Source organism: Pseudomonas sp. MF6767 (assembly GCF_016405475.1).
In the GTDB taxonomy this organism is placed as follows: domain Bacteria; phylum Pseudomonadota; class Gammaproteobacteria; order Pseudomonadales; family Pseudomonadaceae; genus Aquipseudomonas; species Aquipseudomonas paracarnis.
Genome location: NZ_JAEKCY010000022.1, coordinates 1 through 56,270, shown reverse-complemented (window position 1 = coordinate 56,270; position 56,270 = coordinate 1). Strand labels below are relative to the sequence as shown.

52 protein-coding genes and 1 pseudogene (1 of these 53 running past the window's edge) are annotated in these 56,270 nt (G+C 61.6%); 26 read left to right on the top strand and 27 right to left on the bottom strand.

Annotation, left to right across the window (positions count from 1 at the left end; translation table 11 throughout):
* Positions 1-2,116, bottom strand: the 5' portion of a protein-coding gene (acnB, locus tag JFT58_RS25445; protein WP_003190828.1) for a bifunctional aconitate hydratase 2/2-methylisocitrate dehydratase. It extends 494 nt beyond the left edge of the window; 2,116 of the gene's 2,610 nt are visible here — the first part of the coding sequence; its start codon is at positions 2,114-2,116; its stop codon lies off the left edge, out of view.
* Positions 2,117-2,511: 395 nt separating this feature from the next.
* Here acnB and JFT58_RS25440 point away from each other — a divergent pair, with 395 nt between their 5' ends.
* Positions 2,512-2,979 carry a DUF1289 domain-containing protein gene (locus tag JFT58_RS25440; protein ID WP_003190830.1) on the top strand — a complete coding sequence of 156 codons (468 nt, stop codon included), beginning with the start codon at positions 2,512-2,514 and terminating at the stop codon, positions 2,977-2,979.
* Between the two features lie 134 nt (positions 2,980-3,113).
* Here the strand turns inward: JFT58_RS25440 and JFT58_RS25435 are convergent, their stop codons facing one another.
* Positions 3,114-3,977 (bottom strand): universal stress protein, encoded by an 864-nt coding sequence (locus JFT58_RS25435; protein WP_034126007.1) that lies wholly within the window; start codon positions 3,975-3,977, stop codon positions 3,114-3,116.
* A 149-nt stretch (positions 3,978-4,126) separates the two neighbouring features.
* Between JFT58_RS25435 and JFT58_RS25430 the strand changes: the two genes are divergently transcribed.
* Positions 4,127-4,729, top strand: a complete 603-nt coding sequence (locus tag JFT58_RS25430; protein ID WP_054897955.1) for a tRNA-(ms[2]io[6]A)-hydroxylase — start codon at positions 4,127-4,129, stop codon at positions 4,727-4,729.
* Here the strand turns inward: JFT58_RS25430 and JFT58_RS25425 are convergent.
* Entirely contained in the window at positions 4,685-5,884 is a 1,200-nt protein-coding gene (locus JFT58_RS25425) for an MFS transporter (protein ID WP_054897954.1), read from the bottom strand. The two genes, JFT58_RS25430 and JFT58_RS25425, sit on opposite strands and share 45 nt — an antisense overlap.
* Positions 5,885-6,041: 157 nt before the next feature.
* Here JFT58_RS25425 and JFT58_RS25420 point away from each other — a divergent pair, with 157 nt between their 5' ends.
* Entirely contained in the window at positions 6,042-6,749 is a 708-nt protein-coding gene (locus JFT58_RS25420) for a response regulator (protein ID WP_014718339.1), read from the top strand.
* Positions 6,750-8,027 carry an ATP-binding protein gene (locus tag JFT58_RS25415; RefSeq protein WP_054897953.1) on the top strand — a complete coding sequence of 426 codons (1,278 nt, stop codon included), beginning with the start codon at positions 6,750-6,752 and terminating at the stop codon, positions 8,025-8,027.
* A gap of 137 nt (positions 8,028-8,164) precedes the next feature.
* Here JFT58_RS25415 and JFT58_RS25410 read toward each other — a convergent pair whose 3' ends face one another.
* The 3 genes from JFT58_RS25410 to JFT58_RS25400 all read right to left on the bottom strand — a co-directional run bounded on the left by JFT58_RS25410 (position 8,165) and on the right by JFT58_RS25400 (position 11,811).
* On the bottom strand, positions 8,165-8,956 hold the full coding sequence (locus JFT58_RS25410; RefSeq protein ID WP_054897952.1) for a MipA/OmpV family protein: 792 nt from the start codon (positions 8,954-8,956) through the stop codon (positions 8,165-8,167).
* A gap of 15 nt (positions 8,957-8,971) precedes the next feature.
* The gene (locus JFT58_RS25405; RefSeq protein ID WP_054897951.1) at positions 8,972-10,795 is read right to left on the bottom strand and encodes a serine hydrolase domain-containing protein; all 1,824 of its coding nucleotides are present in this window, start codon (positions 10,793-10,795) and stop codon (positions 8,972-8,974) included.
* 116 nt (positions 10,796-10,911) lie between these two features.
* Entirely contained in the window at positions 10,912-11,811 is a 900-nt protein-coding gene (locus tag JFT58_RS25400; protein WP_034126002.1) for a LysR family transcriptional regulator, read from the bottom strand.
* A gap of 245 nt (positions 11,812-12,056) precedes the next feature.
* On the opposite strand from JFT58_RS25400, the gene JFT58_RS25395 reads away from it, so the two are divergent.
* The 8 genes from JFT58_RS25395 to dctM all read left to right on the top strand — a co-directional run bounded on the left by JFT58_RS25395 (position 12,057) and on the right by dctM (position 20,694).
* Entirely contained in the window at positions 12,057-12,875 is an 819-nt protein-coding gene (locus tag JFT58_RS25395; RefSeq protein WP_054897974.1) for an FAS1-like dehydratase domain-containing protein, read from the top strand.
* Positions 12,876-12,903: 28 nt separating this feature from the next.
* Entirely contained in the window at positions 12,904-14,067 is a 1,164-nt protein-coding gene (locus JFT58_RS25390; protein WP_054897950.1) for an acyl-CoA dehydrogenase family protein, read from the top strand.
* An 11-nt stretch (positions 14,068-14,078) separates the two neighbouring features.
* The gene (locus JFT58_RS25385; protein ID WP_054897949.1) at positions 14,079-15,428 is read left to right on the top strand and encodes an MmgE/PrpD family protein; all 1,350 of its coding nucleotides are present in this window, start codon (positions 14,079-14,081) and stop codon (positions 15,426-15,428) included.
* 10 nt (positions 15,429-15,438) lie between these two features.
* Positions 15,439-16,632, top strand: a complete 1,194-nt coding sequence (locus tag JFT58_RS25380) for a CaiB/BaiF CoA transferase family protein (protein ID WP_198834700.1) — start codon at positions 15,439-15,441, stop codon at positions 16,630-16,632.
* Between the two features lie 14 nt (positions 16,633-16,646).
* The gene (locus JFT58_RS25375; RefSeq protein ID WP_054897947.1) at positions 16,647-17,465 is read left to right on the top strand and encodes an HpcH/HpaI aldolase/citrate lyase family protein; all 819 of its coding nucleotides are present in this window, start codon (positions 16,647-16,649) and stop codon (positions 17,463-17,465) included.
* 131 nt (positions 17,466-17,596) lie between these two features.
* Positions 17,597-18,580 carry a TRAP transporter substrate-binding protein gene (locus JFT58_RS25370; RefSeq protein WP_054897946.1) on the top strand — a complete coding sequence of 328 codons (984 nt, stop codon included), beginning with the start codon at positions 17,597-17,599 and terminating at the stop codon, positions 18,578-18,580.
* A 201-nt stretch (positions 18,581-18,781) separates the two neighbouring features.
* Positions 18,782-19,414 (top strand): TRAP transporter small permease, encoded by a 633-nt coding sequence (locus JFT58_RS25365; protein WP_034125996.1) that lies wholly within the window; start codon positions 18,782-18,784, stop codon positions 19,412-19,414.
* A complete protein-coding gene (gene dctM / locus JFT58_RS25360) occupies positions 19,414-20,694 on the top strand; it encodes a C4-dicarboxylate TRAP transporter large permease protein DctM (protein ID WP_014718351.1) in 1,281 nt (426 codons plus the stop codon). Before JFT58_RS25365 ends, dctM begins: the two co-directional genes overlap by 1 nt.
* Before the next feature lie 193 nt (positions 20,695-20,887).
* Here the strand turns inward: dctM and ampC are convergent, their stop codons facing one another.
* Positions 20,888-22,030, bottom strand: coding sequence for a class C beta-lactamase (gene ampC / locus JFT58_RS25355; RefSeq protein WP_103299344.1), 1,143 nt, complete (start codon positions 22,028-22,030; stop codon positions 20,888-20,890).
* A 129-nt stretch (positions 22,031-22,159) separates the two neighbouring features.
* Here ampC and JFT58_RS25350 point away from each other — a divergent pair, with 129 nt between their 5' ends.
* On the top strand, positions 22,160-23,032 hold the full coding sequence (locus JFT58_RS25350) for a LysR family transcriptional regulator (protein ID WP_054897338.1): 873 nt from the start codon (positions 22,160-22,162) through the stop codon (positions 23,030-23,032).
* A gap of 121 nt (positions 23,033-23,153) precedes the next feature.
* On the opposite strand, the gene yghX is transcribed toward JFT58_RS25350, so the two are convergent.
* From yghX to JFT58_RS25335, 3 genes are read right to left on the bottom strand one after another with little or no spacing between them, the layout of a single operon-like run.
* A complete protein-coding gene (yghX, locus tag JFT58_RS25345) occupies positions 23,154-24,041 on the bottom strand; it encodes a YghX family hydrolase (RefSeq protein WP_054897339.1) in 888 nt (295 codons plus the stop codon).
* A gap of 44 nt (positions 24,042-24,085) precedes the next feature.
* A complete protein-coding gene (locus JFT58_RS25340; protein WP_054897340.1) occupies positions 24,086-24,580 on the bottom strand; it encodes a PaaI family thioesterase in 495 nt (164 codons plus the stop codon).
* Positions 24,581-24,631: 51 nt separating this feature from the next.
* A complete protein-coding gene (locus JFT58_RS25335) occupies positions 24,632-25,522 on the bottom strand; it encodes a DMT family transporter (RefSeq protein WP_054897341.1) in 891 nt (296 codons plus the stop codon).
* 89 nt (positions 25,523-25,611) lie between these two features.
* Here JFT58_RS25335 and JFT58_RS25330 point away from each other — a divergent pair, with 89 nt between their 5' ends.
* The gene (locus tag JFT58_RS25330) at positions 25,612-26,937 is read left to right on the top strand and encodes an aminotransferase-like domain-containing protein (protein WP_054897342.1); all 1,326 of its coding nucleotides are present in this window, start codon (positions 25,612-25,614) and stop codon (positions 26,935-26,937) included.
* A gap of 7 nt (positions 26,938-26,944) precedes the next feature.
* Here JFT58_RS25330 and JFT58_RS25325 read toward each other — a convergent pair whose 3' ends face one another.
* Positions 26,945-27,376 (bottom strand): nuclear transport factor 2 family protein, encoded by a 432-nt coding sequence (locus JFT58_RS25325; protein ID WP_003190851.1) that lies wholly within the window; start codon positions 27,374-27,376, stop codon positions 26,945-26,947.
* Positions 27,377-27,529: 153 nt separating this feature from the next.
* Here JFT58_RS25325 and JFT58_RS25320 point away from each other — a divergent pair, with 153 nt between their 5' ends.
* Positions 27,530-27,763, top strand: coding sequence for a DUF6434 domain-containing protein (locus JFT58_RS25320; protein WP_003190852.1), 234 nt, complete (start codon positions 27,530-27,532; stop codon positions 27,761-27,763).
* 162 nt (positions 27,764-27,925) lie between these two features.
* Here JFT58_RS25320 and JFT58_RS25315 read toward each other — a convergent pair whose 3' ends face one another.
* A complete protein-coding gene (locus JFT58_RS25315; RefSeq protein WP_054897343.1) occupies positions 27,926-29,635 on the bottom strand; it encodes an amidase in 1,710 nt (569 codons plus the stop codon).
* 191 nt (positions 29,636-29,826) lie between these two features.
* Here JFT58_RS25315 and JFT58_RS25310 point away from each other — a divergent pair, with 191 nt between their 5' ends.
* Positions 29,827-30,141 (top strand): DUF2834 domain-containing protein, encoded by a 315-nt coding sequence (locus JFT58_RS25310; RefSeq protein ID WP_054897344.1) that lies wholly within the window; start codon positions 29,827-29,829, stop codon positions 30,139-30,141.
* A gap of 497 nt (positions 30,142-30,638) precedes the next feature.
* Here JFT58_RS25310 and JFT58_RS25305 read toward each other — a convergent pair whose 3' ends face one another.
* Positions 30,639-31,850: an MFS transporter gene (locus tag JFT58_RS25305; RefSeq protein ID WP_198834699.1), complete on the bottom strand. Its 1,212-nt coding sequence runs from the start codon at positions 31,848-31,850 to the stop codon at positions 30,639-30,641.
* Between the two features lie 102 nt (positions 31,851-31,952).
* Here JFT58_RS25305 and JFT58_RS25300 point away from each other — a divergent pair, with 102 nt between their 5' ends.
* Complete coding sequence (locus JFT58_RS25300; protein ID WP_014718649.1) at positions 31,953-32,774, top strand: AraC family transcriptional regulator; 822 nt, start codon at positions 31,953-31,955, stop codon at positions 32,772-32,774.
* On the opposite strand, the gene JFT58_RS25295 is transcribed toward JFT58_RS25300, so the two are convergent.
* Both JFT58_RS25295 and JFT58_RS25290 read right to left on the bottom strand, forming a co-directional pair.
* Positions 32,767-33,957 (bottom strand): MFS transporter, encoded by a 1,191-nt coding sequence (locus tag JFT58_RS25295; RefSeq protein WP_054897345.1) that lies wholly within the window; start codon positions 33,955-33,957, stop codon positions 32,767-32,769. The two genes, JFT58_RS25300 and JFT58_RS25295, sit on opposite strands and share 8 nt — an antisense overlap.
* Positions 33,954-34,976 (bottom strand): alpha/beta hydrolase, encoded by a 1,023-nt coding sequence (locus JFT58_RS25290; protein WP_054897346.1) that lies wholly within the window; start codon positions 34,974-34,976, stop codon positions 33,954-33,956. Before JFT58_RS25290 ends, JFT58_RS25295 begins: the two co-directional genes overlap by 4 nt.
* A gap of 163 nt (positions 34,977-35,139) precedes the next feature.
* Between JFT58_RS25290 and JFT58_RS25285 the strand changes: the two genes are divergently transcribed.
* Positions 35,140-36,063: an AraC family transcriptional regulator gene (locus JFT58_RS25285; RefSeq protein WP_054897347.1), complete on the top strand. Its 924-nt coding sequence runs from the start codon at positions 35,140-35,142 to the stop codon at positions 36,061-36,063.
* On the opposite strand, the gene JFT58_RS25280 is transcribed toward JFT58_RS25285, so the two are convergent.
* Together JFT58_RS25280 and proP are read right to left on the bottom strand one after the other, a co-directional pair.
* Positions 36,038-36,544 carry a GAF domain-containing protein gene (locus tag JFT58_RS25280; protein WP_020302594.1) on the bottom strand — a complete coding sequence of 169 codons (507 nt, stop codon included), beginning with the start codon at positions 36,542-36,544 and terminating at the stop codon, positions 36,038-36,040. The genes JFT58_RS25285 and JFT58_RS25280 overlap by 26 nt on opposite strands.
* A gap of 53 nt (positions 36,545-36,597) precedes the next feature.
* On the bottom strand, positions 36,598-38,100 hold the full coding sequence (gene proP / locus JFT58_RS25275) for a glycine betaine/L-proline transporter ProP (RefSeq protein WP_014718644.1): 1,503 nt from the start codon (positions 38,098-38,100) through the stop codon (positions 36,598-36,600).
* 305 nt (positions 38,101-38,405) lie between these two features.
* Between proP and JFT58_RS25270 the strand changes: the two genes are divergently transcribed.
* A complete protein-coding gene (locus tag JFT58_RS25270) occupies positions 38,406-38,936 on the top strand; it encodes a GNAT family N-acetyltransferase (protein WP_054897348.1) in 531 nt (176 codons plus the stop codon).
* Between the two features lie 143 nt (positions 38,937-39,079).
* Positions 39,080-40,483, top strand: a complete 1,404-nt coding sequence (locus tag JFT58_RS25265) for an MFS transporter (RefSeq protein WP_054897349.1) — start codon at positions 39,080-39,082, stop codon at positions 40,481-40,483.
* Here JFT58_RS25265 and JFT58_RS25260 read toward each other — a convergent pair.
* On the bottom strand, positions 40,470-41,315 hold the full coding sequence (locus tag JFT58_RS25260) for an alpha/beta fold hydrolase (RefSeq protein WP_054897350.1): 846 nt from the start codon (positions 41,313-41,315) through the stop codon (positions 40,470-40,472). The two genes, JFT58_RS25265 and JFT58_RS25260, sit on opposite strands and share 14 nt — an antisense overlap.
* Complete coding sequence (locus tag JFT58_RS25255; RefSeq protein WP_054897351.1) at positions 41,312-42,295, bottom strand: DMT family transporter; 984 nt, start codon at positions 42,293-42,295, stop codon at positions 41,312-41,314. The genes JFT58_RS25260 and JFT58_RS25255 overlap by 4 nt, the downstream gene beginning before the upstream one ends.
* A 92-nt stretch (positions 42,296-42,387) precedes the next feature.
* On the opposite strand from JFT58_RS25255, the gene JFT58_RS25250 reads away from it, so the two are divergent.
* A complete protein-coding gene (locus JFT58_RS25250; protein WP_054897352.1) occupies positions 42,388-43,296 on the top strand; it encodes a LysR substrate-binding domain-containing protein in 909 nt (302 codons plus the stop codon).
* A gap of 30 nt (positions 43,297-43,326) precedes the next feature.
* Here the strand turns inward: JFT58_RS25250 and JFT58_RS25245 are convergent, their stop codons facing one another.
* The 3 genes from JFT58_RS25245 to JFT58_RS25235 form a co-directional block, all read right to left on the bottom strand.
* Complete coding sequence (locus tag JFT58_RS25245) at positions 43,327-44,619, bottom strand: PQQ-dependent sugar dehydrogenase (protein ID WP_014718638.1); 1,293 nt, start codon at positions 44,617-44,619, stop codon at positions 43,327-43,329.
* Positions 44,616-45,041, bottom strand: coding sequence for a DUF2231 domain-containing protein (locus JFT58_RS25240; RefSeq protein ID WP_054897353.1), 426 nt, complete (start codon positions 45,039-45,041; stop codon positions 44,616-44,618). Before JFT58_RS25240 ends, JFT58_RS25245 begins: the two co-directional genes overlap by 4 nt.
* Positions 45,042-45,129: 88 nt before the next feature.
* Positions 45,130-45,453 carry a hypothetical protein gene (locus JFT58_RS25235; protein ID WP_054897354.1) on the bottom strand — a complete coding sequence of 108 codons (324 nt, stop codon included), beginning with the start codon at positions 45,451-45,453 and terminating at the stop codon, positions 45,130-45,132.
* 223 nt (positions 45,454-45,676) lie between these two features.
* Between JFT58_RS25235 and JFT58_RS25230 the strand changes: the two genes are divergently transcribed.
* From JFT58_RS25230 to JFT58_RS25220, 3 genes are read left to right on the top strand one after another with little or no spacing between them, the layout of a single operon-like run.
* A complete protein-coding gene (locus JFT58_RS25230; RefSeq protein WP_054897355.1) occupies positions 45,677-46,156 on the top strand; it encodes an AAA family ATPase in 480 nt (159 codons plus the stop codon).
* A complete protein-coding gene (locus JFT58_RS25225; protein ID WP_054897356.1) occupies positions 46,153-46,950 on the top strand; it encodes a nucleotidyltransferase domain-containing protein in 798 nt (265 codons plus the stop codon). The genes JFT58_RS25230 and JFT58_RS25225 overlap by 4 nt, the downstream gene beginning before the upstream one ends.
* Positions 46,943-47,392 (top strand): NUDIX hydrolase, encoded by a 450-nt coding sequence (locus tag JFT58_RS25220; RefSeq protein WP_054897357.1) that lies wholly within the window; start codon positions 46,943-46,945, stop codon positions 47,390-47,392. The genes JFT58_RS25225 and JFT58_RS25220 overlap by 8 nt, the downstream gene beginning before the upstream one ends.
* A gap of 109 nt (positions 47,393-47,501) precedes the next feature.
* Here JFT58_RS25220 and JFT58_RS25215 read toward each other — a convergent pair whose 3' ends face one another.
* Positions 47,502-48,080: a cysteine hydrolase family protein gene (locus tag JFT58_RS25215; protein ID WP_034127585.1), complete on the bottom strand. Its 579-nt coding sequence runs from the start codon at positions 48,078-48,080 to the stop codon at positions 47,502-47,504.
* A gap of 164 nt (positions 48,081-48,244) precedes the next feature.
* Here JFT58_RS25215 and JFT58_RS25210 point away from each other — a divergent pair, with 164 nt between their 5' ends.
* A complete protein-coding gene (locus JFT58_RS25210; protein ID WP_054897358.1) occupies positions 48,245-50,443 on the top strand; it encodes an OsmC domain/YcaO domain-containing protein in 2,199 nt (732 codons plus the stop codon).
* Positions 50,444-50,566: 123 nt separating this feature from the next.
* Here the strand turns inward: JFT58_RS25210 and JFT58_RS25205 are convergent, their stop codons facing one another.
* The 4 genes from JFT58_RS25205 to JFT58_RS25190 all read right to left on the bottom strand — a co-directional run bounded on the left by JFT58_RS25205 (position 50,567) and on the right by JFT58_RS25190 (position 55,460).
* Positions 50,567-51,733 carry a cystathionine gamma-synthase gene (locus tag JFT58_RS25205; RefSeq protein ID WP_054897359.1) on the bottom strand — a complete coding sequence of 389 codons (1,167 nt, stop codon included), beginning with the start codon at positions 51,731-51,733 and terminating at the stop codon, positions 50,567-50,569.
* The gene (locus tag JFT58_RS25200; RefSeq protein WP_019817158.1) at positions 51,730-53,106 is read right to left on the bottom strand and encodes a pyridoxal-phosphate dependent enzyme; all 1,377 of its coding nucleotides are present in this window, start codon (positions 53,104-53,106) and stop codon (positions 51,730-51,732) included. Before JFT58_RS25200 ends, JFT58_RS25205 begins: the two co-directional genes overlap by 4 nt.
* A gap of 627 nt (positions 53,107-53,733) precedes the next feature.
* Complete coding sequence (locus tag JFT58_RS25195; protein ID WP_054897360.1) at positions 53,734-54,216, bottom strand: VOC family protein; 483 nt, start codon at positions 54,214-54,216, stop codon at positions 53,734-53,736.
* Between the two features lie 59 nt (positions 54,217-54,275).
* On the bottom strand, positions 54,276-55,460 hold the full coding sequence (locus JFT58_RS25190; protein ID WP_054897361.1) for an MFS transporter: 1,185 nt from the start codon (positions 55,458-55,460) through the stop codon (positions 54,276-54,278).
* 94 nt (positions 55,461-55,554) lie between these two features.
* On the opposite strand from JFT58_RS25190, the pseudogene JFT58_RS25185 reads away from it, so the two are divergent.
* Positions 55,555-56,139 (top strand): annotated as a pseudogene (locus JFT58_RS25185) (LysR family transcriptional regulator); the annotation flags it as partial.
* Positions 56,140-56,270: the final 131 nt, after the last annotated feature.

Here is a 56,270-nt window from a genome sequence, read left to right as displayed (position 1 = left end):
CGATCTTCTCGCCAGCGACGCTGGACAGCAGACGGGCGTCGTCCGGGTCGTTTGGCGCGCAGAGGATCGGCTCGTTGATTTCCGACAGGTCGATCTCGATGATTTCGGCGTATTCGGCGTCGGCATCGGCTTCCATCAGCTCCGGGTTGGCAACCCAGGCTTCCATCGCTTGGGCGCGACGTTCCAGGGTGCGTGCATCGCCGTAGCCTTCGCCGATCATCCAGCGCAGCAGGGTGATGTTGGAGTTCAGGTACTCGGTGACGGACTCTTTGGACAGCTTGATGGTGCAACCGGCAGCCGAACGTTCAGCCGAGGCGTCGGACAGCTCGAAAGCCTGTTCCAGCGTCAGATCGTTCAGGCCTTCGATTTCCAGGATGCGGCCAGAGAAGGCGTTCTTCTTGCCTTTCTTTTCTACGGTCAGCAGGCCAGCCTGGATCGCGTAGTAAGGAATGGCATGAACCAGGTCACGCAGGGTGATGCCAGGCTTCATCTTGCCTTTGAAGCGCACCAGAATCGATTCCGGCATGTCCAGTGGCATTACGCCAGTGGCTGCGGCGAACGCGACCAGGCCAGAACCGGCCGGGAACGAGATGCCCATCGGGAAACGGGTGTGGGAGTCGCCACCGGTACCGACGGTGTCCGGCAGCAGCATGCGGTTCAGCCAGCTGTGGATGATGCCGTCGCCTGGACGCAGCGATACACCGCCACGGGTCATGATGAAGTCAGGCAGGGTGTGGTGGGTGGTCACGTCGATCGGCTTCGGGTAAGCCGCGGTGTGGCAGAAGGACTGCATCACCAGGTCGGTCGAGAAGCCCAGGCACGCCAAGTCTTTGAGTTCATCACGGGTCATTGGGCCGGTGGTGTCCTGGGACCCCACGGTGGTCATCTTCGGCTCGCAGTAGGTGCCTGGGCGAACGCCTTTGCCTTCTGGCAGGCCACAGGCCTTGCCGACCATTTTCTGCGCCAGGGTGAAGCCTTTGCCGGTGTCGACAGGCGCTTCAGGCAGCTTGAACAGGTCAGTCGGGCCCAGGCCCAGCTCAGCGCGTGCCTTGTCGGTCAGGCCACGGCCGATGATCAGCGGGATACGGCCGCCGGCACGAACTTCGTCCAACAGCACCGGGGTCTTCATTTCGAAGGTGGTCAGGACTTCGTCGGTGCCGTGCTTGCAGACTTTGCCAGCATGCGGGTACAGGTCGATCACGTCGCCCATGTTCATGTTGGTGACGTCGAATTCGATTGGCAGTGCGCCAGCATCTTCCATGGTGTTGTAGAAGATCGGAGCGATCTTGCTGCCGAAGCAGAAACCCCCGGCACGCTTGTTCGGCACGTAAGGTACGTCGTCACCGAAGAACCACAGTACCGAGTTGGTCGCTGACTTACGCGACGAGCCGGTACCGACCACGTCACCCACGTAGGCGATCGGGAAGCCTTGGCCGCGCATTTCTTCGATCTGCTTCATCGGGCCGGTCTTGCCTTGCTCGTCCGGCACGATGCCTTCGCGAGCCATTTTCAGCATGGCCAGGGCGTGCAGCGGGATGTCAGGGCGGGACCAGGCGTCAGGCGCCGGCGACAGGTCGTCGGTGTTGGTTTCGCCGGTGACCTTGAAGACGCGCAGGCTGATCTTGTCGGCCAGGGTAGGGCGGTTGCGGAACCACTCGCCGTCAGCCCAGGACTGGATCACGCCTTTGGCGTGCTCGTTGCCGTTGCGGGCTTTTTCGGCGACGTCGTGGAACGCATCGAACATCAGCAGGGTGTGCTTGAGTTGGGCGGCCGCGACGGGCGCCAGTTCGGCGTCGTCCAGCAGCTCGACCAACGTCACGATGTTGTAGCCGCCCTGCATGGTGCCGAGCAGTTCAACAGCGCGTTTCTTGTCGATCAGGGGGGAAGTGGCTTCGCCCTTGGCCAGGGCAGACAGGAAACCGGCCTTGACGTAAGCGGCTTCGTCAACGCCTGGTGGAATACGGTTGGTGATCAGGTCAACGAGGAATTCTTCTTCGCCAGCCGGAGGATTTTTCAGCAGCTCGACCAGGCCTGCGGTTTGTTCGGCGTTAAGCGGCTGGGGAACGATACCCAGTGCTGCACGCTCTTCGATATGTTTGCGGTAGGCTTCAAGCACAGTTATTACCCTCATCAGTGGTCCCACGGGACGCTCATCCAGAAATGAACGGCACGCATGCGCTCGGGGGCTTTTTGGGCCGCAAAGCCAGCGCTGCCGGCATTCCTTACAGAAGCTGCTTTCAAAGTTTTACGCCTGCAGAACGGAGCTGATGAGGGTTGGCGCGGGCTCTGACCTACCGGGTCGAACCTGCGCCAACACCGTTCTGAAGGAACGACTGTGCTCGTGACGCTTTGAAAACAGCTTCCAGCGGATTATTGGCGCCTTACAAGGCCGGGTGATTCTACGGCAAAAAAAATCTAAAGGTAAGTTGCCTGCTCAAGTTTGCTGGGTGATCAACCTTAGACAAAGGGCTAACATGGCGCACTGTTTCGCTGATTTGCGTGTTGCTGCTTATGCCCAACCAAACCATCAAGACCCCCTGCGTCGGCCTGTGCTCCACGGTCTACGGCGATCTCGTGTGCCGTGGATGCAAGCGCTTCCACCATGAAGTGATCCAGTGGAACGGCTATAACGAAGAAGAAAAACGCGCGGTCTGGCTCAGGCTTGAGCAGCTGTTGGTGCAGGTCATGGCCGGTAAAGTGGAGGTTTTCGACCCCAAGACCCTGCGCGGGCAGTTGGAGCAACGCAAGATTCGCTTTGTGCCACACCAGTCCGAGTATTGCTGGGCCTACCAGTTGATCGCCCGTGGGGCCCGGGTGATCAATAACCTGGAAGCCTATGGCATGGTGCTGTTGCCGGAGTTTCGCGACTGGGCGCTGCCTGAACTGCGCGATGCCATTGATCGCGAGTTCTTTATCTTGTCCGAGGCGCATTACCAGCGCTATATCGCGCCGGGCTTCTTGAAAGATGCGCTGGGTTAACTGACTGGCGAGGTCAATGTGGGAGCTGGCTTGCCTGCGATAGCGGTGTATCAGGAGCAAATGCGCCCGCGTACCCACCGCTATCGCAGGCAAGCCAGCTCCCACATTTGGTCCACATTGCCTGAAGGTCGGTGTCAGGGCTTGGTCGCCAGCTCTTCCAGATGGTCCATGAGCGTCTGCGGTTTGAGCACCAGCACATCGCTTTGCACCGCATCCAGCACCACTTCTGCGGTATTGCCGATCAACGCGCCGGAAATCCCCGTGCGCGCCACCGTGCCGATAATGGTCACCGCCGCCTGCAACCGATGGGCGATATGTGGGATCAGCACATCGGCCGGGCCTTCCTCGATATGCAGGTGCCTGTCGTCCACGTCGAACTCGGCCTGGAAGGCCTTGCATTGCTCGCGGTAGCGCGCCTCGATGGTTTCCTTGAGCTGAAAGGTCGGGTCTGCCGCCGACAGCATGGGCGAGGGGTGAGCGCTGATCACATGCAACTGCGCTTTGGCGAGGCTGGCGATATCAAAGCCATGGTCGATGATCGAATTGTGCAGCGAGCGGTGTTCGCCGTCGGCGTTGCCCACGTCGATGGCCGCCAGGATCACGCCGCCCGCCCAGGGGGTGGCGGTCTTGACCAGCAACACCGGCGTTGGGCAGTAGCGCAGCAACTTCCAGTCCGCCGGGGTCAGCAGGGCTTTTTTCAGAGGGTTGTCGGGGAAGTGCTGTTTGATCACCAGGCCACAGCCTTCGGCTTGCTGCACATCGATGATGGTTTCATGCAGGCTGTCGTTCCAGGCCTGCTCGGTGGTGACGCTGTAGCCGTCTTCTTTCAAGCCTTCCTTGAGCAGGCTCAGCAGCGCCGAATGCTCGTGCTTCTTGTCACAGACCAGCAAGTGCAGGTGCGCGTCGGTCACTTTGGCAATCAGCTTGGCACGCTTGAGGGCCAGGCTTTCCGAATGCTCGGGCTCGATGACCACCAGGATGCTGCGGATGGCTTGCATGGTCGGGATCTCCAAAAGGGCGGGCGTTGGATAACTATAGTTGCTGCTACGCAGCCGTCATGTTGATACACATCAAGGCCGGTGGCTGGTGGTCTGCGACGGGGTCGGTATAATCGGCGCCCTTTTGTGATCCTTTGCCCGTGAGCCCGATGAACCTGCCCGAAATCCATGAACTCCTCGGCTGCCGCACCCCCGATGCCTGGGTCCAGGCCGCGTTGGCCGATCAGGAAACCCTGCTGATCGACCACAAGAACTGCGAATTCAAAGCCGCCAGCACCGCCTTGAGCCTGATGGCCAAGTACTACGGCCACGTTGACCTGATCAACATGATGTCGCGCCTGGCCCGCGAAGAGTTGGTGCACCACGAGCAGGTCATGCGCCTGATGAAAAAGCGCAAGGTCGAACTGCGTCAACTGCACGCCGGCCGTTACGCCTCGGGTTTGCGCAAGGTGGTGCGCAGCCATGAGCCGGTCAAGCTGGTGGATACCCTGGTGGTGGGCGCCTTTATCGAAGCGCGCAGTTGCGAGCGCTTCGAAGCGCTGGTGCCGCATTTGGACGAAGAACTCGGCAAGTTCTATTTCGGCTTGCTCAAAAGCGAGGCGCGGCACTTCCAGGGCTACTTGAAGCTGGCATACCAGTACGGCGACGCCAAGGACATCGCCCAGGTGATCGAGCGGGTGCGGGCCACCGAGCAGGACCTGATCGAATCACCCGACGTCGAGTTCCGCTTTCACAGTGGCGTGCCAGCCTGAGGCCACGGCCACACCGATCAAGGCGGTGATCCCGGTCAGCAGCAGGATCACCGTTGGCGTGCCCAAAGGCGCTGCCAACACGGCAATCATCAAGCCCGCCAAGGGCTGGGCCAGGTTGTTGAGCAAGGTCATCACGCCAACGGTCTTGCCGAAGTCCTGCACCGGAATCACCCGTTGGCGGGTGCTGCGCAGGTACACGTTGAACATCTTGTCGAAGCCGGTCAGCAGCAGGAAACCCACCGCGTAGGCCCACACGCCGGGGCTGAGCGCGGTGATCAGCGCGCCCACGGTGATCATCGAGTACGACAACCCGCCCAGTACCTTCAGCTTCAGTGATGAATGCGCCAGGTAGAACAGAATCGCGATGGTCACCAGCGCCCCGGCGGCTTGCAGCAGGGCATAGGCGTCTTTGCCCGCTGCGTAGTGGCCGGTGACCATGGCAGCCGAGGTAGCCAGCGTCACGCCGACCATCAGGTTCACACCGACCGCCAGGACGATGATGCGTTTCAACTCCACCCGGTTGAGGATGTGGCCAAAAGCGGTGCGCAGGGGTTGCAGCCAGTTACCCGGCTGTTGTTCATGGATGTGCAGGTCCACCGTGGTGTTGCGCTGCCAGATCAGCATCGCCAGGTCTGCCAGCACAAACAGCGCGGCGACGCCCAGCACTACCCATGGCCACGCCCAGACTTCCAGCATCAGCGCCGCCACCAATGGCCCGAGCACCAGTCCGCCCTGGTCGGCGATCTGCGAATAGGACAAGGTCTTGGCGTAGGTGTACTGCCCGAAGATATGCGGCATCACCACTTCCCGCGCCATGATGCCCTGGGTGGTCAGCACGCCGCACAACGCGGACAGCATCACCAGCCAATGGATACCGTCGAACAGCCCATACAGCGCCATCGCCACCACGCAGGCCAGGGCCCGATACACCTGGCTGATATGCAGGATACGCACCGGTGAAAACCTGTCGCACAACGCGCCGCACACCGGAAACGCCAGGTAGCGCGGCAGTGACTCGATAAAAAACGCCAACCCCGCCCACGACACGCTTTGCGTAGTCTGGAACACGATCAGTGGCACGATAAACAGCAGAACCTGGTCGGCCAGCCGTGAAAGGAACAGCGAAATGAAGAACGCCAGGTAATCCTTGCGCATGGAACTCCCTGTCAATGGCGTTAAAAACTGCAGGCTATTTGTTAAAAACTCTTAAAAGCATGAAGCTTCTTCGCTGGGGACTGGTCAGCCACCTCTGTCGGCCAGCTTGCCACCTATAATGGCCCCATTTCAATCCGCGCATCCACACTGAGAACTTATGGAAAACCTGGGTCTGGGCAAGGTCCTGCTCGTTGAGGACGATGAAAAGCTGGCAGGGCTGGTCTCGCATTTTCTGTCGCAGCATGGTTTCGAGGTACGGGTGGTGTACCGGGGCGATGAAGCGCTGGCGGCGTTCCTGGATTTCAAGCCGAAGATCGTCGTGCTCGATCTGATGCTGCCGGGTCAGAGCGGGCTGCATGTCTGCCGCGAGATTCGCAACGTGTCGGACACGCCCATCGTGATCCTCACCGCCAAGGAAGATGACCTGGACCATATCCTTGGCCTTGAGTCCGGTGCTGACGACTACGTGATCAAGCCGATCAAACCGCCGGTGTTGTTGGCGCGCCTGCGTGCGCTGCAGCGCCGTCAAGTGCCCGAGCCCACCGTGCGCGGTGCCCTGGAATTTGGCCGCTTGTCGATTGATCGCAGTTGCCGGGTGGTCCGCCTGGGCGGCGAGACCATTGACCTCACCACCATGGAATTCGAGTTGCTGTGGTTGCTGGCCAGCAGCGCGGGCAAGATTCTCTCTCGCGACGACATCCTTAACCGCATGCGCGGCATTGCCTTTGACGGGCTGAACCGCAGCGTAGACGTGTACATCAGCAAACTGCGCGGCAAGCTCAATGACAACCCCCGCGAGCCGGTGTGCATCAAGACCATCTGGGGCAAGGGCTACCTGTTCAACCCGTTCGCGTGGGAGGTGTAGATGCTGCGCTTGTACCTGCGCCTCTATTTGATTCTCGCGCTCGGCCTGGCCGGATCGATCTGGCTGGTCAACTTCGGCCTGGACGCTTACATGCCCGAGTCCAACGAGACCTATAACCGTGAAGCCCTGCGCGGCCCGGCGTGGGCCCTGGTGGAACAGTTGCGCCCCGTGCAGGCAGAGGCGCGCCAGGCACGCCTGGATGAACTGCAACCGCATTACGGCTTGCGGCTCGAACTGGTGCAGCGCGACACCCAGGATTTGAGCGAACGGGAGCAGAAACTCCTGGCGGCTGGCCAGGTAGTGGTGCGCGAGGACTTCATGAAATTTCTTGCGCCTATCGACGACGGCCCGCAACTGCTCGAAATCAGATTGCCGGAGGAACCCAAGTGGTTGTACCTCTGGGCCTACGCTTTCCTGGGCGTGAGCCTGGCCATCGTCCTGTATTTCTGGGTGCGTCCACACTGGCGCGACCTGGAGCACATCCGCCTGGCCGCGCAACGTTTCGGTGACAATGACCTGGGCTCGCGCATCTTGCTGCCGACTCGCTCCACCGTGCGTTCACTGGCCGGGCACTTCAACCAGATGGCCGAGCGCATCGAAGGTTTGATCGCCAACCAGCGCGAACTCACCAACGCGGTCTCCCACGAATTGCGTACGCCGATTGCGCGGCTGTCATTCGAGCTGGACCAGCTCAGGCAGCAGAGCGACCCACGGCAAAGCCGAGCGTTGATCAACGACATGTACGCCGACCTCGGTGAACTGGAAGAAATGGTCTCCGAGCTGTTGACTTATGCCAGCCTTGAGCCAGGCGCGACCCAGGTCACCCGCGAGCATATCGAGGCCCACAGTTGGCTCGACAGTGTGATCGGCAGCGTGGCCCTGGAGGCCGAAGCGGAAGGGGTGCAGTTGTCGTTGCGCACCTGCGAGGTGGACGTTATCCAGATCGAGCCACGCTTTATGGCGCGGGCCGTGATCAACCTGCTGCGCAACGCGATTCGTTATGCCGATCGCCGCGTGGAAGTGTCGCTGGTCAAGTTTGGCAGCGGTTACGAAGTGCGGGTCAACGACGATGGGCCGGGGGTACCGCTGGAGGGTCGCACCAAGATATTCGAACCCTTCCTGCGCCTTGACGCCAGCCGCGACCGCCGCACAGGCGGATTTGGTCTGGGCCTGGCGCTGGTCAAGCGTGTCAGCCAGTGGCACGGCGGGCAGGTGGAAGTGCAGGATTCGGAGTGGGGCGGGGCGTCGTTTCGAATGACGTGGGCATACGCCGAGTAAGGGGGCTGGCCCTAATGCCATCCTGTAGGAGCGAGCTTGCTCGCGAAAAACCTCAACGATAACGCGTGTTTTCTGGATAAACGCGGCGCCTGCGAGTTTTGCGCGAGCAAGCTCGCTCCTACAGAGGGCAAGTCAGATCAGAAGGTGTACTGCAGCTCCCCCAACACCGACGCTTGCAGCCGCTGCTCCACAATCGGGCTCTTGCCTGCTTCATCCGCCAGGTATTGCACATCCAGCAGGGTCGAGAACTGCGTGTGTTCGTTGATCGGCACGCTCCATGAGAGGTTCATGCCATTGCTGATATTGCCGGCACTTGCCTTGTATTCCTTGAAGCGGCTGCGGGTGGCCTGGTCGGCAGTCACGCCGTACCAGGTTTGCAGGTAGTTGCGGTCACCGAAGTGGCTGTTGATGGCGGCATCGACGGAGCCGTAGCGGCCCTCATAGAGATGGGTACCCAGGCTCAACTCCAGGTGGGTAAAAGCCTTGCCGGTTTCCTTGTGTTTATCTTCTTCAAGCGCATGTTCCAGGGTGGCGCCGATGATCACACCGCCGAGGTTGTAGGCGGTACTCACCCCCAATTGCGGACGTGACTTGATCTCGCCCATGCCTTTGAGGCGTTTGGAGCCGGCATGCATGCTTTCATTTTTATCCTTGCGCGAATCGCTTGCGCCAACGTATGCGCTGAAGCTCAAGGCATTGCCTTCGTAACCCCAGCCCAAGCCCGTATCAGTGTCGAGGAAGACGCCCCAGGGGCTGATGATTTTGCCACCGAGCACAGGCGCCGTCATACGTTCGTCGCTGCCACTGTAGCGGGGTGCGTTGGCCATGCCGGCCTTGAGGCTGTATTGCCAGTCTTCGGCAAGCGCCGTATCGGCGGCGGCGATCAGGCACAGTGAGGTCAATGACAGGCACAGGTTTTTTGAGTGCATCAGGGTGTTTCCTGGTTAGAGGTTCAAGGGTGTGTGGGGTGAATGGGTGCGTTTGAACGAGTAGCCCGAAGCACTCAGGCCGTTGACCTGGCGGCTGACGGTATCGCCCAGGCCGTAGCCGTTGCCGGCCAGCACCGCATGGGCGTTGTCGATGGGCAGCAGGATGTAGTCGGTCAGCGGCTCGCCGTTTAATTGGCCGCGAATCACCAGGAAACCGTCCTCCTGGCGCACGCTGATGCCACTCAATGGCGCGTCGGGTTCATGGCTGCTGAGCACCTGGTAGGTGCCGACCGTGTTGGCCCACGCGGCGGACAAGGGCGGCGGCTCGATGCGCTCGCCGATGGCAATGCGTTGGCCGTGGCTGCGGGCGGTGAGCATTTGGCGGCCTTGTACCGTGAGCACATCCAGCTGCACGCGGCCCAACTCGCCGAGGTCCTTGCGCCAGAACCCCAGTATCTTTTTCTGCGCCCGCAGCCAGCCTTGCTCATCACGCAATAGCTGGAAATCGTAGCCGGCCAGTTCACCGCTCAAACGGGCATGCTCATCCCTGATGCGGAACACGCCCCAGGCGGTGGCGTAGAAGCCGGCCAGGCGCTTGCGATCCACCGCCGCCGGTACATGGCGCAGCTTGAGGCCGTGGCTGGGGGCCTGGCAGTCATCGGCGCATACGGGCTTGCCGGTCTGAGCCTGGAGCATCAGGCGCAGGCTGTCGGTGGTCAGCGACACCACCATGTCTTCGGCGTTGCTGTCGTTGGCCATGATGACCACGGCCAGTTGCTGATCCGGCAGCAGGGTCAACTGGGCCACGAAGTCGTCGCCGCCACCGCTGTGCTGGTAGGTGCGCACTCCGGGGCCGATGGGCTCGTCACCACAGGGCGCCAAGAACCAGCCCAAGCCCATCTGGCAGTCGAAATCCAAGGCGTTGCCGGTGTTTTGCTGGGTAAACATGGCATCGATAGAAGCGCTGCCGAGGATCTGACTGCCCTTGTAGGTGCCCTTGGCGAACAGCATGCGCACGTAGCGGCTGAGGTCTTTGGGGCTGGTCCACAGGCCACCGGCGGCGAGGTCACGCACCTGGGGGTCGGTGCTGGCCTTGCCATCCTCGTAGCCGTGGGCGCGATAGCTCATTTGCGCACCGGTACCCAGGAAACTGGACTGGTTCATTCGCAAGGGTGTGAGCAGGCTGCTTTGTAACTGGGCTTCGAAGCTTTTGCCGCTGCTGCGCTCAATGGCGGCGCCCACCAAGGCATAGCCAAGGTTGGAATACGCCACCTGGGAACCCGGCAGGCTGCTCAGCCACACACCCGACACACGCATCGGCATCTGCCCCATGGCATAGGTGCTGCGCAGGTCGCGCAGGTGCTCGCTGGGCAAGCCGGATTGATGGCTGAGCAAGCGCCGCAAGGTGATCGCTCGATCCGCCTCGGCCTGGTCGCTGTGAAAGCGGGAGCGTACGTAGAACTCACGCAGGGTCTGCTGGATCGGCGCATCCAGCGCCAGGTGTTGCTGCTCCACCAGTTGCAGCGCCGCCGTGGCGGTCAGCAGCTTGGAGATGCCACCTGCGCGAAACGCGGTATTGGGCGTGACCGGCACCCCCAGGTCTTTGTCAGCCAGGCCAAAGCCGCGGGCCCAGATCAGCTCCTGGCCATTGACCAGGGCAATCGACAATCCCGCCACATTGTCCCGAGCCATCTCCCGGGGAATGCGGGTTTGCAGGTAGCGGATGATTGCGCCGTAATCGCCTTTTTGAATCGGCGGCGGGACAGGCGGTTGCGAGTGGCAACCGATACTGCCCAACAGGCAACCCAAGAGCGGAATACCGCGCAATCTGCGAAACATCAAGAGCACCCGAATGATGATTTGGATGCTGGAATGCTAGGGCGGCGGGGGCCGAGAATCTTTGAGTGCTTTGTCGGGAAACTGTCAAAGACTGTTAACGGCCGCTTATAAAAACATCAGGATTTGCCCAGGGGTGCGGGCATCAACGTGGCGATCAGGGCGCGAATGGTCCCCGGCAGCGCTTCCAGCTCGCGTACCAGGATGCTGCGCTCGCGAATCGCCCAGGGCTCGTCCAGTTTTACCGTCACCAGCTGCATGGTGCGGCTGTGACGCAGGGCGGCGGACTCGGGAATGATACCGATGCCCACGCCGGCCTCGACCATCCGGCAGATCGCCTCGAAGCTCGAGACCTGGATACGCAGCGACAATTGCTTGCCCAGACGCTCGACGTGTTCGCGCAGGAAACTCAACAGCGTGCTGCCTTCATGCAGGCCGATATGCTGATACGCCAGGGTCTGCTCAAGGGTCACCGAAGGCTGGTCGGCCAACGGATGCCCGACGGGTACCATCAGCACCAGTTCGTCGGTGCTGAAATGCAACACTTGCAGGCCGGAGGCTTCCACGGGGCCGGCGATGATACCCATGTCACTGGTGCCATCGAGCACCCCACGCACGATGTCCCGCGACAGGCGCTCCTGCAGGTCGACGGTGACGCCCGGGCGCTGTGACAGAAAGCCTGCCAAGACCTCCGGCAAAAACTCGGTGACCGCCGTGGTGTTGGCGAAGATACGGATATGCCCGGCCGAATCCACGCCGTATTGGGTGAACTCGCTTTTGAGGTAATCCACCTGGCGCATGATCAACCGCGCATGGTGCAACAGCCGCTCGCCTGCCGGGGTGATCTCCACGCCCCGGCTATCGCGGTACAACAGGCGCGTGTCGAGCTGACCTTCCAGGGCCTTGATCCGCGCACTGGCGGCAGCCGGCGACAGGAAGGCGCGCTTGGCACCCTGGGTGAGGCTGGGGGATTCGGCGATATGGATAAACAGGCGCAGGTCGGCGAGATCGAAGTGCATGCAAAACTCCAGGCTTGTGATCACCCGTGGCGAGGGAGCTTGCTCCCGCTGGACTGCGAAGCAGGCCTGTTTTTTGGGGCCGCTTCGCGCCCCAACGGGAGCAAGCTCCCTCGCCACAAGAGGTACGCATAGGAATGGTGCGTTCAGCTTAACCGAACGCTGGTTTATTGAAATGCAAATTCTCAGAACGGGCAGGCCCTTGCATGATCCACGGCAGACACCCACTGCCTGAGGACCTGCACCCGATGAGCGCCACTGATTGGATCGGCCGAAGTGAGACCGCCCACGACCACCTGAGTCATAACCTGCTCAAGCGCATCGCCGCGACGTTAGGTGAAGAGGTGCCTGCCGACGGCGACGCTGTGCCTGCGTTGTGGCAATGGTGCTTTTTCCAGGACCCGCTGCCGGAGGTGGCGTTGGGCGGCGACGGCCACCCGGCACGCGGCGGGTTCCTGCCGCCGGCCGATAACCGCAATCGCATGTGGGCCGGTGGGCGTCTTGAATTTCTGCAGCCACTGCGGGCTGGCGAGGCGGCTACGCGCGTGTCGACCATCACCCAGGTCGAAGAAAAGACCGGGCGCACCGGCTCACTACTATTTGTCACCGTGCGCCATGACTACTCCCAGGAAGGGCGGCTGGCCATCCGCGAGGAACAGGACATCGTCTACCGCGAACCCACGCCACCCAAGCCTGGCAGCGGCGACGCGCTGGCCCGGGGCGAATGGACAGAGGCCGTCGAGCCGACGTCGACCCTGTTGTTCCGCTACAGCGCCGTCACGTTCAACGGCCACCGCATCCACTACGACTACCCCTATGTCACTGGCACCGAAGGCTATGCCGGCCTGGTGGTGCATGGCCCGCTGATCGCCACCTTGAACCTGCGTGCGTTCTGCCGAGCGCACCCTGAGGCGACCCTGCGCCGCTTTGCCTATCGCGGCGTGCGCCCACTGATTGCGCCACAGCCTTTTGAGGTGGGCGGGCGTATCACCGCAACCGGCGTCGCAGAACTCTGGGCGGGCAACACTGAAGGCCTGGCACAGACCGCCCAAGTGCATTTCGAATAACCCGATAACAACAGGCGGAGAGCCGTTAATGAATGCCCATGACAACGAAGAACTCAAGGCCATCCGCGAAGGCGTGCGCGCCTTGTGCGCCGAGTTCGATGCCGCTTACTGGCGCAAGATCGATGAAGAAAAAGGCTTCCCCGAAGCCTTCGTCAAGGCCCTGACCGACGCCGGTTGGCTGTCGGCCATGATCCCCGAGGAATACGGCGGTTCCGGCCTGGGCCTGGCCGAAGCCTCGGTGATCCTTGAGGAAGTCAACCGCTGCGGCGGCAACTCGGGCACCGTGCACGGCCAGATGTACAACATGTTCACCCTGCTGCGTCACGGCAGCGAGGCGCAAAAACGCTACTACCTGCCCAAGCTGGCCAGCGGTGAATTGCGCCTGCAGTCGATGGCCGTCACCGAGCCCACTACCGGCACCGACACCACCAAGATCAAGACCACGGCGATCAAGCGCGGCGACAAGTACGTGATCAACGGCCAGAAAGTCTGGATCTCTCGGGTACAGCATTCCGACCTGATGATCCTGCTGGCGCGCACCACGCCCTTGGCCGACGTAAAGAAAAAGTCCGAAGGCATGTCGATCTTCCTGGTAGATCTGCGCCAGGCCATCGGCAACGGCCTCACCGTGCAGCCCATCGCCAATATGGTCAACCACGAGACCAACGAGCTGTTCTTCGACAACCTGGAGCTGCCCCTGGACAGCCTGATTGGCGAGGAGGGCAAGGGCTTCAAATACATCCTCGATGGCCTGAATGCCGAGCGTACGCTGATTGCCGCCGAGTGCATCGGTGACGGCCGCTGGTTCATCGAAAAGGCCAGCGCCTATGCCCGCGACCGTGTGGTGTTTGGCCGGCCAATCGGGCAGAACCAGGGCGTGCAGTTCCCGATTGCCGAGGCGCATATCGAGATCGAAGCGGCCGACCTGATGCGCTGGCGTGCCTGTGAGGAATACGACAGCGGCAAGAACGCCGGGGCCAGTGCCAACATGGCCAAGTATTTGGCGGCCAAGGCGTCCTGGGAAGCGGCCAACGCCTGCCTGCAAACCCACGGCGGCTTCGGCTTTGCCTGCGAGTACGACGTGGAGCGCAAATTCCGCGAGACCCGCCTGTACCAGGTAGCGCCGATCTCCACCAACCTGATCCTGTCCTACGTGGCCGAGCATTTGCTCGAATTGCCACGCAGCTTCTGAGGGCCTTGAGCATGCATCATACCCAAGCCCTGTGCCGGTTCCTGGCCGAGCTGACGTACTCACAATTGCCCGAGCCCGTGCTGGCGCGCACCGAAGAGCTGTACCTGGATTGGCTCGCGTGCGCCTTGGCCAGCCAAGGCGCGCACCCGATCCCCTTGTTTGAACGCTACGCGCAGAAGATGGGCCCGAGCAGCGGTCCGGCCCAGGTGATCGTCAACGGCACCGGCACCAGCGCGTATTTCGCCGCACTGGTCAACGCCGCCTCCTCACACCTGGTGGAGCAGGATGACCTGCACAACAGTTCCGTGCTGCACCCGGCCACCGTGGTGTTTCCCGCTGCGTTGGCGGCTGCCCAGGACCTCGGCAAGTCTGGCCGTGAACTGTTGCTGGCCTCGGTGGCCGGCTACGAGGCGGGGATTCGCATCGGTGAGTTCATGGGCCGCTCCCACTACCGCATCTTCCACACCACGGCCACGGTCGGCACCCTGGCGGCGGCGGTCGCGGTGGGCAAGTTGCTCGATTTCAACGAAGAACAATTCATCAACCTGCTCGGCAGCGCCGGCACCCAGGCTGCCGGGCTGTGGGAGTTTCTGCGCGATGCCGCCGACTCCAAACAACTGCACACGGCCAAGGCGGCGGCGGACGGCTTGCTGGCGGCTTACCTTACGGCCGATGGGCTGACCGGCGCGCGCAATATCCTTGAGGGTGAGCAAGGTTTGGCGGCAGGTATGTCCAGTGATGCCCAACCGGGCAAATTGTCTGCCGAGCTGGGCAGCCGTTGGGCGCTGGTGGAAACCTCGTTCAAATTCCACGCCTCCTGTCGCCACACCCATCCTGCTGCCGACGCGCTGCTGGCCGTGATGCAGCGTGAAGGCTTGAGCGCTGCGCAGATCTCCCAGGTGCAAACCCACGTGCACCAAGGCGCCATTGACGTACTCGGCCGAGTGACGGTGCCGGCCACCGTGCACCAGGCCAAATTTTCCATGGGCACCGTGCTTGGGCTGATCGCTGTGCATGGCAAAGCCGGGTTGCCTGAATTCCATGAGCTGGCGTTGACCGATCCTGCGGTCGCGGCGTTTCGCGACAAGGTCAGCATGACCCTGGACCCGGAAGTCGACAGCGCCTACCCGCAACGCTGGCTGGGCCGTGTCACGGTCACCACCACCGATGGCCGCACGCTGCGCGGTGCCATTGATGAACCCAAGGGCGACCCGGGCAACACCCTGAGTCGGGCCGAACTGGCGGATAAGTTCCAGCGCCTGGCCCACTTCAGCGGCGCCCGCACCCCGACCCAGGCCAGAGGCCTGATCGAGCAGGTGTGGAACCTGCGTACTACCGCGTCCATGGCCCATTGGCTTTGAGGGATTTGTCATGACTGAACAACGACCGCTGGACGGCATCACCGTCGTCAGCCTGGAACACGCGATTGCCGCGCCATTTTGCACGCGCCAGCTGGCCGACCTCGGTGCCCGGGTCATCAAGGTAGAGCGACCCGGCACCGGCGACTTCGCCCGTGGCTATGACGAGCGGGTGCGTGGCCTGGCGTCGCATTTCGTCTGGACCAACCGCTCCAAGGAAAGCCTGACCCTGGACCTCAAGCAGGACGAGGCGGGCGCTATTCTGGATGCGCTTTTGGCCGATGCCGATGTGCTGGTGCAGAACCTTGCCCCCGGCGCGGCGGCGCGCATGGGCTTATCGTTCGAGACGCTGCACGCGCGCTTTCCACGCCTGATCGTCTGCGATATTTCCGGCTATGGCGAAGGTGGGCCCTACGAGAAAAAGAAAGCCTACGACCTGCTGATCCAGAGCGAGGGCGGCTTCCTCTCGGTGACCGGAGGCCCAGAAGAAGAACAGATGGCCAAGGCCGGTTGCTCCATCGCGGATATCTCCGCCGGCATGTACGCCTACAGCGGCATTCTGTCGGCGCTGCTGCTACGCGGCAAAACCGGCCAGGGCAGCCGCATCGATGTAAGCATGCTCGAAAGCCTGGTGGAGTGGATGGGCTACCCGATGTATTACGCCTTCGACGGCGCGGCGCCGCCACCGCGTGCGGGTGCCGCGCATTCGACGATTTACCCCTACGGGCCGTTTCCCACCGGGGGCGGCGGCACCGTGATGCTCGGCTTGCAGAACGAGCGCGAATGGTCGGCGTTCTGCGACAAAGTGCTGCTCACCCCGGCGCTGGCCATGGACGAACGCTTCAGCGCCAATTTCAAGCGTTCGGCCAACCGCGAGGTGCTGCGCCAGATTATCGTGGAGCGCTTTGCCCCACTGGACGTCGAGGCGGTGATCCAGCGCCTGGAAGACGCGCAAATTGCCAGCGCCCGGGTCAACGATATGCAAGGCGTGTGGGACCACCCGCAACTCAAGGCCCGCGACAGCTGGCGTGACGTCGACAGCCCGGCGGGGCCGTTGCCGTCGCTGCTGCCACCGGCCCGTAACGCCGCGTTTACCCCGCGCATGGACGGCGTTCCAGCGCTGGGGCAACACAGCCAAGGCATCCTCGACCAGTTGGGTTACTCCGTTGAGGCCATTAACAGTCTGCGTGAGCGCGGCGTTATCTAATCAGGAATCACGTGATGCCAAAGCCTTTAGTACGTTCTGCGCTGTTTGTGCCGGGCAGCCGCCCGGAGCGGTTTGCCAAGGCCCTGGCCAGCGGCGCCGACGCAGTGATTGTGGATTTTGAAGACGCGGTGGAAGAGCCGCTCAAACGTCAGGCCCGGGATAATCTGGGCGCGTTCCTGCATGCCCATCCTGAGGCCCAGGTGTGGGTGCGCATCAACGCGCCGCAACATGCCGAGCATTTTGAGGACGTGGCGTTCTGCAAGGCCCATGCAAATGTCGCCGGGGTATTGCTGCCCAAGGTCGAAAGCGCGGCCCAGGTGGCTGTGGTGGCCGCGACCGGCAAGGCTATCTGGCCGATTATCGAAAGCGCACGCGGTTTGCTGGCACTGGCGCAGATTGCCCAGGCGCCCCAGGTGGAGCGCCTGTCGTTCGGTGGCTTGGACCTGGCGCTGGACCTGAACCTGAGCAGTCAATCCCGCGCCGCCGAATTGGCCCTCGACCAGGCGCGCCTGGCGTTGATCGTGCATTCGCGCGCCGCGGGCCTGGCGGCGCCGCTGGACGGCGTGCACCCGGCCATCGACGACCCCGAAAGCCTGCACCGTTCGATCCGGCACGCCTATGAGATGGGGTTTGCCGGGGCGTTGTGCATTCATCCCAAGCAAGTGGCGGTGATCCATGCCGCGCTAGCGCCGAGCGCCCAAGAGCTGGCCTGGGCCAGGCGGGTGGTGGAGGCGGGCGCCCATGGGGCAGGGGCTTATCAGATTGATGGGCAGATGGTGGATGCGCCGGTGTTGCTGCGCGCGCAACGGCTGCTCACTGCCAGCTCTGACTGACGGAACCTGGAGCCAGCTCCCACACTGGACGCGTTCGGCCAGGCCGAACGCAGGTATCTAAAATTCGAAATTCACGACACGCGTAACATCAGGCACCTTGCCTTAAACACAACAATAAGAAGGTGATTCCCATGCTCAAGCTCTTCCGGGCGCTGCTGTGCGCCGCCACCTTGTTTACCGCTGGCCTGGCCCAGGCGGCAGACCCGATTGTGATCAAGTTCGCCCACGTGGTGGCCGAAAACACCCCCAAAGGCCAGGGCGCGCTGCTGTTCAAAAAACTTGCTGAAGAGCGCCTGCCCGGCAAGGTCAAGGTCGAGGTGTACCCGAACTCGTCGCTGTTTGGCGATGGCAAGGAAATGGAAGCATTGCTGCTGGGTGATGTGCAGATGCTGGCCCCGTCCCTGGCCAAATTCGAGCACTACACCAAGCAAGTGCAGATCTACGACTTGCCGTTCCTGTTCAACGACCTGGCCGCCGTCGACCGTTTCCAGGCGGCCCAGGGCAAGCAACTGCTGACCTCGATGCAGGATAAAAACATCCTCGGCCTGGCCTATTGGCACAACGGCCTCAAACAACTCTCTGCCAACAAGGCCCTGCATGAACCCAAGGACGCCCGTGGCCTGAAGTTCCGCGTGCAAGCTTCCAGTGTGCTCGAAGAACAGTTCAAGGCGATCCGCGCCAACCCGCGCAAGATGAGCTTTGCCGAGGTTTACCAGGGCCTGCAGACCGGTACCGTGAATGGCACCGAGAACACTTGGTCGAACTATGAAAGCCAGAAGGTCAACGAAGTGCAGAAGTACTTCACCGAGTCCAACCATGGCCTGATCGACTACATGGTGATCACTAACGCGACATTCTGGAACGGCCTGGCGCCGGATGTGCGCAGCACCCTGGAGCAGATCATGGCCGAGGTCACCGTGGAGGTGAACAAGCAGGCCGAAGCGCTGAACCAGTCGGCCAAGCAGAAGATCATCGACGCCAAGACCAGCGAAATCATCGAACTGACCCCCGAGCAACGTGCGCTGTGGCGCGAAGCCATGCGCCCGGTGTGGCAGAAGTTCGAAGGCGAGATTGGGGCTGACCTGATCAAGGCGGCGGACCAGTCCAACCAGTAATCCCCTGCGGGAGCGGGCTTGCCCGCGACTGATCGTTCCCACGCTCCGCGTGGTAATGCATCCCGTGACGCTCCGCGTCGCCTTACGCACGGCGTGATACAGAACGTGGAACGTCCGGGGCGGCATTACCACGCGGAGCGTGGGAACGATCTAGCAGGTTGACCTGGCTTTTTACCTATCTCTGCCTCGCGAGGTTTTGCCATGCAAACGCTAAGGCGCGTCTGGGAGCACCTGGAGGAAGGCTTTATTGCTTTCCTGCTGGCCGCCATGACCCTGGTGACGTTCGTCTACGTCATGCTCAACAACGTCTACACCCTGTTCTTTACCCTGGCCGACAAATGGGCCTGGAGCAGCCCCTTCTTCAATGCCCTGGGCGACGGCAGCATGACGTGGGCCCAAGAGATGACCTGGAGTGTGGCGCTGACCAAGGCCATGTTCGGCTGGTTGATTTTCTTCGGCATTTCCTACGGCGTGCGCACTGCTGGCCACCTGGGTGTGGACGCGCTGGTGCGGCTGACCCGGCGCCCGGTGCAGCGTCTGCTCGGCATGCTCGCCTGCCTGTGCTGCCTGGCCTATGCCGGGCTGTTCATGGTGGCCAGCTACAAGTGGGTAAGTGCGGTGATGACCGCGCATATCGGCGCCGAAGACCTCGACCAGTTCGGCATCGATGTCGGCGACATCGTGGTGATCGTGCCCATTGGCTTTGCGTTGGTATTGATCCGCTACCTGGAAATTTTCTACCGCATCTTTACCCACCGCCAGGTCGGGTTGGGGTTGGCCGACGAGGCCGGTGAGGCCAGCAAGTTGGCCGGCAGCCATGAGGAGCGTCACTGATGGCCGTGCTCTGTCTGTTTTTGCTGTTGTTCGTGTTCATGTTCCTGGGCGTGCCGATTGCGATTGCCCTGGGGCTGTCCGGTGCGGTGTCGATTTTGATGTTCAGCCAGGACTCGGTGAGTTCCCTGGCGATCAAGCTGTTTGAAACCAGCGATGCCTACACCTTCCTGGCGATTCCGTTTTTCCTGTTGTCCGGTGCCTTCATGACCACCGGCGGCGTGGCCCAGCGGCTGATCGACTTTGCCAACGCCTGTGTCGGGCATATCCGCGGTGGCCTGGCGATTGCGGCGGTGCTGGCGTGCATGCTGTTTGCAGCGCTGTCCGGGTCGTCACCGGCCACGGTGGCAGCAGTGGGTTCGATTGCCGTGGCGGGCATGGTGCGCTCCGGTTATCCGAAGGAATTTGGTGCTGGCATCATCTGCAATGCCGGGACCTTGGGCATTCTGATCCCGCCGTCGATTGTGATGGTGGTGTATTCGGCGGCGACCGAAACCTCGGTGGGCAAGTTGTTCATGGCCGGGGTGATTCCGGGCTTGCTGCTGGGCCTGATGTTGATGGTCGCGATCTACATCGTCGCCCGCATCAAGAAGCTGCCGGCGCAACCCCGGGCGACATTCCGTGAATGGCTGAGCTGTGCACGCCGAGCGTTCTGGGGCCTGTTGCTACTGGTGATCATCCTCGGCGGCATTTACAGCGGCATGTTCACCCCGACCGAAGCGGCGGCAGTGGCGGCCGTGTATTCAGCATTCGTCGCGCTGTTCGTCTACAAGGACATGAAGCTGCGCGACTGCCCCAAGGTGCTGCTGGAGTCGGGGCGCTTGTCGATCATGCTGATGTTCATCATCGCCAACGCCATGCTGTTTGCCCACGTGCTGACCACCGAACAGATCCCCCAGCAAATCACCGCGTGGGTAATCTCGGAAGGGCTGACGCCGATTGGCTTTTTGATCATGGTCAACGTGGTGCTGCTGATTGCCGGCAGCTTTATGGAGCCTTCGGCCATTGTGCTGATCCTGGCGCCGATCTTTTTTCCGATTGCGATGAAGCTCGGGATCGACCCGATTCACCTGGGGATAGTGATGGTGGTGAACATGGAAATCGGCCTGGTGCACCCGCCGGTGGGGCTGAACCTGTTCGTGACCTCGGCGGTGACCGGGCTGACATTGGGGCAGACTATTCGCGCGGCGATGCCGTGGCTGATGATCCTGTTGGTGTTCCTAATCATGGTGACGTACTTGCCGTTCATTTCCCTGGCGCTGCCGCAGTGGCTCGGAATGTAGGGTGGGAGGGGGCTTGCCCCGATGGCGATGAGTCAGACACTCCCTCATCGGGGCATAGGTATCTACATAACTCAGAAACGACGCAGGCCCTGTGGCGAGGGAGCTTGCTCCCGTGACTACCCAACGGCGGACGCTGATCTAACTGACGCGCCGCGATCCAAATGTGGGAGCTGGCTTGCCTGCGATGGCGGCCTTATTGGTCCATCGCACTCAAGATCGCGTGCGCTACTTTCACCCTTTCGGCATTCGGGTAGTTCCGGTTCGCCAGGATCACCACCCCCATGTCCTTGCTTGGCACGTACGCCACGTAAGCACCAAAGCCGCCAGTGGACCCGGTTTTGTTGTACAGCACGTTGGCCGGCTCGGCCTGGGCGGGTGTCAGCCAGGTGACCTTGTGCGGCTCCATCGCCATCGGTGTGGAGTTGCCGTCCAGTAATGCTTGCAGGCCGATGGGGTAGGGGTAGCGTTCCCAGCCCAACCCCTGGGTCATGCCGTTGACGGTGTAGTAGCCGGCGTGAGTGGTGGCAATGGCCTGTTGCACCGGTTGTTCCAGGGTTTGCGGGTGCATGTTCGCGATCACGTAGCGGGCCAGGTCTTGGCTGCTGCTCTTGATGCCGTAGGCTTCGAAGTCCAGGGCGCCGGGGTTGACGCGTACCGGTTTCTGCTGGCTGTCATAGCCCTGGGCGTACTGGCCGGCCTTGTCGGCGGGGACGCGAGTATAGGTATTGGTCAAGCCCAGCTTGGGCAGCAGGGTTTTTTCCATGGCGACGGTGAACGGCTGGCCCAGGCTTTTTGCGGTCACGTAACCGAACAGGCCAATGCTGGGGTTGGAGTAAAGGCGTCGTTCCCCCGGCGCATAAGTGGGTTTCCAATGCTGGAAGTAATCCATCATGGTGGTTGCACTGTCGGCGGCATCCGGAAACTGCAGCGTCAGGCCGCCGGCGGTATAAGTGGCCAGTTGCAGCAGGCTGATGCGATCGAACGCGCTGCCAGCCAGGACGGGCAGATGTTGGCTGGTCATGTCCGACAGCTTGAGCTTGCCGATGGCCTGGGCATACCCGCCGAGGGTGGCGTTGAAGGTTTTGCTCACTGAGCCGATTTCGAACAGGGTGTTTTCGGTGACGGGTGCCTGGGTGTCTTTGGCGGCGACGCCGTAGTTAAAGTATTGCACCTTGCCGTGTTGGACGACCGCGACCGTCAGGCCCGGGATGCCTTGCTGTTTCATCAGAGGGGTGACGTGGCTGTCCACGACCTGGCGCATATCGGTGGCTGCCATGCAGCTGCCGGCGCCGAACAACAAGGCTGAAACCGCATATTTTTTCAGGGTGTGTTTCATGGTTCGCTTCCATGTAAATAAGGCAATGACGATCGGAACCTGCGCAGGCGTGGCAAATGTAGGTGGATTTCCGGGCGCCGGCAAACGATGATATCTCGCACCTGCCATTAGAAAAATTTGGGTCAAGCCATGTTGCGTTCCCACCTGCCGCTCAATGCGTTGCGCGCTTTCGAAGCGTCGGCGCGCCATTTGAGCTTTACCCGTGCGGCCATTGAGCTGTGCGTGACCCAGGCGGCGGTCAGTCATCAGGTCAAAAGTCTCGAAGCGCAACTCAACGTCACGCTGTTCAGGCGCCTGCCACGGGGTTTGATGCTCACCAGCGAAGGCGAATCCCTGCTGCCCGTGCTGCGTGACGCCTTCGACCGAATTGCCCTGACCTTGGATCAGTTTGAAGGCGGGCATTACCGTGAAGTCCTGACGGTGGGGGCGGTCGGTACCTTTGCGGTGGGCTGGTTGTTGCCACGCCTGGCGGATTTTCACAGCCGCTACCCGTTGATCGACTTGCGCTTGTCCACCCACAACAATCGCGTGGATGTCGCCGCCGAGGGCCTGGATTATGCCATCCGCTTTGGCGCCGGCGCGTGGCACGGCACCGACGCCTGCCCCTTGCTTGAGGCACCGCTGACGGTGTTGTGCGTGCCGCAGATTGCCGAACAACTGCACAGCCCGGCTGACGTGCTGAAGCACACCTTGCTGCGTTCCTACCGTGCCGATGAGTGGAACCTGTGGTTCCAGGCCGCCGGTTTGCCCAGCGATACACGGATGCCGCGCAGCGTGGTGTTCGACTCTTCGCTGGCGATGATGGAGGCCGCGCTGCAAGGGACTGGCGTTGCACTGGCGCCAGCTCTGATGTTTTCACGGCAATTGGAGAACGATGTGATCCGCCAGCCGTTCGAGGTGGGGATCACCACCGGCAGCTATTGGTTGACGCGCTTGCAGTCGCGGGCTGAGACACCCGCGATGTTGGCGTTCAAAGGGTGGTTGCAGGCAAGTGTTGGATAACATTTGGGGAGGCAGGCCCTCATTTATGTAGGAGCGAGCTTGCTCGCGAAAAACTCCCAGGCGCCGCGTCTATCCAGGACGCCCGCGTTATCGTTGTCGTTTTTCGCGAGCAAGCTCGCTCCTACATCAGGTATTGGCGGAACCATCCCAGGGTGCGTTCCCAGGCAAGGTTCGCCGCTGCTTCGTCATAGCGCGGTGTCGAATCATTATGGAAACCGTGATTGGCGCCCTTGTAGATAAACGCCTCATACCTCGTCCCCGCGGCCTTCAATGCCTGTTCATACGCCGGCCAGCCTTCATTGATGCGCGTATCCAGCTCACCGAAATGCAACATGATCGGCGCCTTGATGCGCGGCACGTCCTTGGCGTCGGGTTGGCGCCCGTAGAACGACACTGCCGCGCCCAGTTCCGGGTAGGCCACCGCCGCTGCATTGGTCACGCCACCGCCATAACAGAACCCCGTGATGCCGACTTTGCCCGTGCTGCTGTCGTGCTGCATCAGCCACTCGATGGCGGCAAAGAAGTCGTTCATCAGTTTGGTCGGGTCGACGGTCTGCTGCAGGGCCACGCCTTTTTCATCATTGCCAGGGTAGCCGCCCACCGAGGTCAGGCCGTCGGGGGCCAGGGCGATAAAGCCGGCCTTGGCCAGGCGTCGGGCGACGTCTTCGATATAGGGGTTCAGGCCCCGGTTTTCATGCACCACCACCACGGCGGGCAGCTTGCCTGCCGCCTTGGCTGGGCGCACCAGATAGCCGCGCACGGTGCCGTTGCCTTTGGGCGAGGGGTAGGTGATGTAGTCGGCGACGATATCCGGGTCGGTGAATTTCACCTGCTCGGCCAGGGCGTAATTGGGGCTCAGGGCCGCGAGCAATGCCGAAGCGGTGAGGCCACCGAGGGTGAACAGCGCGGCGCGGTCGAGAAATTCGCGGCGGTTGATCTTGCCGTGGGCATAGCCGTCGTAGAGTTCCAGCAGTTCGGGAGCAAAGTCTTTCGCGGTCAGACGAGTCATCGGTGCAGTCCTCGATTAGCGGTTGCCGTCACTGTAGACCAGGATCAAACCTCGCGGCCATGGGCGGCGGCGGCCAGTTGCCCGGTGTCGACGCGCACGAACACCGAGTCGCCGACGGCGGTGAGCACGCTGCCTGCATACACTTCGCAGACCACCCGGCTTTTGCGACCGATTTCGCCTTCGACCCGCGCCCGCAGGACCAGGGGCACACCCATGGGCGTGGGCTTGATGAATTTGATCCCCAGGTTACCGGTGACGCAGTCGATGCGCGGCAGGCTGCCGGGTTCACGCTGTTCGGCGCGGTAGTGGTAGGCCATGGCGGTCCAGTTGGAATGGCAGTCCACCAGCATGGCGATCAGGCCACCGTAGACCAGGTCTGGCCAGCCGCTGTATTTGGCCTCGGGTTGATGCTCGGCAATGACGTGTACGCCATCGTCATCCCAGCGGCTCTTGATGTGCAGGCCATGAGGGTTGCTGCTGCCGCAGCCGTAGCAGATGCCTTCCGGCGCCGTGGTGTCCTGGAGAGAAGCGCTGTGCATGCAGAGTCCTTGTTGTTGTTTGGGCGACGCTTCTATTTAGCAGGCCAGGGGTTAGCGAGCAAACTTCTTCGCCCCGGCCACGCAGCCGATCACCGCCACCGTCACCAGCACCATGCCCAGGCTGACCTGTTCATGCAGCAAACCCGCCGCCAGCGCCAGGCCGAAGAACGGTTGCAGCAACTGCAACTGGCCCACCGCGGCAATCCCGCCCTGGGCCAGGCCGCGGTACCAGAACACAAAGCCGATCAACATGCTGAACACCGCCACGTAGCCCAGGCTCAACCAGGCCGGCAAGCTGATACCGCTGAGGGTAGACGGCGCCAACAACAGGCTCAAGGGCGCCACCACCGGCAGCGACACCACCAGCGCCCAGCAGATCACCTGCCAGCCGCCCAGGCTGCGCGACAGCTTGGCGCCTTCGGCATACCCCAGGCCGCATGCGAGCACGGCCAACAGCATCAACACATCGCCCGCGGGTGCGGCGCTCAAGCCTTGGGCAACGGCATATCCCATCACCAACAGGCTGCCCAGGATCGAAAACAACCAGAACACCGGCCTCGGCCGTTCACCGCCGCGCAGCACACCGAACACCGCCGTAGCCAGTGGCAGCAGGCCGATAAAGACGATGGAGTGGGCCGAGGTCAGGTACTGCAGGGCCAGGGCCGTCAGCAGTGGAAAGCCGATCACCACGCCAAGCGCGACGATAACCAGCGGTGCCCATTGCTGGCGCGTGGGGCGTTTTTCCTTGAATACCCCCAATAGGCACAACCCCAGTAGCGCCGCGAGAGTGGCGCGGATCATGGTCAGGAACACCGGATCGAATTCCATGACCGCCAGGCGCGTGGCTGGCAGCGAGCCGCTGAAAATCACCACACCGATAAAACCGTTGATCCAACCCTGGGTGCTGCTGTCCAGAGTGCCGAGAGGAGAAGTGCGTTCCATGGGGGACCTGTCCGAAAATGGCAGTTGCGTGCTGGGCATCCTAGGATTGAAGATTAAGACAATCAAAAAATTGTCATGGATACATCCCTATGCCCCGTGCTCGCTACAAGACACTGGTCGATACCTTCGCCGAGGCCATCCGCAGCGGCCAATTGCAGCCCGGCACGCGGTTGCCTACCCATCGGCAATTGGCCGCCGAGCATGGCCTGGCGTTGGTCACCGCCAGCCGGGTGTACAGCGAGCTGGAAGCCATGGGCCTGGTCAGTGGCGAAACCGGGCGCGGCACTTTCGTGCGTGAGATTGCCTTGCCACCGGGGCAGGGCAGTGGCCAGATGACGGTTGCGGCGGGTTTGCTTGACCTGAATTTCAACTACCCGTCGTTGCCGGGCCAGGCCGAGCTGCTGCGCACGGCGTTGCGCCAACTCGCCCTGTCTGGCGACCTGGAGGCGTTGCTGCGTTACCAGCCCCATGCCGGACGTGTGCACGAGCGCGCCGCCGTGGCCCGGCACTTGTTGAACCGAGGGTTGACGGTGCAAGCCGAGCAGGTGCTGGTGGTCAGCGGCGCCCAGCATGGCCTGGCGGTGAGCATGATGACCTTGCTCAAGCCTGGGGATGTGGTCGCGGTGGATGCACTGACCTATTCGGGGTTCAAGGTGCTGGCCGAAACCCTGCACCTGGAACTGGTCGCCATCCCAGTCACGGCCAACGGCCCTGATCTTGACCACCTGCACAGCCTGTGTCGCCAGCGCCCGGTGCGAGCGGTGTACAGCATGCCGACCCTGCATAACCCGCTGGGCTGGGTGATGAGCCTGGCGCAGCGCGAGCGCTTGGTGGCAATCGCCCGGCAGCACAACCTGATGATCATCGAGGATAGCGCCTATGCGTTTCTCGCCGAAGGAGCGCCGCCACCCTTGGCGACCCTCGCACCGGAGCGCACGGTGTACATCGGCGGGCTGTCCAAGAGTGTCGCCACCGGTTTGCGCGTGGGCTTTATCGCTGCGCCTATGGCTTGGGTGAGCGGCTTGGAACGCACGATCATGGCCACCACCTGGAACGTGCCGGGGGTGATGAGCGCGATTGCGGTGGGCTGGCTCGAGGACGGCACGGTGGCGCAACTGGAGGCGCAAAAGCGTGCGGATGCCCAGGCTCGTCAAGCGTTGGCAGCACAGGTGCTGAGGGGCGTGAAGATCATCAGTCACCCGTCCTCCTACTTTCTGTGGCTACCGTTGGCGGAAGACGCCCGCGCCGATCAGGTCGCCATGACCTTGCAGCGCGCGGGCATCTCGGTTTCAACCGCCGAACCGTTCGCGGTCTCGGCCCAGGTGCCCCACGCGCTGCGCCTGGCCCTGGGTTCGGTGCCCATGGCGGCATTGCGTGAGGCGCTGGTGAAGGTGCGCAAGGTGGTGGCGTGGTGAGGTTTGCTCAGTACTTGTAAGCCTGGCGCCCAATCAGCAGCCATTGGCCGTGCTGTTTTTGCCAAACCTGAAAGTTGTCGATATCGGTTGGTGTGTCCACACCGCTGTTCACCGCCAGGGCATGGAAGTGGTTGCGCACCAGGGCGGTATCGCCGTTGAGGGTGATGGTCTGGTTTTGCATCTCCAGGGTTTTGAATGCGCTGGTATGGGTTTCCAGGTCGGCAATGAATTGCGCCTTGTTTTGCACCTTGCCGCTGGAGTGGCCGTAGGTGAGCTTGTCGGACGTCAGTGCATGAAGCTGCTTGAGGTCCAGATGCAGCATGGCTTGGGTCAATTGATCGACTGCCTGGGCTACATCCTTCTCGGCGGCGCCGGGCGCGGCGGCGACGTAGCCGGAGAAGAGGCACAGAAATCCGATCAGCACTTTGAAGTTGGACATGGGTGTTTCCTTATTGTTGTTAAGAAATACGACGAGGTACGTCGTCGTACAACCATGCAATATTCTCAAGGCGGAAGGAAAGTGAAATTTTGCAGGAGCTTGAGGTGAGTAGGCGCTAGAGTGTTCATCACATCCGCGCAGCCGAGGTACATGATGGATTTTGACTGGCACAGCGACGTCATCACCCGCGCTACACCCGTCACCCCTAGCTATAAAAACACCCAGAACGTGCGCCGCTTTATGCTTGAGCAGTGTGGCCCGGCGTTCAAGTTCAACCGTCCATTCATGGCGTGGATTCGTAACGGCGCACCCAAGACTTTGGGGGATGTGGTTGAGGAGTGGCAGCGTCGCAACGAGGTGCTTCGGTCCTCGCACCACGGTGTTTGAACTGAAATATGAACAAAAAGTGTGGGAGCGGGCTTGCTGTGGCGAGGGAGCTTGCTCCCGCTCGATAGCGCAGCTGGAGCCGGCTTTTTGGGGGCGCTACGCACCCCAGCGCAAGCAAGCTTGCTCGCCCACAGCAAGCCCGCATTTGAGTGAGGAGCCCAGCTAGATAGCCGCCAGCGGTGGCGTACGCGGCGGGATCATCCGTTTGCTGCCGGTGGCTTCGAACGCCGAGGCAAAGCGCAACAGCGCCGAATCGTCATAGGCACGCCCGGCGAAGGTCAGCCCCACCGGCATGCCGATGTCTGCCATCACCCCCATCGGCACGGTGACGGTGGGCACGCCCAGGTGGCGGATGGCGAGGTTGCCGTTGGCCACCCACACGCCGTTGCTCCAGGCAATGTCGGCAGACGCTTCGTTCACATCGGCATCCGCCGGGCCTACGTCGGCCACGGTGGGGAACAGCACGGCGTCGAGCCCGAGGGTGTCCATCCAGTCTTCCAGGTCCAGGCGCCGGGTTTGCTCCAGGCCGCACAGGCCATCGGGCACGGTGCTGATCTGGTCCCATGGCGTGATGCCGCGTTGGGCCATGCGCACGTATTCGTCCATGCCGGCGGCCAGGTCGTCTTCACGGTTGGGCAGGGTGCCGGGGTCGTGGGGGAAGATGTTCGGCCCGTCCACATCGGCCAGGCGGTTCAGGTGCGGGTCGCCGTTGGCACGCAGGAAATCATCGAAGGCCCATGCAGACAGCTCCCACAACTCGTCGTGGAGGAACTCTTTAGAGACCAGGCCACGGGTAAACACCGTCGGCGCGCCGGGGCGGTCGCCTTCGCAGTTGGACACCAGCGGGAAATCCACTTCGATCACTTCGGCACCCGCCGCTTCCAATGCCTGGCGCGCGGCTTGCCACAGTTCGATCACCGTGGCGCGGGTGTGGATCTTTTGTCCGGTCGGGCCGCCGATACCGGGTTTTTCGCTGGTGCCAGCATCCGGGTCGGCGTTGATGTACATGCGCGGCACGCCAAAGCGCTTGCCGGCCAGGTTTTCGCTGTCGACTGCCAGCGCGGCGTAGGACACCGGGCGCACCGAGGTGACGCTGGGGATCGGCACCCAGGGTTGCAGGCGCCACAGGTCACCACGTGTGTCCGGGTCTTCGGCCACCACGACGTCGAGCACTTCCAGCAGGTCGGCCATGGTGCGAGCATAAGGCACCACCACGTCCATGGTCGGGGTCAGTGGCCAGTTGCCGCGCACCGAAATCACGCCACGGGACGGCGTGTAGGCACACAACCCATTATTGGAGGCCGGGCCGCGACCGCTGGACCAGGTTTCTTCAGCCAGCCCGAACGCGGCAAAGCTGGCGGCGGTGGCGGTACCAGCGCCGTTGGAGGAACCCGACGCAAACGGCGCGGTGAGGTAGTCGGCGTTGTAGGGGCTTTCGGCGCGACCGTACACGCCACGCTGCATACCGCCATTGGCCATCGGCGGCATGTTGGTCTTGCCCAGGCAGATAGCGCCACCGGCACGCAGACGCTCAATGGTGAAGGCATCGCGCTGGGCCACCAGCTTGGCAAACGCCGGGCTGCCGGATGCAGCCGTCAACCCCTTGACCAGGTAACTGTCCTTGGCGGTGTAAGGAATGCCATCCAGCGGCCCCAGGGTTTGCCCCTTGGCACGGCGCGCATCGGACGCCTGGGCTTCTTTGAGCGCATCGGGGTTGCGTACCACCACGGCGTTCAGTGCAGTGGCCGTCTGCGGGCCATCGTAGGCATCGATCCGCGCCAGGTACGCCTGCACCAGTTCAACTGCCGTGGTCTGGCCGGCTTCAAGCGCAGCGCGCAATTGGGCAATAGAGACTTCAGTAACTTGCATCACGTTTTTTTCGCCGCCTTCAAGTGGGGGTATGGCGGCAGTCTACGTACAGATATTTCACAAAACCAGCGCGGCATACTTCGTGTAGGCGGCGCGCAGGACATCTCGGGAAAGACGTCTGCAGGATTGCGAGCGGCAGCCTCTTGTCGCTAAGGTGGCCGCGCTGATTAACGTTGCACTTCAAGGAAGAGACCATGCACAGACCTTATATCGCCCTGGCTGCCTTGCTCGGGTTTACCCTCTATACGGTGGCGACCATGCTCACGGCCGAGCAGTCCCTGCTGGCATTTGGATGGGAACTGATGTCCCGGCCCGATACGGCGCAGGTGGTGATTGACCTGTATCTGATGGCGGTGCTGGCGTGTGTGTGGATGTACCGGGATGCGCGTAGGCGAGGGCGGTCGATGGTCTCAGTGCTGCCGTATTTTTTACTGACGGCAGTGTTTGTGTCGGTAGGGCCTTTGCTCTATATCGTGGGTAATGGATTTTCTCGCCGGGCCATGAAGTGAGGCTTGTTGCTCCCGTGACGACCTGCCAGCGACGCTGATCTGACTGACACACCACGATCCAAAGTGGGAGCTGACTTGCCTGCGATGGCGGCCTGACAGTTGACGCTTCTATACCTGAAGCACCGCGATCCCACTGTGGGAGCTGGCTTGCTCGCGAAGGCGGCCTGGCAGTCAACACAGTTGGATTGTGGACATATCCATAGCAGATCAAGAGCGGCTCGCTTCGCATCGTGGTTACCGTTGAGCGCTACGGAATTGTGTCGATACCTATGGTCATCGCAGGCAAGCCACCCACATCTGGATCGTGGGGGTGTCAGGTAGATAGGCTTCGGCTAGCAGGCCGCCATCGCAGGCAAGCCAGCTCCCCCATTTGGATCTAGTGGTGTCAGATAAATATGCATCGGCTGGCAGGCCGTCACGGGAGCAAGCTCCCTCGCCACAGGTCCCGCGTCGCCCCAAAGCTGTAGGTAACTACGGCTATGGGGCGACGCGATCGATCAAACGCCTTTGGTCGACGGCAACAGTACCGTCAGGATACCCACCAGCGGCAGGAACGAGCACAGCTTGTACACGTATTCGATGCCGTGATGATCAGCGAGCATCCCGAGCAGCGCCGCGCCGATCCCGCTGAAGCCGAACATCAAGCCGAAGAATATCCCGGCGATCATGCCCACATTGCCCGGCACCAATTCCTGGGCAAACACCACGATGGCCGAGAATGCCGAGGCGATGATAAAGCCGATGACCACGCTGAGTACGGCGGTCCAGAACAGGTCGACGTAGGGCAGGGCCAGGGTGAACGGTGCGGCGCCGAGGATCGAGAACCAGATGACTTTCTTGCGGCCGATCTTGTCGCCGATCGGGCCACCGGCAAAGGTGCCCACGGCCACCGCGCCGAGGAACAGGAACAGGTACATCTGCGAGCTGGCCACCGACAGCTGGAATTTCTCGATCAGGTAGAACGTGAAGTAACTGGTGAGGCTGGTCATGTACCAGTATTTGGAGAACACCAGCACAGCCAGTACCACCAGGGCGAATGTCACGCGGCCTTTGGACAAACCGTGTGTCGCCTGGCTGCCTTGCTTGAGCTTGAACAGGTTGAGGTGGTGGCGGTACCAGCGGCTCAAACCGTACAGCACCAGGATGGCGAACACCGCAAACAGGCCGAACCAGGCAATGTGGCTTTGGCCGTAGGGAATGATGATCGCCGCCGCCAGCAACGGGCCGAAAGCGCTACCGGTGTTGCCGCCGACCTGGAAGGTCGATTGCGCCAGGCCGTAGCGCCCACCGGAAGCCAGGCGTGCGACGCGGGAGGTTTCCGGGTGGAAGGTCGATGAGCCCACACCCACCAGCGCCGCCGCGAGCAATATCGCCGGGAAGTTGCCGACAAAGGCCAGCATCAGGATGCCGATCAAGGTGCACACCATGCCCGCTGGTAATAACCAGGGTTTGGGGTGGCGGTCGGTGTGGTAGCCGATCCACGGTTGTAGCAGGGAGGCGGTCAACTGGAAGGTCAGGGTGATCAGGCCGACCTGGGTGAAGCTCAGGCCGTAGTTGGCCTTGAGCATCGGGTAGATCGATGGCAGCACAGCCTGGATCAAGTCATTGATCAGGTGCGCGAGGGCACAGGCGCCCAGGACGCGCATGACTAAGGGGCTTACTTGCGGGCTGGTCGAAGGTGCGGCGGGTGACGCTGTGACTGGGGACATGCGGGCATTCCGTACAAGGCAGCTGACAGGCGTGGAGGCGGGCGGCGGTGATGTGAACCGCCACTCCATCTGGACTCGGCGTTTATGCTAGATTCGGCGCCAATGCCTGTCTCGCGCAATTCGGGCAGAAACCATCGCAAAAAGGGCGAAATGATCAAATCACTGGATAAATTTCTGCGAGAGATCGATGAGGGCGACTGGGCCGTCATCAGTTCGGCCACCGATTACCCCGAAAACTGGGTGATCCCCGAACACAGCCACAACAAGCACCAACTGCTGTACGCCATTGGCGGTGTGATGGTGGTGTATTCGGCCCTGAGGCAATGGACGGTGCCGCCCAATCGTGGCTTCTGGATGCCTTGCGGTCAAGTTCACTCACTGCGCTGCGTGGGTACGCTGAAGATGCGCAGCGTGTTCGTGCGCCCCGACAGTTTCCCTAACCTGCCGGCCGAGCCCAAGACGGTGACGGTTTCGCCGCTGCTGAGTGAACTGATCAAGGCCTCGGTGAGCTTGAAACCGCCGTATGCCGAGGATTCACGCGACGCGCGGATCATGCACCTGATTCTTGACGAACTGGCCATTCTCCCGGCCTTGCCGCTGTCGCTGCCCCAGCCTGCCGACCCGCGCCTGAGCCCGATCTGCCTGGCGTTGCAGGATGAACCGAGTGATGCCTCCACCGTGGCCGACTGGAGTGCGCGGTTGGGATTGGACCAGACCACCATCCAGCGCCTGTTCCGCAAGGAAACCGGCATGACCTTCGGCCAATGGCGCCAGCAGGCGCGGTTGCTGCTGGCGCTGGAGCGCATTGCGGTGGGGGAGAAGATCATCGATGTGGCGTTTGAATTGGGCTACGAAAGCCCCAGCGCTTTTACCAGCATGTTCAAGAAACAGTTTGGCAAAACGCCGAGTCATTTTTTCAAGTAGTGCCGCTTGCCATGGATGCGTGAGCAGGGCGCCGGGATGCCAGGTAAGCCAGCAGCGTGGCGACTACCAGCAAGGCGGCGCTCAACTCGAAGGTGGCCTGATAACCGCTCAAGTCGAATGCCACACCACCGACGGTGGCACCGGCGGCAATCGCCAACTGGATGATGGCGACCATCAACCCCCCGCCGGCCTCAGCGTCGTCGGGCAAGGTGCGCGCCAGCCATGTCCACCAGCCAACCGGTGCAGCTGTCGCTATCAGGCCCCAGCAGCCCAACAGCACGGTGGTGACAATCGCTGAACCGCCGAGCCCCACCAGCGCAAGGGCAATGCCGGCCATGATCAACGGAATGGCAATCAGCGTCGGGTACAGGTGACGCTTGAGCAAATGCTCAATCAACACCGTACCCGCCAGGCCGGCCAGGCCGAGCACCAGCAGCATCAGCGACAGGGTGGACACCTCGACCCGGGTCACGCCTTCCAGGAATGGCCGCAAGTAAGTGAACAGCATGAACTGGCCCATGAAGAACAGGCTGACGGCGCACATGCCCACGGCGACCTTGGAGTTTTTCAGCAGGCGCAGTGCATTGCCGGTGTTCGCTGCGCCGCTGTGCTTGAGCGCAGGCAAGCTCAGCCACAGCCAGGCCAGCGCAATCACGGCGACCGGCACCACGCAAAAAAATACGCCGCGCCAGCCAATCAGGCCGCCAAGAAAGCTGCCCAGCGGCGCCGCGATCACCGTCGCCAGGGCGTTGCCACCGTTGACGATGGCCAAGGCCCTTGGCACTTGGGCGGGCTCGACCAGGCGCATTGCCGTGGCCGCCGACAGCGACCAGAAACCGCCAATCGCCACCCCAATCAATGCGCGCCCGAACATGAACACCGCGTAATTCGGTGCGAACGCCACCACGCTGCCAGAGAGGATCATCAGCAGGGTCAGGGCCATCAGCAGGCGCTTGCGATCCATCCTCGCGGCAACCGCCGCGATCACCAGGCTGGTGAGCAAGGCAAACACCCCGGACACGGAAATGCCCTGGCCGGCCTGGCCTTCAGTGATGTGCAAGTCAGCGGCCAGCGGTGTGAGCAGGCTGACCGGCATGAACTCGGAGGCGACCAAGGCAAACGCCGCGAGCGACATCGCCAGCACCGCGCCCCAGCGTTGCGGTTGAGGGATAACGGAGCTCACTGCAAGTGGCTCTGGAAGAAGGTGGTGAGCGTGTCAAACGGGATCAGTTCGACGCGGTCGTACAGGTCTACATGGCCGGCGTTGGGGATGATCAGCAATTGCTTGGGCTCGGCGGCGCGTTGATAGGCGTCTTCACTGAATTCACGGGAGTGCGCGTTGGCCCCGGTAATCAGCAGCAGTGGGCGCGGCGAGATCGTCTCGATATCGTTGAAGGGGTAGAAGTTCATGAACTTGACGTTACTGGTGAGCGTCGGCCGGGTGGTGGTCTGCGATGAGGCGCCTGCCGGGGTGACTTCGCCGCGGGGGGTGCGGTAGAAGTCGTAGAACTCGTCGCCGACCAGGTCGCCCGTGAGGCTCTGCGGCGTGCCACCGGTGTAGAGGGTCTCGCCGCCCTGGAACTCTACATAGCGCTGGTTGGCGGCCTGGCGCAGGATCTGCTGGCGCTGTTGCAAGGTCATGCCGTGCTTGAGGCCATTGCGGTTGGCCGCGCCCATGTCGTACATGCTGACGGTGGCGATTGCCTTGAGACGCGGATCGATCTTCGCAGCACTGATCACAAAACTGCCGCTGCCACAAATGCCGATGGCACCGATGCGTTCCCGGTCGACCTGTGGGCGAGTGCCGAGAAAGTCCACGGCGGCGCTGAAGTCTTCCACGTAGAGGTCGGGCAACACCGCGTTGCGTGGTGTGCCGGCGCTTTGGCCCCAGAACGACAGGTCCAGGGACAGGGTCACGAAACCCTGTTCAGCCATTTTGGTGGCGTAGAGGTTGGCGCTTTGCTCTTTGACGGCGCCCATCGGGTGGCCGACGACAAGGGCTGCGTGCTTTGAGCCTGGGGCAAGGTGCTTGGGCACGAACAGCGTGCCTGCGACCTGCATGCCGTATTGATTGTTGAAGGTGACAGGTTCGGCCGTCACTGTGTCGCTGCTGTAGAAGTTATCCGCACCGTTAGACATATCGGCTCCAAATGAAGAAAGAGAAGTCACCAACAAACCCAGGGCGAGCAAGAGGCGTTTCATAGGGGTGTTCCTCGTGAAGTGTCAGCACATTTTCCGGGTGACGGTAGGGCTTCTGTAGTGCATTTGAGTGGATTACTTGCCTGATCCTCTGAGTTTCAGTGCCAGATGACGACGCCCATGACTTGCGCGGGTAAAGTGCAATGAAGCATTGAAAGGGTCTGTCATGACATCCACTCCCACCCCATTGAACGCGCTGATCCAGTCGATTGGTTCGCGCACGCCGTCGCCCGGCGACTACGCCATGCCGATCCCCGGCCTGGGCTTTTATCGGCGTGAGCAACCCGCTGCGCCGGTGGTGTGCATGGTTGAGCCGTGCATCGTGCTGGTGGCCCAGGGCGAGAAGCAGTTGTGGGTCGGTGGCGAGGGCTACCCCTACGACACTTCCCGGTTCCTGGTGACGTCGCTGGACATTCCGGCCAATTCCGAGGTGCTGGCGGCCAGCCCCGAGCAACCGTGCCTGGGGCTGACGTTCAAGCTGGACCTGCGCATGCTCGCCGAGCTGATCGCCCAGGGTGGCTTGCCGCCGGCGCGTGAGCGTGCGGTCATGAAGGGCGTGGGGATCGGCACGGTCACCGACGGCATACTGGCCGCATTCGCGCGCCTGGTGGCGTTGCTGGATGAACCCGAGGCTATCCCGGTACTCGCGCCATTGATCCAGCGCGAGATTCATTACCGGCTATTGAAAAGCGATCAGGCCGGTCGACTGCGCCAGATCTGCTCGGTGGACGGACAGGGCTATCGAATTGCCAAGGCGATCGACTGGCTGAAGTTGAATTTCGACGCAGCCCTGCGTGTGGAAGAGCTGGCAGCGCGGGTGCAAATGAGCGCGGCGACCTTTCACCATCACTTCCGGCAACTGACCGCGATGAGCCCGCTGCAATACCAGAAATGGCTGCGTCTGAATGAAGCACGACGATTGATGTTGAACGAGCACCAGGATGTCTCCAGTGCCGCGTTCAAAGTCGGGTATGAGAGCCCGTCGCAATTCAGCCGTGAGTACAGCCGACTGTTCGGGGTGCCGCCCAAGCGCGATATGGCAACACTGCGGGGCCGGGCGGGTGTCAGTGATCCGCCGGGGTCAGATTAGCGTAGAAGATGCAGCCAATCAGCCGTGCGAACAGGCTCAGGGTTTCCGGCAGGTTGGGGTCGTCGAACAGCATGGCCCGTGAGTCCAGCGCACACAGCGCCCCGAACAGGCGGCCATCGGGCAGGAAGATCGGCGCGCCGGCGTAGCTTTCGATGGCGTATTGCTTGACCACCGGGCGTGACGCGAAACGGCCGTTCTGGCTGATCTGGGGGATGAACAGGGTGTGTGGGTTGATGCAGAACTCACTGCACAGGGTGGTTTCAAGGTCGAGTACGTCGTCGACGTTGATGCCCATTTGCAGCGGGTCGTAGGCCGAACACACCACCCATTCCTGGTCGGTGAACTTGGCGATGCCGGCGAATCTCATCCCGGTCAGACGAGTGACCAGCTTGAGGATGTTGGTGGTTGCTTCAATTTCGGCAATGGCGGCGCGCTCGTCTGCGCTGAGTAACCTGTGTGCGGCGGTGACGCTTGAAACCATGCTGAACGCTCCAATGGCGTGGTCGCAGGCCGCGACCACGCACAGTCAGGTTATTAGTTGATGCGCGGGTGTTGCTGTACCAGGTTTTCCCGCTTGGTTTGCAGCGCGGCAATCTCGGCATCGATGTCTTCGATTTTCTGCTCGATATTGTCGTGATGCTCCTGCAGCAGCTCCTTGGCTTCTTCCATGTCGGAAGCCGCCGGGGCCGCGCCACGCAGGGGCTTGTTGGCGGTTTCCTTCATGGTCAGGCCAGTGATCAGGCCTACCACTGCAAACACCATCAGGTAATAGGCGGGCATGTACAGGTCGTTGGTGCTCTCCACCAGCCAGGCCACGGCGGTCGGCGTAACACCGGCGATCAGTACCGAGACGTTGAACGCACTGGCCAGGGCGCTGTAGCGCAGATGGGTGGGGAACATTGCTGGCAAGGTCGACGCCATCACGCCGATAAAGAAGTTCAGCACCACCGCCAGAATCAACAGGCCGCCGAAAATCAGGCCGGTCTTGCCACTGGTGATCAGCATGAAGGCCGGGATCGACAGGAACAGCAGGCCAATGCTGCCGGCGATGATGAAGGGCTTGCGGCCGATCTTGTCGCTGACAAAACCAATGAACGGCTGCACGAACAACATACCGACCATAATCGCGATGATGATCAGCACGCCGCTGTTTTCGGCATAGTGCAGGTTGTGGGACAGATAGCTCGGCATGTAGGTGAGCAGCATGTAGTAGGTCACGTTGGTGGCAGCGACGATACCGATGCAGGTCAGCAGGCTGCGCCAGTGCTTGGTGGCGATTTCCTTGAACGAGACTTTAGGGCCGTGGCTCAGGCCTTCGCGGTCACCCTGTTCGAGTTTGTCGACATGCTGTTGAAACGCCGGGGTTTCTTCCAGCGCGTGGCGCAGGTACAGGCCGATGATGCCCAGGGGCAGGGCGAGGAAGAACGGCAGGCGCCAGCCCCAGGCCTCGAATTCGGCTTCACCGAGCACGGTGGAGATCAACACCACCACACCCGCGCCGAGCACGAAACCGGCGATGGAGCCGAAGTCCAGCCAACTGCCAAGGAAACCGCGCTTGCGGTCGGGCGCGTATTCAGCCACGAAAATCGACGCGCCGGTGTACTCGCCGCCCACCGAGAAACCCTGGGCCATTTTGCACAGCAGCAACAGGATCGGGGCCCAGATGCCAATGGAGGCATAGCCGGGGATCAAGCCGATGGCAAAGGTGCTCAAGGACATGATCACGATGGTGGCGGCCAGGACTTTTTGCCGCCCGTACTTATCGCCCAGTGCGCCGAAGAACAGGCCGCCCAGCGGGCGAATCAGGAAAGGTACGGAGAAGGTAGCCAGTGCTGCGATCATCTGCACGCTGGGGGAAGCGTCGGGGAAGAACACCTTGCCCAGCACATAGGCGACAAAGCCATAGACGCCAAAGTCGAACCATTCCATGGCATTGCCAAGTGCGGCGGCGGTGATCGCCTTGCGCATCTTGTTGTCGTCGACAATGGTGATGTCTTTCAATCCGATGGGTTTGACGCGTTTTTTACGTAGTTTCATGCGGGCCACTCAAAAGCTGAACAGGGGAGGTGCCATCGCTACGATGGCACCGCTCTGTCAGTTCAGATACAAGTGGACACGAAATAATTCACCGCTTTGTGTATTTTTTCTCGCATGGGTAAAAATGCCTGGTTCTGAAGGCCGATGCATAGCTACCGGCAAAACAGATCAAATGTGGGAGCTGGCTTGCCTGCGAAAGCGGTGGTTCAGTTAAAGATTCAGTGACTGGCACTCCGCTTTCGCGGGCAAGCCCGCTCCCACAAGGGGAGGCATTGTCAGTCAGGCAAAACAGGGAAGTCATTTAAATGCCAAGCAGTCATTCACGCCTTACCTACCGCCAACCACGACCCGCAGACGTTCAGCGATTGTTCGCGATCTTCGGCGATCCACAGACCAACCTGTTCAATCCTGCCGGCCCGCTGCCCAACCTGAGGGCGGCACAACGGCTTTTGGATCACTGGCTGGAGCAATGGGCTTCCCAGGGCTACGGCTGGTGGGCGATTGCCCGCAAAGAGACCCCCGACCACATCATCGGGTTTGGCGGCATCGCGCCCCTTAATTACCTGACGCAGCGGCGCATCAACCTTGGCTATCGTCTGGCCGTGGAGGCCTGGGGGCAGGGGTATGCCACTGAGCTGGGTCGTGACGCCCTGGCGCTCGCGTTCGACACGCTATCGCTACCGGAAGTCTTCGGGTTAGTGCGGCCCGATCATGCTGCGTCGATCCGCGTATTGGAGAAGCTCGGCATGCAACGCTTTGGCCTGCTGGATGATGTCCCCGGTCAAGCGCCCAGCCTAGTGCTCAGGGTTTGTCGTCCTACAACTGCACAGCACTGACATTTTTCGAATTCACGTAATTCCTGGATAAGCGGCAATCTTTGCGATTGACACTGCGCGGGCGTCTCGCTATAAAACCAGCAGTTGTACGACGACATATGACGTTACATATGTCCTACCTAACAAAAATAAAAAGTGATGCCATGAATCTGAACGAGCCCATCAGTGCCCTTCGTGTCGGCCAGGCGGTCGGCAGCTATCGCTGGACGATCTGCGCGATGTTGTTTTTCGCGACCACGGTCAATTACCTCGACCGCCAGGTGCTCAGCCTCTTGGCACCGCAACTGTCAACGCAGTTTGGCTGGAGCAACACCGATTACGCCAACATCGCGGCGGTGTTCCAGTTTGTCTACGCCATTTCCATGCTGTTTGCCGGGCGCTTCGTCGACAGGATCGGCACCAAGGCCGCCTATGTGGTAGCCATTGGCATCTGGTCCACTGGCGCGATCATGCATGCGTTTTCGGTGCCGATGGGCGAGGGCATCGCGGCGGTCAGTGGTGCCATTGGCCTGGCCGTAATCCCGGTGTCCATTGCCGGTTTCATGCTCTCACGAGCGGTATTGGCGATTGGCGAAGCGGGTAACTTCCCGATCGCGATCAAGGCCACTGCCGAATATTTCCCCAAGAAAGAACGCTCCCTGGCCACCGGCATCTTCAATTCCGGCGCCAACGTCGGCGCGATTCTGGCGCCCATCTGTGTCCCCTTGATTGCTGGCATGTGGGGCTGGGAGGCGGCGTTTATGGTCATCGGTATGCTGGGTTTTGTCTGGGTTGCCGTGTGGGCCGCCGTGTATGAAAAACCGGAACAGCAAAAACGCCTGTCACCTGAGGAACTGGCCTACATCCGTAGCGACCAGACCGTACAACCATTTACCCCGGCACCGACGGGCACCGCAGGGAAGAAAGTCTCCTGGTTCAAACTATTGACCTACCGCCAGACCTGGGCGTTTGCCTTCGGCAAGTTCATGACCGACGGCGTGTGGTGGTTTTTCCTGTTCTGGTTGCCCACCTACCTGTCTGCCCAATACGGCATGAAAGGCGCCGATATCGTGATGCCGCTGGCGGTGCTGTACAGCATGACCATGGTCGGCAGTATTGGCGGCGGCTGGTTCCCCAGCTACTTCATGGCGCGCGGCGATGCCCCCTATGACGGGCGCATGAAAGCCATGCTGGTGATTGCGCTGTTCCCGCTGGTGGTGTTGCTGGCGCAGCCGTTGGGTTACCTCAGCTTCTGGGTGCCGGTGCTGCTGATCGGTGTGGGCGCTTCGGCACACCAGGCGTGGTCATGCAACATTTTCACCACCGTGTCCGATATGTTCCCGCAGAAAACCGTGGCCTCGGTGGTCGGCATTGGCGGCATGGCCGGTGGCCTGGGTGGCGTGCTCATGACCAAGATCGGTGGCTGGGTGTTCGACTATTACAAGTCCATCAACGACATCCATACCGGCTACATGATCATGTTTGCCATCTGCGCCCTGGCTTACCTGGTGGCCTGGAGCGTGATGAAGACGCTGGTGCCGCGCCACAAGGAAATCACTGATCTGTGACGCTAGCTAGAAAGGTCATCAAGGCAGCGACGATGACCTCGGGCGCGTCCTCTTGCACCAGATGCCCCGCACGCGGGACGCGCAGGTAGCGTGCACCTAATCTATCTGCGAGCGCGTCGCCTTGTGCCACGTTGATCCATTGGTCCTCCTCTCCCCAGAGCAATTGCACCGGGCAACGCAGCCCGGTGAGCCGGTCTTCAATCTGGTCGGTATAGCGCTGGTCCATTTGCGCAATCTGGCGATAGAAGGCGGGCTGGCCAATCTCACCTGTCCAGGGTGTGACGTAGGCGAGCAGCACCTCGGCAGGTAGCGGCGTGAAGGCGGCGCCCTGTAGATAGGCACGCACAATCGCCTCATGGATATAGGCCGGCGCGTCGCTGAAGGCCTGTTCATGGCGGCGCACATGCTGCACCAGCGGCGAACCCCAGGGCGCCATGGCGACGGGGTCGATCAAGGTCAGGCTGGCATAGTCGCAGCCATCGAGCAGATGCGCACGAAGCGCCGTGGCACCGCCAAAATCATGGGCCAGCACATGGGGGCGTTCCAGGCCCCAATGGTGTAGCAGTGCGGCGAGCAACAGGTTTTGCACGCCCAGGGACACGTCCTGGCCCGGCGCCTGTTCAGACTGGCCATAGCCAAGCAGGTCGTAATAGAACACGCGGTACTGCTGGGCAAACAAGGGCGCGATACGCCGCCACACATGGGAGGAGAACGGCGTGCCATGCACCATCACCAGCGCCGGCCCCTGGGTACCCAGCTGGCCCCAGCGCACGGTTTGATTGTGGAAGTCAAAGGTGTGGGGCAGTGCCAGTGCGTCGTTTGAATGGGTCATGGTTGAGTCTCCCCTAAGGTCTGATGGGTTGTGGCGGGTTTTGCCTGCGCCAGGAGGATACGAACCGCCATGACCACGCCGACGAGCACGGCAGCCAGGCCCACGGCTTCCATTGGCGTCGGCCAGCGCCGGTGAAAGCCTAGACCGAGCAGGCTGGCGAAGAGTGATTCCAGGGCAATCAACTGACCGCTCAGTACCATGGGCAGGCGCCGCGTTGCCGCATTCCAGGCCCAGGCGCCGACCGCCGTGGACATCACCGCGATGCCCAGGCTCCAGGCATACAGCGGCCATGCCTGGCTCCAAGCCGCGCCAAGGGTCGGCAACCGGAACAAGCCCAGCGCGTATAGCCATGGCAGCAGGCACAGCGCCGCGCCGCCTGCGCCTACCAGCATCAGGGCAGTCCACAGACCGGTTGCGCTGGCTGGCAGGCGCGCCAGTTGCTGTTGATTGATGACGCTGAACCCCAGCCACAAGGCCACTGCGCCCAGGGAGAAGCACAAAGCCGCCAGCCAGGAACCGGTGCCGGAGGCGGGCAGTTGGAGGCTGCTGACCGTGGCCAGCAACAGCCCCATGGTGAGGCAGGACAACGGCATCACCAACTGGCGCCATTGCAGGGTCTTGTGACTGGCGTTGCCTATCAACGCCAGTAGCACCGGGACCATGCCGACAAACGCTGGCGTCAGCACCGGGCCGCCGAACATCACGCCGGCAGCAATGCACACGCCATAACCGAGGCAACCCAGTGCGCCCAGTGCTGCCGCCAGTACGCACTGGCCGGTGCTGAGTACACTCAATTGCGCCCTGCACACCATGATCCAGACGAGACCCAGCCCACCGGCCATCAGAAACCGTACGGCCATCAAGTCGTAGAGGCTGTAGACGCCGGTGACGTAGGGCGCAATGAAGTTCAGCGCCCAGCCAAGGGTGGCGACAACGGCAAATATCACACCGGTAAAGAGTGAGGTGCGGGCGCTGGTCATGAGGCTGATCCATGAAGTGAGGGATTCATGGTGCCCAGCGCTGCGGCTGTGCTACAAACGAGTTTTCAGCCTTGGATGCATAACCACAGATTATGAATGCACTTGGCAAAACCTTACCGCCTCTGGCCAGCCTCCTGCCGTTTGAAGCGGCGGCGCGCATGGAGAGTTTCTCCAAGGCGGCCGATGAATTGCACCTCACCCAGGCAGCGGTCAGTCGGCAGATCCGCGGGCTGGAGGACAACCTGGGGGTCAAGCTGTTTTGTCGGCGCAACCGTGGGGTGTTCCTGACGCAAGAAGGGCGTGAGCTGGGGCGGGTGGTCAGCCTGGCCTTGCACAGCATCAGCGAGGGCGCGGTCAGCCTGAGAACATCGCCCCAGCGAAATCGCGTGGTACTGCTATGCCAGCTATGCGAGGCGTTCTATTGGTTGATGCCGCGCCTGGCGACCTTCCACCAGCAATACCCGCAGATCGAGATCCAGGTGGTGACCTGCACGCGGCCGATCACCCAGTTCGACGGGCATTTCGATGTGGCCCTGCAAAGTACCCGGCGCGCCAGTGGCAGCCATACGCTGATGTTCACCGCCTCCGACGAGGTGTTCCCGGTGTGCAGCCCCAGCTACCTCTGCCCGGAACAACCGTTATCACTGGCTGAATTAAAGCCCTGCACATTTCTGCACCACAGCTCCGAGCCTCCGCATTTGATGGAGTGGGATGAGTGGCTGCAGATGTTCGGCCACACGCTGGCCAGGGATGCACGCAGTGCCACCTTCGACAGTTACCCGCTGATGTTGCAAGCCGCCGTGGAAGGGCACGGTATCGCCATGGGTTGGCGTCGTACCGCAAGCCGGCTGATTGAGAGTGGGGCGCTGGTGCGGCCCTGCGCAGAAAGCGTGTTTTTGCCCGAGGCTATTTCGGTCTACAGGCAGCAAGGGGCGGGCAGTCGGGAGGAGGTCACGGCGTTGTTGGCCTGGCTTGACGCACAATTGCAGAGTGACGGCTGACAGGGGCGTCGCAGCCCCTGTCATCTGCGGTTATTGGTTACGCGTGACGCGCCAAATCGTATTGGCCAGGTCGTCGGCAATGATCAGCGCGCCTTTGGGGTCTACCGTCACCCCCACTGGACGCCCACGGGTCTTGCCATCGTCGCCGCGAAAGCCGGTGGCAAAGTCGATGGGCTCGCCCGCCGGTTTGCCGTTGCTGAACGGCACGAAGATCACCTTGTAGCCCACTGGGTTGTCACGGTTCCAACTGCCGTGCTCGCCGACAAACGCGCCGTCAGCGAATTTTTCACCCATGGCAGGGATGGAGAAATCCACGCCCAGCGCGGCCACATGGGAGCCCAGGCTGTAATCGGGTTTGATCGCCGCAGCCACCTTGGCCGGGTTTTGCGGTTGTGCGCGAGGGTCGACGTTCTGGCCCCAGTAGCTGTAGGGCCAGCCGTAGAAGGCACCTTCACGCACCGACGTCAGGTAGTCTGGCACCAGGTCGGGGCCGAGTTCATCGCGCTCGTTGACCACGGTCCACAGTTGCCCTGAGCCCGGTTGGATGGTCAGCGCCGTCGGATTGCGCAGGCCCGTAGCGTAGGGCTTATGCGCGCCGGTGGCGGCATCGATCTGCCAGACCATTGCGCGGTCGATCTCCACTTCCATGCCGCGTTCGGTGATGTTGCTGTTGGAACCGATGCCCACGTACAGCTGACGCCCGTCGTCACTGACGGCCAATGACTTGGTCCAGTGATGGTTGATCTGCGCCGGCAGGTCGGTGACTTTGACGGGCGGGGCGCTGGCCTTGGTCTGGCCGTCGGCGTAGTCAAAGCGCACCAGTGCGTCCTGGTTGGCCACGTACAGTTTGCCGTCGGCGAATGCCAGCCCGTAGGGAGCGTTGAGGTTGTCGGCGAATACCGTCTTGAGTTCATAGGTGCCGTCACCGTCGGCGTCACGCAGCAGCGTAATGCGGTTGCCGCCCTTGACCTTGGTGTTGCCCTGGGCCTTGATCACACTGGCGATCACGTCCTTGGGCTTGAGCTTGGCCGCACTGCCGCCACGGCCTTCGGCCACCAGGATATCGCCGTTGGGCAGCACCAGGGTCTGGCGCGGGATCGCAAGGTCGGTGGCGATGGCGGTGACGCTGTAGCCTTCGGGTACCTTGGGCTTTTGATCGCCCCACGGCGTGGGCTCGGCAATCTTCATGCTCGGCAACAGGCTGCTTTGTTGTTCGGGCAGCTTGGGGTCAGGGCCGCGCGCCTGGGTCTTGTCACCTTCGCCGCCACAGGCACTCAGCAACAGGGCGGCGCTGAGCAGGGTCAGTGTGTTGAGTGGTTTCATCGGGCAGCTCCTGAACGCAGGTTGGTCAAGCCGATCCAGGTGGCGACAATCGCCAGCACGGTGATGATCGCCGACAGCACCAGGCCAGCAGGCATCATGGCGTAGGCATCCTTGGCATGTTGAAAGGCGTTCACCAGCCCCAGCACCCATGTGCCCAGCAACAGCAGGAAGTACGCCACCGGGCGCCCGCCCTTGTGTTCGGCGCGCAGCAGGTTGACCAGTGCAAACAGCAGGGCAAAACCACAGAACACCAGCGCCCCGGCGATCAGCCAGGAGGCAAAATTGGCCCATTGGATCTGGTAGGTCTGGCCGTAGGCGATATCACTGAGCAAGGCCCCGAGAAACAACGGCACGGTGCCGGCAAGCAATGTGCCATGCAACGGCCCAGGCCTGACGACGGGGTAAGTGGAGAGGGTAGTCATGTTGGTGGCGGCTCCTTATCGTTCTGCACCCTGGGCTCAGGGCGCGCTGACTTCGCATAGGAAAGGAGCATGGCACTTGTAAGAAAGTTCACTGGGATGGCGTGTCGAGGTGTTTCTCGAACCATGCCCAATAGGGCGTATTTTTGACCTGGCGGCGGTTGTAATCCGGGCTGCCATCGCCCCACCACACAGGGCCACGCTCGCCCAATGCCACCTTGGCACGCTGCACCCGTTGCCGGGCGGCGTTCAAGGCTTCGGGGTCGGCGCTGCCCTTGGCTGACTTGACCGCCCGGCGTGCATCCATCAATTCATTGACCCAGTATTGGCGCGTCGCGTCATCCAGCGCCGGATTGGTACAGCGCCACAGCTGCCCCTTGACCACAAAGTAGCGACCGTCCGGGGTGCTAAGCATGGTGCCAGCGCAGCACTCGCAGCACACCCCATAGCATCGAAATCACAATCGCCATCCAACCGGCAAACAGACTGAAGAGTGTCATTGCAAGGTTCATCACCACCTCCATTTGCGTTGTCGTCTCCTGATAGGTGACCTCGCTCGGGAACGAGGATTCAACTGGATGTGTTTACGATAATGCCTGCATGACTCATCCTGTTGGGCTCCTCCAAGGAATCGTTTTATGCCAACCCTGCACCTGTTATGCGGCAAGATCGCCTCCGGCAAGACCACACTCGCCAAGACCCTTGCCACCGAGCACGCAGCCATTGTGCTCAGCGAAGACCAGTGGCTGGCCAGTCTCTACCCTGGTCAGATCCAGAGCATTGCCGACTACCTGCGCTGTGCCCAGCAGGTTCGTGGAGTACTTGAGCCGCTGGTGATCGATCTGTTGGCGTGCGGCGTCAATGTGGTGCTGGATTTTCCGGCCAATACCCTCGCCAATCGTCAATGGTTACTCGGCCTGGCCCAGGCAGCCAAGGTGCCGCACTGCCTGCATTACCTGGATCTGGACGATGCCACCTGTCGTGCGCGCCTGCATGCGCGCAATGCCCGAGGTGACCATGATTTTGCCGCCACTGATGCCGAGTTTGACCTGATCACTCGCCATTTCAGTGTGCCGAGGGAAGAGGAAGGGTTGGTGATTGAGATACATCGCCCGTGACTACCCAAAAACCTGCAGGCATCGATGCCGACGGCTATATCCTTACCGTCGCTGATGGGCCTATACAACCCGAGTTCCAGCCCCTGCTGACGGACATCTGCGCTACCTTGTCCCGGCCTGAGCTGGGGCTGCACGCGATCTACCTGTATGGCAGCATCGCACGGGGCGAAGGTGAGATCGGCATTTCTGATCTTGACCTTTCACTGATACTGGTCGAACCACCGAATGCGCCGGTGCTTGAACAATTGGAGTCGGCCCGACTCGCTTTGGAGCAACGGCATCCGAGCGTCACCAAGATCGACTTCGACATCGGCCACCGCGCCCAAGTGTTGGCGCCTGAAAACCTAAACAGTTGGGGCTTCTGGCTCAAACATCATTGCCGCTGTCTCTGGGGCGAAGACCTGTCACTGCACGTCGAACCGTTTCGCCCGTCCCGTGCCATCGCCCTGGCGGTCAACGGCGATTTTGAACAGGCGCTCACGGCGTACCTGTTGCGCATCGAACAGGCCAGTACTGAACGCACACGGCTTGACCTGCAGCGGGAAGCATCGCGGGCCTTGATCCGCGCTACCCACACCCTGCGAGCCGAGGATGCGCAAACCTGGCCGCAAACCCTGGAAGACTACGTCGGGCTGTTCGTTCAGCATTACCCGACCATGCGCGTGCAAATCGCCTACTTCCTGTTTGAGGCACGCAACCCGAGCGCCGAGGGCGAGGCATTTACGACACGCCTACGGGCATTTTTGAGTTGGATGGTTTCGGCTCTTATAGAAAGGAATCAATCAGATGCGTGAACGCAAAGCCGCACGATTACTGGTCATCAACCCTGCACAGCAAGTGTTGCTGTTTCGCTTCGTGCATAAAGACGGCGCCCTGGCCGGCCAGGATTACTGGGCCACGCCCGGCGGTGGCGTGGAGGCAGGGGAGAGCTTCCACAGCGCTGCGATTCGTGAGTTGCGCGAAGAGACGGGTATCACCTTCAGCAGCGTTGGGGAATCCGTGGCAGAGCGTAGTTTCCCGTTGATGTTACCCAGCGGTGAAACCGTGTTGGCAGTAGAGCGGTACTTCGTTGTGCATGCATCCAGCGACGCGCTTTCCAGGGCCGAATGGACAGTAGAGGAGACCCAGGTGATGGCGGATCATCATTGGTGGTCGGCAGAGGCGCTGCTCGCGACGAGCGATACGGTATGGCCGCAGGCGTTGCCGCAAATGCTGGAGGATGCCGGGGTGTTTTAGCCGTTTTCCATGAACGATGGGGGCAGGCGAATCGGGGCGACATTTAGGTAAGCGGCGGCTTTAGGGCTGTCACGGGAGCAAGCTCCCTCGCCACAGGTGCAGCATTGCATCAAAAAGCGCATCGCGGGTTACATGGATCTAATATTTCCCCGGTATTGAACACCCTTGCATAGTCCATCGCCAAGTTACTGAGCGACAACGCATGCACATCCTCTGCGGCCCACAGCCGTCCCGACAAGTCGGTTTGATCGAAGGTAAAACACGCATCCGCCGCCACGATCACGTCGAACCCCAGGTTGCCGCCCGAGCGTGCGGTGGATTCCACTGAATTGTTGGTGATGACCCCGACGATCACCAACTGCTGGATCGAGCGCAGGTGCAGCCAGCGCTCCAGGCCCGTGGCGCTGAATGCATCCGGTACGTTTTTTTCCACCACATGCTCATGGGCCAGAGGGTGCAGCGCATCCTGGAACTCACAGCCGGGCTGGCCTGGCCGGAACACCGAAGCGCCAGAGCGGGAGATATGCCGCACATGAATGATCGGGCGTTGCGCCTGGCGCCAGGCATTGAGCAATTGCTGTATGTGCTGCTCAGCGTCTGGGTTGTTGCGGCGGCCTAGTGTGGGATCGGCCATGCCTTTTTGCATATCGATGATCAACAGTGCGGCGTTCGTCGCTATCGGTTCCATGGCCTGTCCTGGCGGTGGTGAACATTATCTAACTGGAGCAACGCGCTCCCACAGGGTGGACGTTAGCACCGATCAGCAGCCCATACGCAAAACCCTGAGACTTCCCGGCGAAACGCTTCATAATGGCGGCCAATTTGTTTAGCTCGTTATTCTGGTGTGCCCGCATGGAAATTAAGGTCAACTTTCTCGACAACCTTCGGCTTGAAGCCAAGTTCGATGACTTCACGGTCATTGCCGACCAGCCCATCCGCTACAAGGGCGATGGTTCGGCACCGGGGCCATTCGACTACTTCCTGGCTTCGTCGGCGTTGTGTGCGGCGTACTTTGTGAAGTTGTACTGCCAGACGCGCAATATTCCCACCGAGAATATTCGCCTGTCGCAGAACAACATCGTCGACCCGGAAAACCGCTACAACCAGATTTTCAAGATCCAGGTCGAATTGCCCGCAGATATCTCCGACAAGGACCGCCAAGGCATCCTGCGTTCCATCGACCGCTGCACCGTGAAGAAAGTGGTGCAGGCCGGGCCGGAATTCGTGATTGAGGAAGTCGAGAACCTCGACGCCGATGCCCAGGCGCTGTTGATGCCCAACTCCACGTCCGCAGCAGGCACCTACATTGCCGGCAAGGACCTGCCGCTGGAGCAGACCATCGCCAACATGTCGGCGATTCTCGCGGGCCTGGGCATGAAGATCGAGATTGCCTCGTGGCGCAATATCGTGCCCAACGTGTGGTCGCTGCATATCCGCGACGCCCATTCGCCGATGTGCTTTACCAACGGCAAAGGCGCGACCAAAGAGGGCGCGCTGGCGTCGGCGCTGGGTGAGTTCATCGAGCGTCTGAACTGCAACTTCTTTTACAACGACCAGTTCTGGGGTGAGGATCTGGCCAACGCGCCGTTCGTGCATTACCCGGACGAGCGTTGGTTCCAGCCGGGCCCCAACGATGAGCTGCCGAGTGAAATCCTCGATGCCTACTGCCTGAAAGTCTACAACCGCGAGGGCGAGCTGCGCGGTTCACACCTGTTCGACACCAACTCCGGCAACGAAGCCCGTGGCATTGTCTCCCTGCCGTTCGTGCGTCAGTCCGATGGCGAGGTGGTGTATTTTCCGTCCAACCTGATCGAAAACCTCTACCTGAGCAACGGCATGAGCGCCGGCAATACCTTGGCCGAAGCCCAGGTACAGTGCCTGTCGGAGATTTTCGAGCGGGCGGTGAAGCGCGAAATCATCGAAGGCGAATTTGCGCTGCCGGACGTCCCCGCCGAAGTGCTGGCCAAGTACCCGGGCATCCTGGCGGGTATCGAAGGCCTGGAAGCCCAGGGCTTTCCGGTGCTGGTCAAGGATGCGTCCCTGGGCGGTGAATTCCCGGTGATGTGCGTGACCTTGATGAACCCGCGTACCGGCGGCGTGTTCGCTTCGTTCGGCGCGCACCCCAGCCTGGAAGTGGCGCTGGAACGCAGCCTCACCGAGCTGCTGCAAGGCCGTAGCTTCGAAGGCTTGAACGACCTGCCGCAGCCGACCTTCGAAGGCCAGGCGGTCACCGAGCCGAACAACTTCGTCGAGCACTTTATCGATTCCAGCGGCGTAGTGTCGTGGCGCTTCTTCAGTGCCCAGTCGGATTATGAATTTGTCGAGTGGGACTTCTCCGGCCAGGGCGAAGACTCCAACGCCCAGGAAGCCGCCACGCTGTTCGGCATCCTCGAAGGCATGGGCAAAGAGTCGTACATGGCGGTGTATGAGCACCTGGGCGCTACTGCCTGCCGCATCCTGGTGCCGGACTACTCGGAAATCTACCCGGTGGATGACCTGATCTGGGACAACACCAACAAGGCGCTGTTTTTCCGCGAAGACATCCTCAACCTGCATCGCCTCAGCGAGGAGGAGCTGCAGGCGTTGGTCGAGCGCCTGATAGAAAGTGAGCTGGACGACTACACCGATATCACTACGTTGATTGGCATTGAGTTCGACGACAACACCGCGTGGGGCCAGTTGACCATCCTGGAGCTGAAACTGCTGATCTTCCTGGCGCTGAAGCAGTATGAAGAGGCTAAGGAATGCGTAGAGATGTTCCTGCAGTACAACGACAACACCGTTGAGCGCGGCCTGTTTTACCAGGCGATGAACGCGGTGCTGGAGATGGAACTGGATGATGACCTCGAGCTGGCTGACTACGAGGCCAACTTCCGGCGCATGTTCGGTAATGAGCGCATGGACGCGGTGATCGGTTCGGTTGACGGCAGTGTGCGCTTTTATGGGCTGACGCCGACCAGCATGAAGCTGGAAGGCCTGGATCGGCATTTGCGCTTGATCGACAGCTACAAGAAGCTGCATGCGGCGCGGGCCAGCATCACCCAAGGCTGATACACACTGATCGTTCCGACGCTCCGCGTGGGAATGCAGTCAGGGACGCTCTGCGTCCCCAAGCGTGACGCAGAGCGTCACCGGATGCGTTCCCACGCGGAGCGTAAGAACGATCAAATTGAGTTAGATGTGGGCCAAGGCTTGCGCCAGATCGGCGCGCAAATCCTCCACATCTTCAACCCCCACCGACAAGCGCACCAGCCCATCGCCAATCCCCAATTGCGCTCGCGTCGCCGCCGGGATGCTGGCATGGGTCATGATCGCCGGGTGCTCGATCAGGCTTTCCACGCCCCCCAGGCTCTCGGCCAGGGCGAAGATCTTCACGTTTTCCAGAACGCGCGTCGCGCCGGCCAAGTCGCTGTTCAAGTCCACTGAAATCATCCCGCCAAAGCCGCGCATCTGCTGTTTCGCCAGGTCGTGCTGTGGGTGGGATTTGAGGCCCGGGTAGTGAACCCGTGACACTTGCGGCTGTTGCTCCAGCCAGGTGGCCAGGTCCAGGGCATTGCTGCAATGGCGCTCCATGCGCAGCGCCAGGGTTTTTACCCCGCGCAGGGTCAGGAAGGCATCGAACGGCCCGGCGATGGCGCCGATGGAGTTTTGCAGGAAGCCCAGGCGTTCGGCCAATTCAGCGTTATCACCGACAACAGCGATACCACCGATCACATCAGAATGCCCATTGAGGTATTTGGTGGTGGAGTGCACCACGATGTCGAAGCCCAACTCCAGCGGGCGCTGGATCCAGGGGCTGGCAAAGGTATTGTCGGCCACGCAGATAATCCCGCGGGCACGGCAGATGCGGGCCACGGCGCGCAGGTCGGTCAGGCTCAGCAGCGGGTTGCTTGGGGTTTCGACCCAGACCATGCGCGTGTCGTCCTGCAATGACGCTTCAAACGCCGACAAGTCGCTGAGGTCGACATAGCTGAAACGGTGCCCGGCACTGCGCTGGCGCACTTTGTCGAACAGCCGGAAAGTGCCGCCGTACAGGTCATTGCCCGAGACGATATGCGCGCCAGCATCCAGCAGTTCGAGCACGGTGGAGATCGCCGCCAGCCCCGAGGCAAACGCAAATGCCTGGCTGCCGCCTTCAAGGTCGGCCACGCAGCGTTCCAGGGCGAAACGCGTGGGGTTATGGGAGCGGCCATAGTCAAAACCCTTGTGTACGCCGGGGCTGTCTTGCAGGTAGGTGGAGTTGGCGTAGATCGGCGGCATCAGCGCGCCCGTGGTCGGGTCGGGTGACTGCCCGGCGTGGATCACACGGGTGGCAAACGCGCTTTTATCGGGCTGGCTCATGCAAGGGATCTCCGTAGGTGGTTAAGCAGGTCGACGCGGGTGATCAGGCCATGAAAGCCTGCGGCGTCGGCAATGATGGCGACCAGGCCGCGATCCAGTTCAGCCTGCAGTTCGGCCAGGCTGGCGTTGGGGGCCAGGGTGTGCAGGGTGTTGGTCATGGCGCTGGCGACGGTCATGGAAAAATCTGCGGCGTCGTGGTGCAGGCCCAGCAGGATGTCGGACTCGTCGATCACTCCCACCAGGGTCTGGCCATCGACAAGCACCGGCAGTTGCGACACGTCCGCCAGGCGCATGCGCTGGAAGGCGGTGAGCAGGGTGTCGTCGGGGCTTACGCTGATCACGCGGCCGTCTTCGAAGCGGCGCGCGATCAGATCGCGCAGGTCGCCGTAGTGTTTGTACTGCAACAGGCCGGCGTCGTTCATCCACTGGTCGTTGTAAACCTTCGACAGGTAGCGCGTACCGGTGTCGCAGACGAAGGTGACCACGCGCTTGGGCTCGGTTTGCTCGCGGCAGTAGCGCAAGGCCGCGGCGAGCAGTGTGCCGGTGGATGAGCCGCCGAGTATGCCTTCGGCCTTGAGCAATTGGCGGGCGTGGTCGAAGCTGTCTGCATCACTGATGGAGTAGGCGTGGCGCACGCTGGACAGGTCGGCAATCGAAGGGATGAAGTCTTCGCCTATCCCTTCAACGGCCCAGGAACCGGGAGTTTCCAGGGTGCGGCTGCGGCTGTATTCGGCCATTACCGAACCGACCGGGTCGGCCAGCACCATGGCCAGTTCGGGTTGCACGCGCTTGAAGAAACGCGTGAGGCCGGTGAGGGTGCCGGCCGAGCCGACGCCCACCACAATCGCGTCCACATCGTGCTGGGTCTGCGCCCAAATCTCCGGCGCGGTACTGGTCTCGTGGGCCAAGGGGTTGGCCGGGTTATTGAACTGGTCGGCGAAGAACGAGCCCGGAATACCTTTGGCCAAACGTGCCGCCACGTCCTGGTAATACTCGGGGTGGCCCTTGCCCACATCGGAACGGGTGATATGCACCTCGGCGCCCATGGCCTTCAGGTGCAGCACCTTTTCCGTGGACATCTTGTCGGGCACCACCAACACCACCCGGTAACCCTTGGCCCGGCCCACCAGCGCCAGGCCCAGGCCGGTATTGCCAGCGGTGGCTTCAATGATGGTACCGCCAGGGCGCAAACGACCGTCGCGTTCAGCGGCGTCGATCATTGCCAGGCCGATGCGGTCCTTGATGGAACCGCCGGGGTTTTGCGATTCAAGCTTGAGAAACAGCGTGCAGGGGCCGGTATCGAAGCGGCTGACCTTGACCAGCGGGGTATTGCCGATCAGTTCGAGTACAGCGGGGCGTGAAGGGGTGGGCATGTCGTCTCCTGGTTACGGGATGGGCGCAGGGCGGGGGACAGCAAAAAAACAGCATGGCTTGGAACATAGGCCGGTATTGACGGTGTCGCAACCGGGCGTCCGTTGTATGACTTTTTTTGCCGCATGGGGGAGGGCGCGCAATCCAGATGTAGGAGCTGGCTTGCCTGCGATGGTCATAGGTATCTACACAAATTTGGTGCGACGCTGAACCTGTGGCGAGGGAGCTTGCTCCCGTGACGGCCTGACAGCCGGCGTCGATCTAACTAACGCGCCGCGATTCAAATGTGGGAGCTGGCTTGCCTGCGAAGGCGGTCTGCCAGCCGACCGGGATATTGGATCTGACCGAGTACATATCCATTATTAAGGTAACGGCCACCGATGGTTCCGCCCTGACGGCGGCTCACTTTGCAAAAGCCGGGATGCCGGCCCAGGCCAAAGTAAGCAAAACGCTCTTGCCCCACCACTCGGCACCTCGCCTAGGCTCGGTGTGCCCGTAATCCGCCAGCGCGGTTTAACGGGGCGCCTAAGATCAAGAGCGACTCGCTTCGCATCGTGGTTGCTGTCTGCTGTTACGCTGGCTGACCCACCGCCATCGCGGCCTCGCCAAGGCTCGAGCGCTCCCACCGTTCAGTTTCCGGCAATGGCGGCTTCGATGGCAGCGATGTCGATTTTGGTCATGGTCATCATCGCTTCAAATGCGCGCTTGGCGACGGCAGGATCTTTACTGGTAACTGCATCGACCAACACCCGCGGCGAGATCTGCCACGACAGCCCCCACTTGTCCTTGCACCAACCGCAAGCGCTCGCCTGCCCATCGTTGTCGATGATGGCATGCCAAAAGCGGTCGGTTTCCTCCTGGTTATCCGTGGACACCTGAAAGGAAAACGCTTCACTGTGCTTGAACAGGGGGCCGCCATTGAGGCCCACGCAGGGGATACCCAGTACGGTGAATTCAACCGTCAACTCATCACCCTGCTTGCCGGATGGGTAGTCGCCAGGCGCACGGTGTACGGCCTTTACTTCGCTGTCGGGGAAGGTGTTGGCGTAGAAGGTCGCTGCCTCCAGAGCATCGCCGTTGTACCAGAGGCAGATCGTATTTTTGTTGTTCATCGCAAGGCTCCTCGGGTTGAAAGGTGCATGAAGTCTAGACGAACAACCTGCAACACTACTCAGGCTTGCACCGCCTCCCGGCCAGCGCGTGAGTCGGCCCGCCGCGAACGCCAGCTCAGCCCCAATACCATCAGCAAGCCCAGGCCCGCCATCAGTGCGCCTGCCAGGGAAATGGCCGGGTAGCCGAGCCCGGCATTGATCACTGCACCTCCCAATGCCGCACCAATCGCATTGCCAAAATTGAACGCACCGATGTTCATCGCCGAAGCCAGGTTAGGCGCGTCTTTGGCGGCCTCCATCACCCGCATCTGCAGCGGCGGCACCAGGGCAAAGCTGGCAGCGCCCCACAGCAGGATCGACAACGCCGCGGGCAACGGCCATTGCATGAGCACCGAAAAGGCCAACAGCACGGCAATCAACACCACCAGCGAGATGATCAAAGTGCGGTCCACTGAGCGGTCCGCTGACTTGCCACCCCACACATTGCCCAGGGTGAGCCCGATTCCGAACAACACCAGCATCCCGGTGACGAAATTGGTCGAGGCATGGGTGACATCGCGCAGAATCGGCGCGATGTAGGTGAATACCGTAAACATCGCACTCGAGCCCACCACGGTCAGGGCCAGCGCGGCCAGCACCGGCCCGCGCCCCAGCACACGGATTTCCGCCATCAGGCCGCCACCCTTGGGCGCGGGAGTATTGGGCAGGGCCCACCACAGCGCCGCCATGACCACCGCGCCAAGCCCACTGATGCCCCAGAACGCAGTACGCCAACCAAAGTTCTCGCCAAACCAGGTCGCCAGGGGTACGCCGCCAATGGTCGCCAGGGTCAGCCCCATGAACATCGCCGCCACGGCCCCCGCGCGCTTCTCGGGCGCCACCAGGCTTGCGGCCACAATCGAGCCAATCCCAAAGAACGCCCCATGATTGAGCGACGTCACCAGCCTGGCGATCATCAGCGTCTGGTAGTTGCTGGCCAACGCCGACAGCAAATTACCCAGGGTAAAAATCGCCATCAGCCCTATCAGCAGATAACGGCGGGGCACCCTGGCCGTCGCCAGGGTCATGATCGGCGCGCCAATCAACACGCCCATGGCGTAGGCGCTCACCAACAGCCCCGCAGCGGGAATGGAGACATCAAGATCAGCGGCGATACCGGGCAACATGCCCATAGGTGCAAACTCTGTGACCCCGATGCCAAAGGCACCGACGGACAATGCTACAAGGGGGGGATTGATACGCATGGGTGACTCCTCATCTGTGAGCCAAATGCTACAATCCTGCCTTTTGCAGCAGTAGCCCTTGGTTGGGAACTACAGCTTTGCGCAGGAGGCACAAATGGACATCGGCGGGCGCTCGGGAGAGATGGAAGTCTTCACTATGGTCGCCGAGCACGGCAGCCTGTCGGGTGCGGCCAGGGCCTTGGGGCTGACCCCATCGGCCATCAGCCGCATCATCACCCGCACCGAACAGCGCATCGGCACCCGTCTGCTACTGCGCACCACCCGCGCCATCACCTTCACCGCCGAAGGCGAAGCCTACCTGCGCGGCGCCCGACGCATCCTCGCCGACATGGCCGAAGTCGAAGATGCCATCACCGACCAGGGCGCCCCACGCGGACGCCTGCGCGTCAGCGCCGCACTGGCCCACGGCCGCATGACCATCGTCCCCCTGATCGCCGCCTTCAGCGCCCGCTATCCCGCCATCGTCGTCGACCTGATGCTCGGTGATGAAGTAGTGGACATCCTCGGCGGCCAGGCCGACGTCGCCATCCGCTTCGGCCCCCTCGCCGACAGCCCCCTGACCGCTCGCCTTATCGGCTCTACCGGGCAGGTTATCGTTGCTTCACCGGAGTACCTGACACGGCATGGCACCCCCGTGACGCCGCAGGATTTACTGCAACACAACTGCCTGCGCTTACACATCTGATGCTGCCGACGAGCGACCAAGTGTAGATGGCGGTGGACGGCGGATCAGTAAAAAAGAAAAAAGTGCCAATAAGGAAAGGTGATAGAGAGGAGTAAGGCATAACTAACCGATACTGCAAAAGGGAT

Bases quoted from the DNA above. Each gene is read 5' to 3' on its own strand.
- JFT58_RS25320 (WP_003190852.1), top strand. From the start codon at position 27,530: ATGGATTTTGACTGGCACAGCGACGTCATCACCCGCGCTACACCCGTC.
- dctM (WP_014718351.1), top strand. From the start codon at position 19,414: ATGGCCGTGCTCTGTCTGTTTTTGCTGTTGTTCGTGTTCATGTTCCTG.
- JFT58_RS25205 (WP_054897359.1), bottom strand. From the start codon at position 51,733: ATGAGCCAGCCCGATAAAAGCGCGTTTGCCACCCGTGTGATCCACGCC.
- JFT58_RS25410 (WP_054897952.1), bottom strand. From the start codon at position 8,956: ATGCACTCAAAAAACCTGTGCCTGTCATTGACCTCACTGTGCCTGATC.
- JFT58_RS25395 (WP_054897974.1), top strand. From the start codon at position 12,057: ATGAGCGCCACTGATTGGATCGGCCGAAGTGAGACCGCCCACGACCAC.
- JFT58_RS25340 (WP_054897340.1), bottom strand. From the start codon at position 24,580: ATGCACAGCGCTTCTCTCCAGGACACCACGGCGCCGGAAGGCATCTGC.
- JFT58_RS25390 (WP_054897950.1), top strand. From the start codon at position 12,904: ATGAATGCCCATGACAACGAAGAACTCAAGGCCATCCGCGAAGGCGTG.
- JFT58_RS25375 (WP_054897947.1), top strand. From the start codon at position 16,647: ATGCCAAAGCCTTTAGTACGTTCTGCGCTGTTTGTGCCGGGCAGCCGC.
- JFT58_RS25210 (WP_054897358.1), top strand. From the start codon at position 48,245: ATGGAAATTAAGGTCAACTTTCTCGACAACCTTCGGCTTGAAGCCAAG.
- JFT58_RS25290 (WP_054897346.1), bottom strand. From the start codon at position 34,976: ATGAAACGCCTCTTGCTCGCCCTGGGTTTGTTGGTGACTTCTCTTTCT.
- JFT58_RS25195 (WP_054897360.1), bottom strand. From the start codon at position 54,216: ATGAACAACAAAAATACGATCTGCCTCTGGTACAACGGCGATGCTCTG.
- JFT58_RS25230 (WP_054897355.1), top strand. From the start codon at position 45,677: ATGCCAACCCTGCACCTGTTATGCGGCAAGATCGCCTCCGGCAAGACC.
- JFT58_RS25425 (WP_054897954.1), bottom strand. From the start codon at position 5,884: ATGCGCAAGGATTACCTGGCGTTCTTCATTTCGCTGTTCCTTTCACGG.
- JFT58_RS25280 (WP_020302594.1), bottom strand. From the start codon at position 36,544: ATGGTTTCAAGCGTCACCGCCGCACACAGGTTACTCAGCGCAGACGAG.
- JFT58_RS25440 (WP_003190830.1), top strand. From the start codon at position 2,512: ATGCCCAACCAAACCATCAAGACCCCCTGCGTCGGCCTGTGCTCCACG.
- JFT58_RS25220 (WP_054897357.1), top strand. From the start codon at position 46,943: ATGCGTGAACGCAAAGCCGCACGATTACTGGTCATCAACCCTGCACAG.
- JFT58_RS25300 (WP_014718649.1), top strand. From the start codon at position 31,953: ATGCCTGTCTCGCGCAATTCGGGCAGAAACCATCGCAAAAAGGGCGAA.
- JFT58_RS25330 (WP_054897342.1), top strand. From the start codon at position 25,612: ATGCCCCGTGCTCGCTACAAGACACTGGTCGATACCTTCGCCGAGGCC.
- ampC (WP_103299344.1), bottom strand. From the start codon at position 22,030: ATGAAACACACCCTGAAAAAATATGCGGTTTCAGCCTTGTTGTTCGGC.
- JFT58_RS25190 (WP_054897361.1), bottom strand. From the start codon at position 55,460: ATGCGTATCAATCCCCCCCTTGTAGCATTGTCCGTCGGTGCCTTTGGC.
- JFT58_RS25430 (WP_054897955.1), top strand. From the start codon at position 4,127: ATGAACCTGCCCGAAATCCATGAACTCCTCGGCTGCCGCACCCCCGAT.
- JFT58_RS25370 (WP_054897946.1), top strand. From the start codon at position 17,597: ATGCTCAAGCTCTTCCGGGCGCTGCTGTGCGCCGCCACCTTGTTTACC.
- JFT58_RS25250 (WP_054897352.1), top strand. From the start codon at position 42,388: ATGAATGCACTTGGCAAAACCTTACCGCCTCTGGCCAGCCTCCTGCCG.
- proP (WP_014718644.1), bottom strand. From the start codon at position 38,100: ATGAAACTACGTAAAAAACGCGTCAAACCCATCGGATTGAAAGACATC.
- JFT58_RS25255 (WP_054897351.1), bottom strand. From the start codon at position 42,295: ATGACCAGCGCCCGCACCTCACTCTTTACCGGTGTGATATTTGCCGTT.
- JFT58_RS25415 (WP_054897953.1), top strand. From the start codon at position 6,750: ATGCTGCGCTTGTACCTGCGCCTCTATTTGATTCTCGCGCTCGGCCTG.
- JFT58_RS25245 (WP_014718638.1), bottom strand. From the start codon at position 44,619: ATGAAACCACTCAACACACTGACCCTGCTCAGCGCCGCCCTGTTGCTG.
- JFT58_RS25405 (WP_054897951.1), bottom strand. From the start codon at position 10,795: ATGTTTCGCAGATTGCGCGGTATTCCGCTCTTGGGTTGCCTGTTGGGC.
- JFT58_RS25265 (WP_054897349.1), top strand. From the start codon at position 39,080: ATGAATCTGAACGAGCCCATCAGTGCCCTTCGTGTCGGCCAGGCGGTC.
- JFT58_RS25260 (WP_054897350.1), bottom strand. From the start codon at position 41,315: ATGACCCATTCAAACGACGCACTGGCACTGCCCCACACCTTTGACTTC.
- JFT58_RS25435 (WP_034126007.1), bottom strand. From the start codon at position 3,977: ATGCAAGCCATCCGCAGCATCCTGGTGGTCATCGAGCCCGAGCATTCG.
- yghX (WP_054897339.1), bottom strand. From the start codon at position 24,041: ATGACTCGTCTGACCGCGAAAGACTTTGCTCCCGAACTGCTGGAACTC.
- JFT58_RS25325 (WP_003190851.1), bottom strand. From the start codon at position 27,376: ATGTCCAACTTCAAAGTGCTGATCGGATTTCTGTGCCTCTTCTCCGGC.
- JFT58_RS25200 (WP_019817158.1), bottom strand. From the start codon at position 53,106: ATGCCCACCCCTTCACGCCCCGCTGTACTCGAACTGATCGGCAATACC.
- JFT58_RS25365 (WP_034125996.1), top strand. From the start codon at position 18,782: ATGCAAACGCTAAGGCGCGTCTGGGAGCACCTGGAGGAAGGCTTTATT.
- JFT58_RS25335 (WP_054897341.1), bottom strand. From the start codon at position 25,522: ATGGAACGCACTTCTCCTCTCGGCACTCTGGACAGCAGCACCCAGGGT.
- JFT58_RS25235 (WP_054897354.1), bottom strand. From the start codon at position 45,453: ATGCTTAGCACCCCGGACGGTCGCTACTTTGTGGTCAAGGGGCAGCTG.
- JFT58_RS25305 (WP_198834699.1), bottom strand. From the start codon at position 31,850: ATGTCCCCAGTCACAGCGTCACCCGCCGCACCTTCGACCAGCCCGCAA.
- JFT58_RS25385 (WP_054897949.1), top strand. From the start codon at position 14,079: ATGCATCATACCCAAGCCCTGTGCCGGTTCCTGGCCGAGCTGACGTAC.
- JFT58_RS25400 (WP_034126002.1), bottom strand. From the start codon at position 11,811: ATGCACTTCGATCTCGCCGACCTGCGCCTGTTTATCCATATCGCCGAA.
- JFT58_RS25350 (WP_054897338.1), top strand. From the start codon at position 22,160: ATGTTGCGTTCCCACCTGCCGCTCAATGCGTTGCGCGCTTTCGAAGCG.
- JFT58_RS25215 (WP_034127585.1), bottom strand. From the start codon at position 48,080: ATGGAACCGATAGCGACGAACGCCGCACTGTTGATCATCGATATGCAA.
- JFT58_RS25285 (WP_054897347.1), top strand. From the start codon at position 35,140: ATGACATCCACTCCCACCCCATTGAACGCGCTGATCCAGTCGATTGGT.
- JFT58_RS25270 (WP_054897348.1), top strand. From the start codon at position 38,406: ATGCCAAGCAGTCATTCACGCCTTACCTACCGCCAACCACGACCCGCA.
- JFT58_RS25310 (WP_054897344.1), top strand. From the start codon at position 29,827: ATGCACAGACCTTATATCGCCCTGGCTGCCTTGCTCGGGTTTACCCTC.
- JFT58_RS25380 (WP_198834700.1), top strand. From the start codon at position 15,439: ATGACTGAACAACGACCGCTGGACGGCATCACCGTCGTCAGCCTGGAA.
- JFT58_RS25240 (WP_054897353.1), bottom strand. From the start codon at position 45,041: ATGACTACCCTCTCCACTTACCCCGTCGTCAGGCCTGGGCCGTTGCAT.
- JFT58_RS25420 (WP_014718339.1), top strand. From the start codon at position 6,042: ATGGAAAACCTGGGTCTGGGCAAGGTCCTGCTCGTTGAGGACGATGAA.